The organism is Scandinavium sp., from assembly GCF_036271055.1.
Taxonomy (GTDB): domain Bacteria; phylum Pseudomonadota; class Gammaproteobacteria; order Enterobacterales; family Enterobacteriaceae; genus Scandinavium.
In genome coordinates this window covers 173,015-230,685 of the sequence record NZ_DATBBJ010000059.1, presented here as the reverse complement: position 1 = coordinate 230,685, position 57,671 = coordinate 173,015, and the positions used below count along the sequence as shown (strand labels likewise).

Below are 57,671 nucleotides of genomic sequence, written 5' to 3'. Positions count from 1 at the left end.
ATAAGGCGCTCCAGGAACAGATCCCTGATTTTATCCCCCGGGCACCGCAACGGCAGATGATTGCCGATGTGGCGAAAACCCTTACCGGTGAAGAGGGCAGGCACCTGGCTATCGAAGCGCCAACCGGCGTTGGTAAAACCCTTTCTTATCTGATCCCCGGCATTGCCATCGCCCGCGAGGAGCAGAAGACGCTGGTGGTCAGCACCGCTAACGTCGCCTTGCAGGATCAGATCTACAGCAAAGACCTGCCACTGCTGAAAAAAATCATCCCTGATTTGCGCTTCACCGCTGCGTTTGGTCGTGGGCGTTATGTCTGTCCGCGCAATCTCACTGCGCTGTCCAGCAGCGAAACCACGCAGCAGGATTTGTTGGCGTTCCTCGAAGATGAACTCACGCCCAACAGTAAAGAAGAGCAGAAGCGCTGTGCGAAGCTGAAAGCCGATCTGGACAGCTACAAATGGGATGGACTGCGCGATCATACCGATCAGAATATTGAAGACGATCTCTGGCGTCGCCTGAGCACCGATAAAGCGAGTTGCCTCAACCGCAACTGTCACTATTACCGTGAATGTCCATTTTTCGTGGCGCGCCGTGAAATTCAGGAAGCGGAAGTAGTGGTCGCCAACCACGCGCTGGTGATGGCGGCAATGGAAAGTGAAGCGGTGCTCCCAGAAGCAAAAAATTTACTGCTTGTGCTGGATGAAGGCCATCATCTGCCGGATGTTGCGCGTGATGCGCTGGAGATGAGCGCGGAAATCACCGCGCCCTGGTATCGGCTACAGCTCGATTTATTCAGCAAACTGGTGGCGACCTGCATGGAGCAGTTCCGCCCGAAAACTTTCCCGCCGCTGGCGGCCCCGGAACGCCTGAAAGAACATTGCGACGAGTTGTACGAACATATCGTTTCGCTGAATAACATTCTTAATCTTTATATGCCCGCAGCACCCGAAGCAGAGCACCGTTTTGCGATGGGTGAGTTGCCGGAAGAAGTGATGGTTATCTGCCAGCGGCTGGCTAAACTGACCGAAATGCTGCGCGGACTGTCGGAGTTGTTCCTCAACGATCTCAGTGAAAAAACAGGCACACACGACATTGTGCGACTGCATCGGGCACTTTTGCAGATGAACCGCGCATTGGGGATGTTCGAGGCGCAGAGCAAACTGTGGCGGCTGTCAGCGATGGTTCAGGCCTCCGGCGCGCCGGTCACCAAATGGGCGACCCGCGATCAGCGCGACGGTCAGCCGCACGTCTGGTTCCATTGCGTCGGGATCCGCGTCAGCGATCAGCTGGAAAAACTGCTGTGGCGACGCGTGCCACACATCGTGGTGACGTCCGCGACGCTGCGCTCGTTAAACAGCTTTTCCCGTTTGCAGGAGATGAGCGGCCTGAAGGAAAAAGCGGGGGACCGTTTTGTCTCCCTCGATTCGCCGTTCAATCACGTCGAGCAGGGCAAAATTATCATTCCCAAGATGAGCGTTGAGCCATCGATGGACAATGAAGAGCAGCATCTTTCTGAAATGGCTGCGTATTTTCGTGAACAAGTGGAAGCCAAAAAGCATCTCGGCATGCTGGTATTGTTCGCCAGCGGCCGCGCGATGCAGCGTTTTCTGGAATACGTGCCGGATTTACGCCTGATGCTGTTAGTGCAGGGCGATCAGCCACGTTATCGGTTGGTGGAACTGCACCGCAAAAAAGTGGAAAGCGGCGAGCGTAGCGTGCTGGTTGGGCTACAGTCGTTTGCAGAAGGGTTAGATTTGAAAGGCGAACTGCTAAGCCAGGTGCATATCCACAAAATTGCGTTTCCGCCGATTGATAGCCCGGTAGTGATCACCGAAGGCGAATGGCTGAAAAGTCTCAATCGTTATCCGTTCGAAGTGCAGAGCCTGCCAAGTGCCTCGTTTAACCTGATTCAGCAGGTCGGGCGTTTGATTCGTAGCCACAGTTGCTGGGGCGAAGTGGTGATATACGACAAGCGTTTGCTGACCAAAAATTATGGTGCACGCTTACTGAATGCATTACCGGTGTTTCCCATTGAGCAACCCGACGCGCCAGAAGGTATAGTAAAAAGTAAAAGTAAACCGGCTCGGCGTAAGCGACGCTGAGATTGTCGGCCTGCCGTCAGGAGTTATGCATGGATTATCGTAAAATCATTAAAGAAGTCGGGCGTGGAAAAAATCATGCCCGGGACCTGGATACCGATACTGCGCGCGGGCTGTACGCGCAGATGCTGAAAGGCGAAGTGCCGGAGCTGGAGCTGGGCGGCATTCTTATCGCCCTGCGTATTAAGGGCGAGGGTGAAGCTGAGATGCGGGGCTTTTATGAAGCGATGCAACAGCACACCGTCCGTCTGACACCGCCTGTGGCAAAGCCGATGCCGATTGTTATCCCGAGCTATAACGGCGCACGTAAGCAGGCGAATCTCACGCCGCTGTTGGCGATGTTGCTGCATAAACTGGGCTTTCCGGTGCTGGTTCACGGTGTCAGCCACGATCCGACGCGCGTGTTGACCGAAACCATCTTTACGCTGCTGGGCATTGAGCCGACACTGCACGCCGGGCAGGCACAGGCGAAACTGGATGGTCATCAACCGGTATACATGCCGATTGGTGCTTTTTGTGCGCCGCTGGAAAATCAGCTGGGCATGCGCTGGCGCATGGGGGTGCGTAACAGCGCGCATACGCTGGCGAAGCTCGCCACGCCGTTCGGTGAAAGCGAAGCGTTGCGCCTGTCGAGCGTTTCGCATCCGGAATATGTGCCGCGCGTCGGTCAGTTCTTTGAAAGCATCGGCGGGCGGGCGCTGTTAATGCACGGCACCGAAGGGGAAGTGTATGCCAACCCGCAACGCTGCCCGCAAATCAGCCTGATTGATAGCCATGGGACGCGCATGCTTGTTGAGCGTGAAGATGAATTGCGTGACGTGATATTGCCTGAATCGAAAGATCCCGAAGTGACGGCACGGTGGATTGAGCGCTGCGTGGCGGGTGTGGAGCCGCTGCCGGAGTCGCTGAAAATTCAACTGGCTTGCTGCCTGGTGGCAACGGGGGAAGTCACGGATATTGACGCTGGCCTGCAACGGGTCAACGGTTGCTGGTAAACAGCAAGCAAAAAAAGCCCGTCCAGTGGCCGGACGGGCTGTACAAAGGGTTAAACAGGTACAATAGGGCAATGGTCAATGAGGGGTAAATCTCTTCGGGCAATTACTTGTAAATGACCGCAGTACCGCTGATTTTGTTATTGGTGTTAGCAGAAGTAATGCTGTAACCGGTAGCGCCTGCAGCAGCGGCTTTCTCAGCCAGTTTCGCTTCCAGACCATCCAGAGTCGTTGCACCTTCAGCAGACACAGTACCGATTTTGTTCAGGCTCTGCGCTTCAGTAGTGGAGATCGGCTGAGCGGCAAACACACCGAAAGACAGAGCAGAAAGGGCGATAGCAACAGCAGCAGTTTTAATGGTTTTCATGGTTAATCTCTCGCAGGTTATTCTGTAAATGTGACGTTGTTCCGTCGATGTGATGAGTATCACGTTTTTCAGCGACAGATAAAATCGAATAGACTTGAAGGACTTAATCGAAAAAATTGAACAATTAATAAATTACTGTTTATTAATAAATTATTTTGGCAAGAGAGAGGGAAAACGTACGTGATGCCCTTGAGAGAAATTTAAGTGCACAAATTGCGACTTTTCTTGGTGAAAACTGTGCGCGTATAGACAAGCGATTACGCTGTATTGGATGCTATAGTTTTGTCAGTAAATCTACGATGAGCTGAATGGTCTGGAACTATACACTTAATAAATCATATTTGTAGTGTTTTTGTTCTGCTGGTTTGTATGGGGTTTTGGGGCGGGCGAAATAAAAATGCGCCTGCATAATGAGGCGCATTTTGTGGCGGGATTACTTCAACAGATTATTTGTAGATGGTCGCCGTGCCGAACATTTTGTTCTCACCGCTGGCGGAATTCACAACGAACCCTTTCGCACCTTGTTCATGGGCTTTTTCAGCCAGTTTACTTTGCAGGTCTTCAAAATCATTGGCGCCAGAAACCGATACGGTGCCAGATGGGCGAAGTTGCCCGGTATCACCTTGCATCAGTTGTTGAGGTTCGGCGGAAGCCGAAAAAGAGAGCATCGACAACGCACCAGCAGTAACCAGAATCAACAGTCTTTTCATGTGCACATCCTCTCTGTATCCATGGGACACTCTAAGTGTAGGTGGTGGAGAAGTGTGACATACCGCAAAAAATTGATGATGATCTGCTTATTTTTTGAACGACATTAACTGACAAAAAACTGACAAATCAGCCACATACAAGTGGCTGATAAGCGGAAAGATTATCGAGCGTCGGGGCGAATCAAATCGAACCGTTGGCTTTCGTCGATGCTGTAATAAGCGCTCGGGCCACCGGCACGCAGCACGGGGCGAGCTTTCGCGGTTTGGTAAATCCCGTTTTCCAGCAGCGATTCATCAATGTGTACCGCCACCACTTCACCCAGCACTAGCCAGGTATCGACCGCCGTACCGTCGGCGCCCGTTAGCTGAATGCACTGAGATAAACGACATTCGAAGTTAACCGGGCTTTCCGCGACGCGTGGCGCGCGCACCAGGCGGCTCTCAATGGGCGTTAGCCCAGCACGCGCAAACTCATCTTCGCCGTGCGCAAGGCTTGCAGAGGTTTCATTCATCGCGCTGGCAAGATCAAACGTGGTGAGGTTCCAGACGAATTCCTTGGTTTCGACAATATTACGCACGCTGTCTTTCCAGCCGCTGCTGGCGAAACCGATGATCGGTGGGCGATAGTTAAAGCAGTTAAAGAAGCTGTAGGGCGCAAGATTGCGATTACCCTTAGCATCAACCGAGGCAATCCAGCCAATCGGGCGTGGGCCAATAATGGCATTAAGCGGGTCGTGGGGCAGTCCGTGGCCGTCTGAAGGTTGATAAAAATACATAGCGCACCTGTCAGTTTAAAGGATTATGCAGACTCACTTATTTACGCCACCCGCGTCAACGGGTATCTTACGCTGCCGTCCACAGGAGGAAGCCATGAAAGCCCAAAAGCCGGGATTACACCCGCGCAACCGTCACCACGACCGATACGATTTACCTGTACTGTGCAAGGAAACCCCTGCGCTGTCAGCGTTTATCGTCACCAGCCCTGCCGGGGAACAGACCATTAATTTTGCCGATCCCGAGGCGGTGAAAACCCTGAATGAGGCGCTGTTGGCGCATTTCTATCAGGTTAAAGGGTGGAACATTCCACAAGGCTTCCTCTGCCCTCCAGTACCAGGACGTGCGGATTATATGCACTATCTTGCGGATTTACTGGCAGAAACCACTGGCAGCATACCGCAGAATGCCAGCGTGCTGGATATTGGCACCGGGGCGAACCTGATTTATCCGTTGATTGGCAGTCATGAATACGGCTGGCGCTTCACCGGAACGGAGATCAATGCCGAAGCCATTGCTGGCGCACAGGCAATTATTGATGCCAACCCAGGCATGACCCGCCAGATCCGTCTGCGTCGTCAGAAGGATGCTCAGGCAATTCTGACCGGCATGATCCATAAGAATGAATTCTTCGATGCGATGGTCTGTAATCCGCCATTCCATGACTCTGCCGCCACCGCGCGCGAAGGCAATGAGCGCAAGCGTCGTAATCTCGGCCAGCAGAAGAATGACCCGCTGAACTTCGGTGGTCAGGAACAGGAATTGTGGTGCGAAGGCGGTGAAGTGGCCTTTATCCGCAAGATGATCGACGAAAGCCGTCAGTATGGTCGCCAGGTGATGTGGTTCACGTCGCTGGTATCACGCGGCGATAATTTGCCGATGCTCTATTCCGCATTGACGGAAGCCGGTGCGGTGAAAGTGGTGAAAAAAGAGATGGCCCAGGGGCAAAAGCAGAGCCGCTTCATTGCCTGGACCTTCCTTGATGACGACAAACGTCGTCGTTTTGCTGCGCGCGCACGCTAAGAAACAAGATGCCGCCGGCCTACAGTTTCTGTGGGTCGGCGGGCGGTAACGCTGCTGGCAGTGCTTCTGGCGCCGGGAGTACCTGGTACGTCTGGACCGGGGCACGAATGCCTGCTTGATCGAAATGTTTCTTCACCTGCGTGTCTAACGCAAAGCGCACTGTCCACTGTTTCAGCGGCAGGGTTGTAAACGACACTCGCAATGTAAACGATGTATTGGTCAGCCCGACCAGACCGGCAAAGGATGGTTCGCCAATCACCAGCCCACGGATCCCTTCCTGTTCCATCAATTCCGCCACCGCCGCTTTCAACGCATCATTGGCTTTATCGACATCTTCTCCTCGATCCACATCGTAGTTCGCCACCACGGAACCGATGCCGCGCACAAAGTTGGCGAAGGTGGTAATCGATGACCACGGAATGATGTGATACGCGCCGGTATCCTGACGCACGCCGACTGAGCGGATCGTCATCCTTTCCACCGTACCGGTAAGCGGCCCGATAGTCACCAAATCCCCCGTGTTCATACCGTTTTCGAACTGAATGAAAATCCCGGTGATAATGTCTTTCACCAACGTTTGTGAACCAAACGAAATCGCCAGGCCGAGTGCCCCGGCGCCTGCCAGCAGTGGCGCGATGTTCACCCCAATTTCCGAGAGTAAAATCATCACCGTGATGGTGCTGATCACCACCGCCAGTGCGTTACGGAAAAGTGTCAGCAGCGTGCGGGCGCGAGCACTTGGCAGTGGACGGCCGTGAATATCGGACGCCAGACGGTTTTCAATCAGGCTTGCCAGTAGCGTCCAGCCAATCGCCGAGAAGAACAAAATCAGCGCTATGCGAATCAACACATCTACCGTTTTTTCGCCCGCGCCGTAGTGCAGCCAGTTCCAGAAATCGAATAATCCCCAGGCGCTTAACAGCATCATCACCGCCACGCAGACTGTCAGGATCCTCGCGACTTTTAATGACGCCGATAGCCAACCGTTGAGTCGCTTTTGCAACTCTGGATAGTTGCGCTGTGTTTCCGGCGACAGGGTGATGGTTTTGGCAATCCAGCGTGACAACATACCGGAAATAAATGCCGCCCCCCCAACGATGGCGAGACTTCTGACCGACGCGCCCATCATAAATTTCAGGCTGTTGCCGGGGTCGAAAAGCGAGAAGAAAAACAGCACGATAAAATATGCGCTGGCAAGCCAGTGCCAGACCAGCGCAAAGGCGCGAATAAACAAGCTGAAAAAGGCCAGTGAGCGGTTTGCGAGTTCAATCAGACTTTCGGTAATGGCTTTTTTGTTGTGGAAAATCAGCCACAGCGCCCAGGCGGTGATGCACAGCATAATGGCGACATTCGCCAGCGCGCCGGTTTGCACGTTGACCTGATTAGAGATGATTGGCACGGCGACGATAAGCCCGTAGCCAATCAAACCACTCAGCAGGCTCAGGCGCAGGCTCCAGTAGCGCGCGGGTTCGTCCTGAATATTAAACGGGCGCAGATCCGGAACGCGCGGGCAGAAAATCAGTCGCAGGATGGCTTTAAAGAATTCAATTAAAGCGAAGGCATTCAGGAACAGGCTTTGCTGAAAGGCCACGGTGCGACTGCCTGCGTTGAGCCTGTCGCTGAGCATTTGCCCGACAAACAGGGTTAATCCCAGTAGCAGCAGATCGATAACCAGCGCCCCGGTGATCATCGCCGGAAGATGCAGCCAGTTGCTGCGGTCGCGGTTCTTCTTGCGTCCCCATTGCCCCATTTTGCGGTACAGCGGCAGCGCACAAAGGCGAAGCAATCCGTAAAAGGCAAAGATCAGCACAGCCAACAGTAAAAAGTGCGTCACGGCGTTGCTAAAGGTTTGGGGATTAAAAGCCTTATGCGGTGCGGTGGAGATATTGCGCCACAGCTGCGCAAAGCGGATCGAAAACGCTTCGCTGTAATGACGGCTGACATCAGTGACGCTTTCCAGCACTGTTTTCTCTTCGCTGACAGGTGGCGGTGTGAGCTGCGGAACCTTTTCCTGTGGCGGCGTGGCGGCGGCGCTGCGCAGCTGTTTAATCAGCTCCTGGCGCGACGCGTCATTTTCCAGCACATCAGCCAGTGCAGCATAGGCCGCTTTCTTCTGCGTCGCGTCGGGTTCTGCGGGGGCGCTTTGGGTGGTCGCACCAACGGCGGGCGTTGTCACACCGGGAATAGTCACCGCCTGAAGCGGAGCACAAAACAGCGTTGCGATAAGCAACAGGATCCACGGCAAAGGCGCCTCCCTTTCAAATCATTAGCAAAATGATAAGTATAGTGGCTTGGGAAGGGCGGTTATATTTTCGGATGTATCCGTGGAGTAGGGGCGCAGATAAATCATCCAGATCCAGAGTATTTATTACGCATTTTTTGATCCAACCGGTGGGGCTAAGAGTGACAAGATGGCATGCCAGAGGAGTCAATCAGGGATATTTAAAGTCGACTCGGAATAGGTTTTTTCTACAGTGATGGATAACTTATGAAAACAAAATATCATGCCCCACGTGTTTTACATTGGCCCGGAAATCGCCAGTCAGGGGTAACTTTAGGGCGTGGTTATGATATGGGGCGTCGTCATTCTGGAGACATCGTGTCGACGCTGAAACAGGCTGGGATTGAGGAATATAAAGCGATAATCTGCTCGAAAGCGGCGTTTCTGAAAGGGAATGACGCAGAGCAATTTGTCAAGGTGTACGGCCCTTTAGTGGGGGAAATTACACACCAACAGCAAAAACGTTTATTCGAAATTTCCTATCGCGAAAAATCACAATACGCGCAACGCCTTTATGCCACAAACCAATTATCTCCCCCATGGATGATCTTAGACCGAAAAGTCCAGGATGTTGTGGTCGATATCATTTATCAGGGCTTCCATCATATTGATGCTCTTTTCCGTGCAGCAGCAGGTGGAAAAAGAGAACTAGCGGCTTTTATTATGAGTGATAGTGGACTGATGAGCTTTGAAGCCAATCGGAAAAGAATTAGGTATTTACGATGAAAAAAATAGTGAAGGCGATCATTATCGGTACAACGCTATTCATTCCTTTTTTAGGGGCGGCAGGGTTGTACGAAGGTGAAGAGTCAGAGGCGTGTTTTGGATCTTCACCCGATATTATTCTGCAGGATAACTGTATTACCGCGGCCGTAGAGAAGAGCAATAAAAAAGTGGATGCACTTATTCGCGAGACCAGTAAACAGATTAAAGCCTATATGCCCGGTCCATTTGACTATAAGGATCCCGATAATCCCGATTCTCCAACCATTGGTGAAGTCTATAACCAGCGTTTTTTGAAGGCACAAGTCAGCTGGAAACGTTACAAGGCAGAGCTCTGTCTTGCCGTCGCCGGGCAGATACCTGAGGAGAGTTTGACTTACCAGCGTTCACTCGACCAATGCGAAATGAACCTCAACAAACGGCACATGGCTGAAATTAGAGCGATGCACATTGAAGAGTTAAAATGACATTCAGGCATTAAAAAAAGCCCAACATCTCCTGGCGAGAGGTTGGGCCATTTACCATTAAGACACGTGCTGCAAAAACTCCTGCAAGCGCGGGTTGGGTGGATTCTCGATCAGGGTTTGCGGATTACCGTCTTCGGCAATACGGCCTTTATCGATGAAGATCAGACGGGAGGCCACTTTCTCAGCGAAGCTGATTTCGTGGGTCACGATGACCATCGTCATCCCTTCTTCTGCCAGATCCTGCATAACCTTAAGCACTTCGTGGCGCAGTTCCGGGTCAAGCGCTGATGTTGGCTCATCGAACAGCATCATTTTCGGTTTCACTGCCAGCGCGCGGGCAATCGCCACACGTTGCTGCTGGCCGCCGGAGAGTTCTGACGGATAGTGATGACCCCGATCGGCGAGGCCGACTTTTTCCAACAGCTCTTTCGCCAGCTTCTCTGCTGCTGCTTTGGATGCACCGCGCACGCGCTGTGGACCAAACATCACGTTTTCCAGTGCCGTCAGGTGCGGGAACAGATAAAACTGCTGAAACACCATGCCAGCTTCCTGGCGAATCAGGCGTTCGTCGACTTTCGGATCGTTCACTTTCAGCCCATCGACAATCAAATCCCCGCTGGTTATCTCTTCCAGCTTGTTGATGCAGCGCAGTAGGGTGGATTTACCGGAGCCAGACGGCCCGATAATCACCACCACTTCACCTTTGGTAATGTTTAAATCGATGTTGTGCAGCACCTTGGTCTGACCAAAATGCTTGGAGACATTTTTAAATTCAATCACAGGATTTTCATCCTTCTTTCAAGGCGACGCAGAACGAAGCTGAGCACAAGGGTGATGAGCAGATAAATGACCGCGACGGCGCTCCAGATTTCCAGCGCACGGAAGTTGCCCGCGATAATTTCCTGACCAGTGCGTGTCAGTTCGGCAACGCCGATAACGATAAACAGCGAGGTGTCTTTAATGCTGATGATCCACTGGTTACCCAGCGGCGGCAGCATACGACGCAATGCCAACGGCAGGATCACGTGGCGAATGGTTTCGCGACGAGATAACCCGAGAGCAAGACCCGCTTCACTGAACCCTTTATGAATCGACAGCACCGCACCACGAGTGATTTCCGCGATATAGGCGCCGGAGTTGATCATGATGGTGACAACCGCCGCCGAGAACGGATCGATACGCAGATCGTTAAAGGCTAACGGCAGGGCGAAGTAGATAAACATGACCTGCACGACGATAGGCGTGCCGCGGATGACTTCGATAAACACGAGGGCGATGTGGTTCGCTATCCAGCCACCATAGGTGCGGGCAAAACCGGCCACCAGACCGATGAATAACCCACCCACTAACCCGAGGACCGAAATCCATAGGGTCATTTTGGCGCCTTCAAGCAAGATAGGAATGGCAGGCCAGATGGCGCTCCAGTCAAACTGCATGATGATTTCCTGTTACCGTGGTTCAAAAATAACAGGGGCGAAAGGTCGCCCCTGAAAACAGTGACTCTTATTAAGAGTAATTATTTTGGTTCAGTACCGAACCATTTTTTGTAAATTTCGTTGTACTGACCGTTTTCGTGCAGTTTTTTCAGCGCGCCGTTCACTTTCTCACGCAACTCGTCGCTGCCTTTCGGGAACGCGATACCGTACTGCTGCGCTTCCAGAGACTCGCCAACTGCTTTGAACTGGCCGTGGCCTGCGGTTTTGATGAAGTACAGAATGTTTGGCGTATCGTGCAGAACGGCATCCGCGCGGTTAGTGCCGAGTTCCATATAAGCGTTATCGATGTTCGGGAACTGACGCAGGTCTTTGGTTTTGATGTTGGCTTTCGCGTAATCAACAGAACCCGTACCGCCTTTCACCGCAACGATTTTACCGTCCAGGTCTTTCACGCTCTTCACGTCGTTGTTGTTGGCTTTCACCATCACCAGCAGACCACTTTTGTAATAGCCATCGGAGAAGTCGATAGCCTTTTTACGTTCGTCAGTAATGGTAATCCCCGCCAGCGCCAGGTCGATGTTTTTCGTTTGCAGCGCAGGAATGATGCCGCTGAAATCCATCGGCTTCAGGGTGTAATTGAGCTTAAGCTCTTTGGCGATAGCGGCCCACAAATCCACATCGAAACCAACGTACTTGTCACCTTGTTTGAATTCGAAGGGAACGAAGGCGGTGTCAGTCGCAACAACCAGTTGTTTTTCCGCAGCCTGAGAAGAAACGGCAAAGGCCAGGGTCAGTGCAGCCAGTGAAACTTTGAAAACAGACTTCATAGCATTTCCTTTTATAACCACGGGGCAATCCCCTGCGAGAATAGTTTGCCTATGAAAAAATCGTGCCAATTTTACAACTTATTGTTTTGCAACGAGGCGAGAGCCTTCTGTTGCACAAAATGCGATGCAAGGCACAGGATGTGCACCACAATGAAGCACCAAAATGGTGCGAGTCAGCAGGCACGTCAGGCGTATGGGTATTAAGCGCAAATTACGCTGATAAAACAATCTTTCATTAACGATTGTGTGAAGTGATAATTACAATTGGTTTACTTTTACAGGCGGGAACGCGAAGTTTATGCACTATAAAAGTGCAAAACCCCTCAAGTGAGGGGTTTGGAAGATAAGAAAATCGTCTGGATTATTCGAGGTTAGATTCAATGAACCACAGGAATTTATCAAGATCGCGCGAGGCGGCGGTGAAGATATCTGCAGTGTCTTCATCTTTGGCTTCACCAATCGCTTTGCGCACATCGTTGGCAACAATCGCATAACGATCAGCCAGCTCTTTCAGGTGATCCTGAACGGTGTGAATGTCCAGCGGATAGCTTTTCAGTGGCGTTTTGTTGTTAATAACCTGAGTGGTCCCCAAAGCAACACCACCCAACTGTACGGCGCGCTCTGCCATGGTATCCAGATGATCGGTCAGCGCAGTACGGAAGCCATCGAGCATCTCGTGGACGGCAATAAAGTTAGCGCCGCGCATATTCCAGTGGGCCTGTTTGGTGATAAGTGACAGGTCAATGAACTGAATCACCTGACGATTCAACAGCTCGATAGTCGCTTTTTTCTCACTGTCCGACACGTCGTTGCGGGTATAGAGCAGATTAGATGTTTTGGTTTTTACCAGTTTAGCGGTAGTCATAATCGCATATCTCCCTAGTGAATTAACGCAAACAAGTATAGCACCGCTGCGTCATTCTGCCGGGATGATAATACCTATCGGTTTAATAGCGAGTGTGAAGTTAAATGCCGTTATCTCTTTTATAAACAGTGAGATAGGATGTTTGCTTGTGAGTGGTTATCAATTAACTAAGAAAGGTCTGTTTATTGCGGAAATATTTCCGTAGAAAAATGGTTTTGCGATGAAATAAATTTTAGCCACCGCAGGATGATATAACCCTGCGGCGTAAGGCTATACATTAATATCGACTTTCTCTATTTTGCTTTCCCGGCGAATCGTGAGCGTGGACCCCATTGATGCAGCCATGATCGCGAGCAGAGCAAGGGACTGTGTGCCCGTCAGCGTTTCACCCAGGAAGATCATGCCTGAGACAGCCGCCAGGGCTGGTTCCATGCTCATTAACGTGCCAAACGTACGTGTCGGCAGTCGGGTGAGGGCGATCATTTCCAGCGAATAGGGCAGCGCCGTGGACAAAATAGCGATGCCTAACCCTAAAGGCAGAATCGACCACTGCCAAAGCACTTCCCCGGCCTGAAAGGCGCCAATCGGCACAAACACCAGGGCCGCAATCAATGACCCCATCGCAACGGTGGCGGGACCATGCTCTTCACCCGCGCGCTGCCCGGTAATAATGTACACCGCCCAACAGGCACCTGCGCCGAGAGCCAGGGCAGCGCCAGTTAAATCGACGTGGGCGATGTTCTGTCCGAGCGGCAGCAGGAACCACAGACCTAAAACGGCCAACGCCACCCACACAAAATCGATGGGACGGCGAGAACCAAACAGCGCCACTGCCAGCGGGCCGGTAAATTCCAGCGCAACCGCGACGCCAAGCGGAATACGTTGAATAGACAGATAGAACAAATAGTTCATCGCCCCAAGCGACAGACCATAAAACAGGAGCGGCAGCCGTTGCTCGCGTGTGAATCGTAGACGCCACGGTTTAAAGACGCACACCAGAATCAGCGTCCCGAGCGTAAGACGCAGCGCGGTGACACCGGGCGCACCGACGACGGGAAAGAGTGATTTAGCAAGTGCTGCGCCGCTTTGAATCGAACACATGGCAATCAATATTACGAGGATCGGTAGCCACACCGGCACCTTACGCGACAACCCTGGCATCCTTTCTCCTGTCAATTTTTGTCAAAGGAAGTAAAAGAGGCAGTGTAAATGAATTACCCCTTTCTGGTTTAGAGATTGTTGAAAAAAAGCTTCGTGAGGCGTCGTACAATAAAGTTCAGTCAACAGAGAAAAATCTTATCTTTTTAGGACTAATCTGGATGAAGGTGCCATTTGATTAGCGCAATAATGGCAGAATCTGCGAGGAACTCGCTGATTTTCAAGAGGGATTGTCAACGATGGAAACGTTTAGTTACACGATAGACGCCCTTAGATAACGCGATTCGTAAAAAGTTTCCGGAAAATTTTGATATATTTAAAACTTACGGATTTACTTGAAGCACATTTGAGGTGGTTATGAATAAAATTGCACGTCTTTCAGCACTGGCTATCGTCCTGGCCGCAACCGCAGGTACTGCTGTAGCTGCTACTTCTACCGTTACCGGTGGCTACGCTCAGAGCGATATGCAGGGCGAAGCGAACAAAGCAGGTGGTTTCAACCTGAAATACCGTTACGAGCAGGACAACAACCCACTCGGCGTGATCGGTTCTTTCACTTACACCGAGAAAAACGGTAACGACAGCGGTACCTACAACAAATCTCAGTACTACGGTATCACTGCTGGTCCTGCTTACCGCATCAACGACTGGGCAAGCATCTACGGTGTTGTCGGTGTCGGCTACGGTAAATTCCAGGCTAACGACTTCCCAGCTAGCAAATCTGACATGAGCGACTACGGTTTCTCCTACGGCGCAGGTATGCAGTTCAACCCAATCGAAAACGTTGCTCTGGACTTCTCTTACGAGCAGTCTCGCATCCGTAACGTTGACGTTGGCACCTGGATCGCAGGCGTTGGTTACCGTTTCTAATCACTTCGGTGATAATAAAAAATCCGCCTGATGGCGGATTTTTTTTGTCTGTTATTCGGGGAAGAACATCAATGGGCGGCGGTATCAAACACGTCTGTGCCGAGATGGGTGTAATCCACTTTCTGTAGCTGGAAGTTGGTGATGTAAACCGGTCCTGCCTTTTTGTTCGACACAAAGTGATACGGCGTCGCAATCTCCTGCGCCTGAATGCCGGTCCACTGAGAGAAGAAACTCAGGAAATCATTCGCCGAACGACGTGCTTTGATCACGCGATGGGTTTTGTCATCGCTGGAAAGCACCATAAACGGCACCTGGAAGTTCTGCTGGAACTTGTCATCATGCGCCAGATACTGCACCGATTTGCCCCGTTCCTTAAACGCTAAACCGTGGTCGGAGAAATAGACCAGCGAGAAGCTGTCGCCGGAATTGCGCAGTTGATCGTACAGTTTGCTCAGCAGTTGGTCGGTTTGCGTCATGCTATAGAGATAACAGGAGGTCTCTTTTGACGTCACGAAATCCGTGTATTTGCCCTGCGTTCTGTCACAGGCCTGTGGGTGAGAACCCATCAGATGCAACACGATAAGCTGCGGCTGCGTGCGCTCGGTAGAGAGCACCTGGGCAGTCATTTTCAGCAGATCGTCATCTTTGGTATTTTTATCCGCTTCAAAATCCCCGCTCTTCAGGAAATGCACTTCATCGGCGCGCTTGGCGATACTGGCGATGGCGGTGTCATATTCGCCGATTTGCCCCTGATTTGAGAACCACCACGTCTGGAAACCGGCACGGTTCGCCAGCGTCACGAAATTGTCCTGATACAGCGGCTTGCCGTCGACCACGCGGTTGAGCGTCAGGCCCAGGGATTTCTGCGTGGAGCCACTGGCGGCAATATAATCGGTAAAGAGCGCACCGTTCACCGAGCTTTCAAACGGGGTGTTATCCCAATGACCACCAAACGCCCCCATGGCATCGCGCCGGGCGCTTTCGCCAATCACCACCACATAAGTGTGATATTTCGGCTTCACCGCGACCACGTTCCAGGTATCTTTCAGATTGGAAAACTGCGCCAGACGCGCCTGCTCATCTAAAACTTGCTGGTTACTGATAGCGACATCATGTACGAAGCGCACGGCGGGATAACCGATTTTGCTGATGCGGAACACGCCATCCCACGCAATTTCCTGCACCGGGCGCACGAACGCGACGCCGACACAAAACAGCAGACACAGCAGGTCAATTTTGCTCCATGCGCGTTTGGCTTCCGGTTTGCGGCGAATAGCGATAACGCCAAGTGCGAAAATAAACAGTGCAATAAAATAGCTGTACCACGGGAAGATAGTGAGAATTTCCGTGGACTCTTCTGCGTTAGTCGAATGCAGTGCCAGCAGAGTATTAAAGTTCGGTGCGCCATAGGCCTGACCAAACGGATAATAAAAAGCCGCAACCAGAGAATAAATCCCCAGTAATACTTTTTGCGTACGTGGCACGGCACGCCACAGCAGATGTAGCAGACAGGTAAAGGCGACGGTATAAAGCAGGCTGAAAGGATATCCCAGCGCCAGATTCATCAGTAATGATTGTAAAAAGTAAAATCCGGTCCATGGATTGAGCGCCAGACCACGGGCAGCCAGCGTTTCTTTCAGTGTTACATTCATAGGTCACAATCAAAAAGCCGCCATGCGCATCCCTTGGCGTCAAAGGGTAAAACCTGCCTGGCAGTGCGGGAAGCAGGGGCTTCATCGAGGCGCAAAAGCTGCAGGGATGCGAGAAGATAAATTTGATGAATGACTGCGTCAACTACTCATCACAAATTGTTTTGCGAGGGCGATAGCAATTCCGGAAGAAAGAAGGGGTTTTACAGGGCAAACGACCAGTCTGGCAGGGAGAGATGACAGAAAAATGAAGCGGCGTACCGCGACGCCGCATTTAGTGAGAAGGCTTATCCTGCTGCGGTTTGCTGCTGAAAATATCGCACAGCATGTTGATGAGCATCAGGCGCACTTTAAAAGGAGAATGAGTAAACACGTTTAAGCACCTCTTGAGTTCGTTCATAGAAACCTCCTGAACTTTCCGCACCTTCATTCCGTGAAGGATGTTCGTATTACATACAGATATAGCACAGGCTATATTACTTAGCTATGGCTAAAACGTTAATTTTTTGTGCTCAGGTCACTATCCTATACAATAGAGCTCAACGAACTGATGCATTGACGCGTCACCGAGAAGAGGAAGCACAATGAGCCGTCGCCCGGGTATCCCAGGACTAAAAAAAGTGACGCAATTGGTGAATGTCGAAGAACACGTTGAAGGCTTTCGTCAGGTGCGTGAAGCGCATCGCCGCGAGCTGATTGATGATTACGTTGAGCTGATTTCTGATCTCATCCGTGAAGTGGGTGAAGCACGCCAGGTAGACATGGCGGCACGGCTCGGTGTTTCCCAACCAACAGTTGCCAAAATGTTAAAGCGTTTAGTTGGTGTCGGGCTGATTGAACAGATTCCGTGGCGCGGCGTGTTCCTGACGCCTGAAGGCGAAAAGCTGGCGCAGGAAGCCCGCGAGCGCCATCAAATTGTGGAAACCTTTTTGTTGGCGATTGGCGTCAGTGAAGATACCGCTCGTCGTGATGCCGAAGGGATGGAGCACCACGTCAGCGAAGAAACGCTGGAGCGTTTTCGCCAGTTTAACCTGCAGGCAGGGCTACACGCTGAATGAACCTCCCTTTTCTGCGGTCGCTCTTGCGTGACCGCTTTTTACATCTTCTGATCCTCACCGGTATTCTGCTTTCTCTGTTTGTTCCTTTTCATCCTGCTACCTGGCCCGCCGCGATTGACTGGCACACCATTGTCACGCTGAGTGGCTTAATGCTGCTGACCAAAGGCGTTGAGCTGAGCGGTTATTTTGACGTGCTGGGTCGTAAAATGGCGCGCCGTTTTGCCACAGAGCGTCAGTTAGCGATATTTATGGTGTTAGCCGCCGCGCTGCTGTCGACATTCCTTACTAACGATGTGGCGCTATTTATTGTGGTGCCGCTGACGATTACGCTTAAAAAATGGAGCGCGATCCCGGTTAATCGGCTCATTATTTTTGAAGCGCTGGCGGTGAATGCCGGTTCATTGCTCACACCCATTGGTAACCCACAAAACATCTTGTTGTGGGGGCGTTCCGGGCTTTCTTTCCTGTCATTCAGCTGGCAAATGGCTCCGCTGGCGTTGGCGATGATGCTCACCTTGCTGCTGTTATGCTGGCTCTGCTTCCCCGCTAAGGCGTTGCATTTCCAGAGCGGTGATCGCACGCCCGCCTGGAAACCCAAACTGGTTGGGTGTTGCCTGGCGTTTTACCTGATTTTCCTGCTGAGTCTTGAACTGCGTCAGGAGTTATGGGGCCTGGCTGTTCTGGCCGTCGGTTTCCTGCTGCTGGAACGCCGGGTGGTGTTCAGCGTCGACTGGACGCTGTTGCTGGTGTTCATGGCGATGTTCATTGATGTCCATTTGATGACGCAATTGCCTGCATTGCATCACGCCCTATCGGGTGTCGGTAGCTTGTCTGACGGTGGTCTGTGGCTGACCGCGATCGGTTTGTCACAGGTTATCAGTAACGTGCCCTCGACGATTTTGCTCATTAACTACGTGCCGCCATCGATGCTTCTTGCGTGGGCGGTCAACGTGGGAGGCTTCGGTCTGTTGCCCGGATCGCTTGCGAATTTGATTGCGCTGCGAATGGCTAACGATCGCCGCATCTGGTGGCGCTTCCACCTCTATTCTGTGCCGATGCTGCTGTGGGCGGCGCTGGTCGGCTACGGCCTGCTGAGACTTTGCAGATAATGCGAATTTGTCAGTTTTTCCTGGCAAATGTAGAGCAACCTCCTAAGTTTAGTTAACGGCGAAATTGTCACGCCGTTAACTCACAGGACCGTTGTGACGCTATGGCTGAGACCAATACCCCTTCCGAAAACGAACAAGAAAACGACGCGCCAGCGCGCAAAAAGCCCGGAAAAAAACCACTTATTATCCTTGGGATCGTGGTCGTGGTGATGCTGGTTATCGCCCTCATATGGTGGTTTATGACTCGCAATGAGGAAACCACCGACGATGCTTTCACCGATGGCAATGCCGTCACCATCGCGCCAAAAGCGGCCGGTTACGTGACAGAACTGAAAGTGGCGGATAACCAGCGGGTGAAAAAGGGCGATCTGCTGGTGGTTATTGATCCACGTGATAACAGCGCCCAACGCGATCAAGCCAACGCCCAGCTTGGGCTGGCGACGGCACAGCTTCATCAGGCACAGGCGCAGCTCGCGCTTTCCAAAGTGCAATATCCTGCACAGCGCGATGAGGCGCGTGCGCAGGTGCTAAAAGCGCAGGCTGATTTAGCCAATGCCGAAGCGGCGTATCGTCGCCAGCGGGGCGTCGATCCTCGGGCGACCACTCAACAGAATATTGATTCTGCCAATGCGCAATTGCGCAGCGCACAGGCGGGGTTAGCCAGCGCCAAAGCGCAGCTGGAAGTCGCCGATCAGGTGCAACTGCAAATCCGTCAGCAGGAAACCAACGTTGAAGCGCGTGAGCGCCAGGTCGATCAGGCCAAAGCGCAACTGGAAACCGCCGAGCTGAATCTTTCTTATACCGAAGTGCGTGCGCCGTTTGACGGCTTCGTCACCAAGCGTAACGTCCAGACTGGCACGCTGGTGCAGGCGGGTACGGCGCTGTTCTCGCTGGTGTCTGCGGATGTGTGGGTGACTGCCAACTTCAAAGAGTCGCAGCTTGAGCGCATGAAGCCGGGGAACAAAGTCACGCTTTCCGTCGACGCATGGCCGGACATGGAACTGGAAGGGCATGTCGACAGCATTCAGCAGGGCAGCGGCGCGAAGTTCTCAGCTTTCCCGGCAGAAAACGCTACCGGCAACTTCGTGAAGATCGTGCAGCGCGTGCCGGTGAAAATCGTAATTGATAAAGGGCTGAATGCCGATCATCCGCTGCCGCTTGGGCTATCGGTTGAACCGAAGGTCACCGTGGAATGACCGACAGCAGCCATGAAAACTGGCGACCCGCCAGCAATCCGTGGGCGGTGGCGATTGTCGTCACCCTCGCGGTATTTATGGAAATTCTCGACACCACCATCGTCAACGTGGCGCTGCCGCACGTGGCGGGTTCGCTCTCTGCCAGTTACGATGAATCCACGTGGGTGCTAACCAGTTACCTGGTGGCGAACGGGATTGTGCTGCCGATCTCCGCGTTTCTCAGCCGCCTGCTCGGGCGCAAACAGTTCTTCATCATCTGCATCGTGATGTTCACCATCTGCTCGTTTCTCTGCGGTATCGCCACTGAACTGTGGCAAATCATTCTGTTTCGTGTGATGCAGGGCTTTTTCGGTGGTGGGTTGCAGCCGACGCAGCAGTCCGTTTTGCTCGATTATTTCAAACCGGAAGATCGCGGCAAGGCGTTTGGCCTGTCGTCGATAGCGATTATTGTCGCACCCGTGATGGGGCCGACGCTCGGTGGCTGGATAACCGACAGCTACTCCTGGCGCTGGGTCTTTTTCATCAATATTCCGGTCGGTATTTTGACGGTATTAGCGGTATATCAGCTGCTGGAAGATCCGCCGTGGGAGAAAAAAGCCGAAGGGAAAGCCAGTATCGACTGGACCGGCATTGGTCTGATTGCCCTCGGCCTTGGCTGTTTGCAGGTGATGCTGGACCGTGGCGAAGACGACGACTGGTTCCATTCCAACTTTATTATCACTTTCGCGGTGCTGACGCTGATTGGCATCGTCGGTGCGATTTACTGGCTGCTTTATGCGCGCAAACCGGTGGTAGATTTGCGCTGCATGGCAGACCGAAATTTCGCCGTTTCATGCCTGCTGATGGCGGGAATGTCGATGATCCTGTACGGCAGTTCGGTGGTCATTCCGCAACTTGCGCAGCAAGATTTGGGCTACACCGCCACCTGGTCGGGGCTGGTGATGTCGCCGGGGGCGGTGTTGATTGTGCTCACCATTCCGCTGGTGCTGAAACTGATGCCGATTGTGCAAACGCGCTGGATCATCGCCTTCGGGTTTACCTGCCTGGCCGTGTCCTTTTTCTGGTCGCGAAACTTGTCTCCCGCCATCGATTTTGAAACGTTGGTGCTATTCCGTTGTGCGCAATCGATCGGGCTGGGCTTCTTATTCGTGCCGTTAACCACCATCGCGTTTATTTCGATTCCCCGCCGTCTGAATGCCGATGCTGCCGCGCTGTTTACCATGTTCCGCAACGTCGCCGGGTCGGTGGGGATTTCGCTTTCGACGGCGGCGATCACCGAACGGTCGCAGACTCACAGCGCGTATCTGGCCTATAACGCCACGCCATTTGACGAATCTTTCCAGTTGACGCTTAAACAGGTGGCGCAGGCGATCCGCAATTTCACGACGCAAGTGGGCGATCCATTGAGCCTTGCCGGTGGGCAGATGTACAAACAGCTGATCGCACAGTCGCGGTTCCTGGCCTATGTCGATGTCTTTACTATTTTGAGCGTGGTCGCACTCTGCCTGATCCCGTTCTGTTTACTGCTTTCGCCCGTCAGGAGCGAAGGCAGCGCAGGAGCACACTGATGACGCACAGACGCTTACTCTTAACCCTGGCCTTTTCATTGCTGGCGGGCTGTTCGGTCGGGCCGGACTACCAGTCGCCACAGCCGAAAACACCGTCAAACTGGAACGATCCGGGTGATAAAACCGCGCAGTCGCACACCGCGACCCAGGCGGTGAACACACGCTGGTGGACGACGTTTAATTCCTCAGAGCTGAACAGCCTGATTGAGCGGGCGATTATTGGCAATTTGTCGCTACAACAGACTGCATTACGCATCGCCGGGGCGCGTGAACAACTGAATCAGGCTAATGGCGCATTCTTCCCGTCGGTAAACGGAAATTTGCAGGCAACCCGCCAGCAGCTTGGCATTGAAGGCGAACTGAAATCGCAGGGCGTTTATGATCAAATAGACAATGTGGATCCGGATTTGAAAGGCGCATTGCAGCCGTTGACCGAACCTATCCATCTCTATCAGGGGAGCTTTGACGCACAGTGGGAATTGGATCTGTGGGGCAAAGTACGCCGACAGACCGAGGCCGCGCAGGCGCAGCAACAGGCGGCTATCGAACAGCGCAACGATGCGCTGGTGTCACTGGAAGCGGAAGTGGCGCGCGCATGGCTACAGCTTCGCGGGACGCAAAGCATCATGGCAACCATGAACACGCAGATTGCCAGCGCGCAGGAAACGCTTGAACTCACCAATAGCCGTCAGAAAGGCGGGCTCTCGCCGCAAATGGATGTGGAGAATGCGCGCGCTCAGTTGGGTAATCTTGAGGCGCAACTCCCGCAGTATGAAGCCCAGGAACGGCAGGCGATGAATGCGCTGGCGATATTACTTGGCAAACCGCCGGGCGCGCTGGATACCGAACTCAGTTCACCGCAGCCGCTACCGAAACTCCCCGATGTGGTGCAAACCGGCATTCCATCGACGCTTGCTCGCCGTCGCCCGGATGTACGAGAAGCCGAAGCCAATCTCCATGCCGCAACGGCGCAAATAGGTGTGTCGGTCGCGGAGCTGTTCCCTGGTCTGACGTTGAACGGACAGTTTGGTTTGCGCAATTCCGAGGCCAACTGGCTCACCGACTGGAGCAGCCATTTCTACAGCGTCGGCCCACAAATTTCGATCCCGATTTTCCAGGGCGGGCGGCTGGTGTCGAGTGTCAAACTGGCACGTGCGCAGCAGGGCGCACAGGTGCTGCAATATCGGCAAACCGTCCTGACGGCGCTCAGTGATGTGGAGAATTCGCTGGTCAGTTATCGCAGCGATCAAAAACAGGAACAGGCATTACAACGCACCATTGATGCGCTGCAAAGCGCCTTTGATCTCGCCAGCTCGAGTTACAAACAAGGTCTTGCGACGTTTATTGATGTGCTGGATGCGCAGCGGCAATTGGCGCAGGCCGAGCAACAACACGCACAGGCGCAGGTCCAAAGCCGCATAGACCTGGTGGCGCTGTACAAGGCGCTGGGCGGCGGTTGGGAAACTTATCAGAACGTACAACTGCCGGACTACTCTGTTTTTGGCGATACGCCGCGCGGATAAAGTTCAGAGAATTGGGCAAGAAACGGGCAGGAACGCCCCATTCGCATGACGGTCTGGCGAGCTATAACTAATCAACACTCACCACGACATCTCCTGAGGAGAACGTTATGCGTTATCAGAAATTAGGCAATACCGGGTTGTTTGTCTCTGAACTCTGCCTTGGCACCATGACATTTGGCGGCGAAGGCGGCATGTGGGGCAAGATTGGTCAACTGCAGCAGGCCGACGCCGAGCGTCTGGTGGGCAGCGCGCTGGATGCCGGCATTAACTTTATCGACACCGCCAACGTCTATTCGGAAGGGCGTTCAGAAGAGATAACCGGCCAGGCGCTGAAAAATCTCAAAATACCGCGTGAAAATGTGGTGGTGGCGACCAAAGTATTTGGCGAAACCGGCACCGCAGGCGTGAACTCGCGCGGCAGTTCGCGCTATCACATCATCAACAGTGTGAAAGACAGCCTGCGCCGGATGCAGCTTGATCATATCGATCTCTTCCAACTGCATGGTTTTGACCCGGCAACACCGATTGAAGAAACGCTCTACGCGCTGGATAACCTCGTGCAGCACGGTCACGTGCGCTATATCGGCGTGTCGAACTGGTCGGCGTGGCAAATCATGAAAGCGCTGGGCATCTCCGACAAACTCGGCCTGTCGCGTTTTGCATCGTTGCAGGCTTATTACACCATTGCCGGCCGCGATCTAGAGCGTGAACTGGTGCCGATGATGCAAAGCGAAGGCGTAGGACTGATGGTCTGGAGTCCGCTGGCAGGCGGTTTCCTCAGCGGTAAATATGGTCGTGACGGGCAGAACGAAGCGGGCGGTCGTCGCCTGGAATTCGATTTCCCGCCAGTGGATAAAGAACGTGGCTTCGACTGCATTGACGTGATGCGCAACATTGCCGCAAGCAAAGGCGTGTCGGTGGCCCAGATTGCGCTGGCGTGGCTATTGCATCAGCCAGTGGTCAGCAGCGTGATTATTGGGGCTAAACGCCCGGACCAACTGGCAGATAACATCGCCGCCACTGAAATCCGTCTGTCAGAAGAAGAACTGAAACAGCTCAATGCCGTCAGTGAACTGCCACGAGAATACCCTGGCTGGATGCTGGAGCGTCAGGGCGAATACCGTCGTAATCAGCTGAAAGGCTAAGTTTCCTTCCTTTTGTAAATCCCCGGCGGCGCTTCGCTTGCCGGGGCTTCGTTTGATCTATCCCTCCCTCATTTTCTCTGCCTTGCTCACAAAAACAACATAACTCTTTTGCCTGATTTGTCATTTCGTTCTATATGACTAGTCATGAAACTTAAATGACTAGTCATATAGACGGAGAGCAACGATGAAGAAACTGCCGAAGGATTTTTTATGGGGTAACTCGGTGTCCAGCATGCAGACCGAAGGTGCATGGAACGAAGGCGGGAAGGGCAAATCAGTGTATGACATTCGCGAGCCGAGCGAGTTTGCGTCCGACTGGAAAGTGGCCACCGATTCGTACCACCGTTTCGAGGAAGATTTTGATTTAATGCAGGATTTGGGCATGAACTGCTACCGTTTCCAGATTGCCTGGAGCCGCGTTTGCCCGACCGGTGATGGTGCGTTCAATGAAGAAGGCATCGCGTTTTACCACCGTTTTATCGACGGACTGATTTCGCGCGGCATCGAGCCGATGATCTGTCTCTATCACTTCGACATGCCGTTGGCGCTGGCCGAAGAGTACAACGGTTTCAACGATCGCCGGGTGATGGACGCATTCGTACGTTACGGCGAGAAGATGATCGATTGCTACGGTGACAAGGTGAAATACTGGCTGACCTTCAACGAACAGAACATTTTCCACATGCCGATAGCGTTCCGCATTTCGGGCTATATGCGCGGCGACGAAACCCTACGCGAGCTGTATGAAATCCAGCACCACACGATGGTGGCGCACGTTAAGCTGACCAAATACCTGCAGCAGACCCATCCGGGCAAACTGATGGGCGGCATGTTAGCGCATCAGTTGATTTACCCGGCGACCTGCAAACCGCGCGATATCTTCTGTGCGCAGCAGTACGACGAATTCCTCAACCAGAACCTGCTGCGTGTATACGCAGGCGAAGGCTACAGCCCGGAAGTGATGGCGGTGGTGAAGCGCGAAGGCTTCGAAGATATCTATCGTGAAGAAGATTTGGCGCTGATTAACAGCAACAAAAACGACTACATGGCGTTCAGTTATTACGCCAGTCGTACGCTCGATACAGACCCAATCCCGGAAGGCACTGAGGTGAACTATTACCTGAAATACGGTGATAAAAATAACCCGTTCCTGAAAGCCACCGAATGGAACTGGCAGATCGATCCGCTTGGTTTCCGCAGCATCATCACCCGCTACTACAACGACTGGCGCATGCCGGTATTCCCGATTGAAAACGGTATCGGCGTCATTGAGCAATGGGACGGCGTGAATCAGATTGCCGATGACTATCGCATCGCTTATCACCGCGATCACATCAACGCCATGAAAGACGCGATTCTTGAAGACGGCGCGGACGTGATCGGCTATCTCGGCTGGGGGCTTATCGACATTCTGAGTTCGCAGGGCGACATGCGTAAACGCTACGGCGTGGTGTACGTCAACCGCGAAAACCACGATCTGAAAGACTTGAAGCGCGTGCCGAAGAAAAGCTACGCGTGGTTAAAACAGGCGATCCGCAGCAACGGCGAAGAGATGTAAGGCAAAGCCGAGCCGGGTTATTTCTGTCAACCTTTGAGCCGCACCCGCTGGCTCGAAGGTTGACGGGAAATGGGAGTGAGTGAAGAAAAGGTCTCTGCAAATGTCTGATAACGTTACATCCAATATGCAGTCTTTTACCGATCGCTTCGTCGAGTTTTCGGCGCGCATTGCAAACCAGGTTCACCTGCGTTCTTTGCGCGACGCGTTTGCCGGTGTCATGCCGATTTTTATTCTGGCAGGTCTTGCTGTCCTGGTGAACAACGTGGTGTTCCCCAGGGTTTTTGAAGGCGACACGCTGGTGCGCTTCAAGGTCTGGGGGGAGGCGATCATCAACGGCACGCTGAACATTGCCGCACTTTTGATAGCGCCAATGATAGCGTGGTCGCTGGCGCGGAACAAAAACTTCGGCAACCCGGTTTCGGCCGTCGTCATTGCGTTGTGTAGCTTCATTATTATGATGCCAATGCAGGTGGATATGGTGCCCGTTGGCGGGAAAGTGGCGGTCAGTCTGACCTCTATTCTGACCTTCGCCAATATCGGTTCTACCGGCATTTTCGCTGGGGTGATTATTGGCTTATTAGCGACGGAAATATTTATCCGCATCGCGCAGTTTAAGCGCCTCGAAATCAATCTCGGTGAAAACGTGCCGCCTGCGGTGAGTCAGTCTTTCTCCTCGCTGTTGCCGACAATCATTACGCTGTCACTGTTTGCGGTCTTTGCGGCGTTGTTGAATAACCTGCTGCACACGGATTTGATTCATCTGATCACGACGCTTATCCAGCAGCCGTTGCGGTTGATCAACACCAGTTTGCCAGGCACGATTTTTATCTACAGTTTTGGTAACTTTCTGTTCACGCTAGGTATCCACCAGTCGGTGGTCAACAGCGTGGTGCTCGAGCCGTTCCTGCTGATTAACACCAATGAGAACATGCTGGCGTACGCCGCCGGGCAACCTATTCCGCACATCATCAATAATATCTTCGTACCGACGTTCGGTATGGTCGGCGGCACGGGTAGCACGATTTCTCTGCTGATTGCTATCTTCTTGTTCTCGCGTCAGAAAGCATCGAAACAGGTCGCTCGGCTGGCCATTACGCCGGGGCTGTTCAACATCAACGAACCGGTGATTTTCGGTCTGCCGATTGTGTTTAACGTGCCGCTGATGATCCCGTTTGTGTTGCTGCCCGCTATCGGCATTTTCTTCGCGTGGGTTTGTACCACGCTCGGGTTAATGTCGCGTTGCGTGGTGATGATCCCCTGGACCACGCCGCCAGTTCTGAGTGCCTGGCTGGCGACGGCAGGAGACTGGCGAGCGGTGGTGGTTCAGTTGATAATCATCGTCTTTGGTGTATTCTTCTACCTGCCTTTCCTCAAGATTTCTGAGCGAGTGGCCTTAAGAAACAACGGGATAACAGATTAAATAAGGAAAGGGCAATGGCGGCGAAGTACCTTGCTATCGCGCGAGAAATCAAGAAGCGGATCATCAGCCAGCGGTATCCCGCCAGCTCGCCGTTGCCCGATCAATTTGCGCTTGCGGCGGAGTTTGAAACCAGCCGCATGACCATTCAGCAGGCGATCCGTCAGCTGATAGTTGAAGGGCTTATCTACACGCGTCAGGGGCAGGGCACGTTTGTGCGTAAAAACTTCCTCCAGCTTTCGCAGTGGGATTTGCCCGGTAGCGACTACTTTGGTGCGACCAAAACCTGGGAGCATCTGGGCACGGTCAGCAGTCAGGTGGTGCGCTTTGAATTACGCTTTCCCACTGAAAAAGAACAGTCTTCACTGCTGATTAACGCTGATGCGCCGGTCTATGATTTTGTGCGCCTGCGTTTGCTCAATGGTGAACCGATGTCGTTGGACTCAACCGTGATGCCGGTGAATCTGGTGCCCGGCCTTAACAAGGGCCATCTTGAAAGCTCGGTGTTTCAGTATGTCGAAACGCTGGGGCTCAAGATTATGGGATCATACCGTGTGGTACGGGCGATTAAACCGGGCGAACTTGAACAGCAGCATTTGGTTTGCGAGGCGAGCGATCCGGTGCTGGAAGTGGAGCAGGTGATTTATCTGGAAGACGGCACGCCGCTGGAATATGCCCACTGTCATTACCGCTATGATCACGGCGGGATTGTTATCGTGAACAACGGCTGATGAATTTTCGGCAATAAAAAAGGCGAGTCGTGAAACTCGCCTTTTTTGTACTTCGCGTTCAGCTATTAGTTCAAACGAACCGGCATACCTGAGCGATCTTGTACGGCCTGGTCAACCACGGTGCTGTCGACATCAGCCTGACCGGTGATGGCCTGGACTGATTTGTTCAGCGTGATTGGCACGATTTCGCCGCCGTTGAACTGCGCGTCAGTCGTGGACAGCGGGTTGTGAACCTCGATGTAACGGCTGCCGTCTGGCTCAGTGGTTGCTTTAACAGGCTCATCAATGAACTGCACGCGTGTACCTACTGGCACATTCTGGAACAGGAACTTGATGTCGTCGTTACGCAGACGCACACAGCCGTGGCTTACACGCAGACCAATACCAAAGTTGGCGTTAGTGCCGTGGATAGCGTACAGGCGACCAATGTACAGCGCGTACAGACCCATAGGGTTGTCCGGGCCAGCAGGAACTACGGCTGGCAGCGGGTTGCCTGCAGCAATATATTCCGCGTGCATTTTGGCGGTTGGCGTCCAGGTTGGGCCGGCTTTCTTACGTTCAACTTTGGTGGTCCAGTTGATCGGCGTATCTTTACCCAACTGGCCGATACCGATTGGCAGCACGATAACCGTGTTAGTGCCTGCCGGGTAGTAGTACAGACGCATTTCAGCGCTGTTGATGACAATGCCTTCGTGCGGAGTGTCCGGCAGGATCAGCTGCTGCGGAACGTTGAGCACGGTGCCGCCTTTCGGCAGATACACGTCAATTCCCGGGTTAGCTTCGGTCATGTTGGACAGACCCATCTGATACTGCGCCGCGAAATACTCGAGTGGCTGCTTGTTGTCATCAGGGATAGTGATCACCTGATTCTGACCCACCAGACGGCTACCGTCAGTTGGCAGAGGATAGGTCACAGCTGATGCAGTGTTGCAAAAGCCCATAACGGCAAAAGCTGCCGCGAAAAGCGTAGATATTTTCATTTTCATCTTATGCGAAGTATCGGTGCCACGAGGCTGTTGTGAGAGAAATAGAACCCTTAATGGGAGCGCATTATATGTGCATTCCGTGCCGCAGGGAAATCAGATGTGGACGAAATCACATTTTTTTCACCGTATCGCTTCATGCTGACAGCATTCAGAGTGCACGTGCAAGGCGATTTTTATTCCCAATTGTGGCAAAATAGGCCGTTTGTCACATCTTTTAGGATACTCCCGTGTTAGTTACCAGTAACGTCACCATGCAGTTCGGCAGTAAGCCGCTGTTCGAAAACATCTCCGTGAAATTTGGCGGCGGCAACCGTTACGGCCTGATTGGCGCCAACGGAAGCGGTAAATCCACCTTCATGAAAATTTTGGGAGGCGACTTAGAGCCGTCTCTCGGTAACGTCTCGCTCGATCCGAACGAACGCATCGGTAAGCTGCGTCAGGATCAATTCGCCTTCGAAGAATTCTCCGTGCTCGACACCGTTATCATGGGTCACGCTGAGCTGTGGGAAGTGAAGCAAGAACGCGATCGCATTTACAGCCTCGCTGAAATGAGTGAAGAGGACGGTTACAAAGTTGCTGACCTCGAAGTCACCTACGGCGAAATGGACGGCTACTCTGCGGAATCACGTGCGGGCGAACTGCTGCTCGGTGTAGGCATTCCTGTAGAACAGCATTACGGCCCGATGAGCGAAGTCGCACCAGGCTGGAAACTGCGTGTGCTGTTGGCGCAGGCACTGTTCTCCAACCCGGACATTCTGCTGCTCGATGAACCGACGAACAACCTGGACATCGACACCATTCGCTGGCTGGAAAGCGTGCTCAACGAGCGTAACAGCACCATGGTTATCATCTCGCATGACCGTCACTTCCTTAACATGGTCTGTACTCACATGGCCGATCTCGATTACGGTGAGCTGCGCGTTTACTCCGGTAACTACGACGAATACATGACTGCGGCTACCCAGGCGCGTGAACGTCTGCTGTCCGATAACGCCAAGAAAAAAGCGCAAATTGCTGACCTGCAATCCTTCGTCAGCCGCTTTAGCGCCAACGCTTCTAAATCTCGTCAGGCAACGTCTCGCGCCCGTCAGATTGACAAAATTAAACTGGATGAAGTGAAAGCCTCCAGCCGTCAGAACCCGTTCATCCGTTTCGAACAGGACAAGAAATTGTTCCGTAACGCGCTGGAAGTGGAAAAACTCACCAAAGGCTTTGATAACGGTCCGCTGTTTAAAGACATCAATCTGCTGCTGGAAGTGGGCGAGAAACTGGCAATCCTCGGTACTAACGGCATCGGTAAAACTACGCTTCTGAAAACGCTGGTGGGTGATTTAACCCCAGAGAGCGGCACCGTGAAGTGGTCCGAAAACGTGAAAATTGGCTACTACGCTCAGGATCACGAGTATGAGTTCGAAAACGATCTCACCGTGTTCGACTGGATGAGCCAGTGGAAACAAGAAGGCGATGACGAGCAGGTGGTGCGCAGCTTCCTCGGTCGTCTGCTGTTCAGCCAGGACGACATCAAGAAGCCTGCGAAAGTGCTTTCCGGTGGTGAGAAAGGTCGTATGTTGTTCGGCAAGCTGATGATGCAAAAACCGAACATTCTGGTGATGGACGAACCGACCAACCACCTGGATATGGAATCGATCGAATCGTTGAACATGGCGCTGGAAATGTATCCGGGCACCCTGATTTTCGTTTCCCATGACCGTGAATTCGTTTCTTCTCTGGCAACCCGCGTGATTGAGATTACGCCAGAACGCGTCATCGACTTCAGCGGCAATTACGAAGATTACCTGCGCAGCAAAGGTATCGACGGCTAAATGCCAATACCCCGGCGCGCGCCTGCGTGACCGGGGTCTTTTCCCTCAGCGCTCTCCTTTCTAAACATCCCTTAACGCCTCAAAATCCCCTGGTCGGATAATCTACGTTTCTCTATCACTGTCTTTGATGGCGAGGAGCGGGCACAGGATAACCATTCTCAGTGGTCTGTGTGCTGGTAAAAGTACCTGGACCGTAAGCCTGCACAATCGCACCGTCATTTTCATCCCCTGAGAAACGGCTAATAGCAGTAGATTTCGTCGAGCCAGACGACTGAACGGCGATTTCTGGGGACGGTTTTTCCTGGAACGCTAACGCGCTGGTGGAGCAAAGGGCCAGAGCAACAACAACAGCGGTAGAAATTTTCATGATGAGAGGTCCGCAAAGTAGGGGGCTCTCTTACGTTATATCCGCCGCATGAAAAACGCCACGCTGGATTACAGTCGTGGCGTATTTTGTTACAGCTGGACATCAATCTGTGAAGCCAGTCTCAAACGGGAAGGGCTACAGACTCCACTCGCTGGCGGCTTTGCCGTTTATCAGCAATTGGCGTTTCTCGCCTGCCGGTAACGTCACTTTCAGGGATTTCCACGCCGGACGGAAATCGCCGCGCGGGTTGAACGTCAGGTTGATGGCGCTGCCCGAGCATTCCATTTCCCATTCCAGCCACAGCGCTTTGCCGTCTTTATACCCCCAGGTTTCGCCGTCATCTTCAAACAGCAGTCCAGCGTCTTTGCCCACACCTTTCAGCGGGAACAGTTTCAGTTCACGGTTATCGTCGGCGGCAGCATTGACGTGTTTAATGCGATCGCTCATCGGCAGACCAGCCCCGGCGCGCACGAGCAGCGGCAGTTTTTCCAGTGGCGCATCGACGGTAATGTGTTGACCGCCGGAGAACCATTCGCCGGTATAGAAATCGTACCAGCCGGTTTCGTTGGCTGGCAGCCAAACGTGGCGTTTACGCTGACCCTGTTCAACGACGCTGGCGACCAGCAGGTCACGGCCCAGCAGGAAGTCATCACACTCTTCGAACGTCTGCGCATCGTGTTCGTGATCGAGGAACGTTGGGCGCAACATCGGTTCGTCGTCGGCATGCGCTTGCCACAGCAAGGTATACAGATAAGGCAGCAGACGGTAACGCAGCTCAATGGCCCCACGGATGGCCGGAGTGATTGCCGGATACATCCACGGTTCGTTAACGGTCTGGTCGTCATTCCACGAGTGAATGGTAAAACGTGGATGCATCACGCCATTTTGTACCCAGCGCACGAACAGTTCGGCGTCTGGTTTATCACCAGAGAAACCGCCGACGTCGTGACCGACGTTGAACAAGCCAGATAAACTCATGCCGACGCCCATGCGGGTGTTGTAGCGCAGAGTGTCCCAGTTGGTGCGGTTATCGCCGCTCCAGGTCTGGACATAACGCTGCATTCCGGCACAGCCGGAGCGGGAAATCAGATATGGGCGCTTTTCCGGAGCGAAACGTTGCTGTGCTTCCATCGAGGCGCGCATCATCAACAGCGGCATCACCGGACGCACGTGCTTAATCGCGATTTCCTGACCAAAACCGTGGCAGCGCGCTTCGCCATCCCACACTTCGTATTCGTTATTATCGTTCCAGGTGGAGTCGATCCCCATTTCCAGCAATTGTGTGGTGACGCCTTCCTGCCACCAGGCGACGGTCGCCGGGTTGGTGAAATCGAGGTGCGAGCCTTCGTCATCCCAGAAAACGGAGCGCTCTGGTGCGTCAGCTTCTGAATCGCGCACAAACAAGCCTTTCTCCGCCACTTCGTTATAGCGCGGGTGATCCTGCAACAGGCACGGCTTAATGTTCGCCGCCAGTTTCAGCCCCGCGTCATGGAACGCTTTACTCATCACTTTCGGCTGCGGCACTTTGTCGTAGTTCCAGTTGAACACGTAGCGCTTGCCGTTAATTGAGGTGTAACCGGACGAAAGCTGGAATGAATCGCACGGAATAGCGTGTTCGTCGGTCAGGCGAATAAAGTTCATCAGCTGGTTTTGCGCGTCCGGCGCATCGGTGTAATGCATGGTCGAGCCGCTGTAACCGAGGCTCCATTTCGGGCCAAACAGCGTTTTTCCGGTCAGCCGCACGAAGGATTTGGTGATATCCAGCACTCGTTTCCCAGTGAACAGGTAGTAGTCGATATCGCCCGATTCTGCCTGCCAGCGGCGATAGGCGGTGTGATAGTTGTCGAGTTCGTTACCCAGATCCAACCAGCTACTGCTCAGGTTGTCATAGAACAGGCCAACGCTGACGTCATCGCGGCGGGTAATGGTGAACGGAATATGTTTGTACAGCGGGTCAGTGCTGGCGGCGTTATAGCCCATCGCATCGAGGTTGCGCATTTCAAATCGCTTACCGGTACGCTGCAAATCACCCGCTTTTTCACCGAGGCCATAGAAGCGTTCATCTTTCTGACGTTTCAGATAATGTGCCACGCCATCGCCGTGGGCATTCACCAGGTAGGCACTGGTTGGGCGGTCTCCGGTCAGGTACTGCCATTCGCCCGCTTCATTACGGTAATGCCACTCCAGCCACAGCGGCTGATGTACCGTCACGCGCAGTTGCGAAGTGCTGATGGTCAACTGATTGTCATCTTTTTCCAGCGTCCATGACGGCAGGCTGAAGCCCGACAGATCGTCACGCGAACGGCCTTCCCACGGTACGTCCTGCTCTGGTGCAATGCTCCAGGTTTTGTCGAGTGCCAGTTTGCCCTGGCGTTTGAGCAACACGCGGAACAGATTTTCTTCCAGCATGTACAGGCACAGAGTGTGCTGCCCGTCGACGATCAGTTCCACGTGATGGGCGGATTGTTTATCGAAAGTCCAGTGTTTAAGCGTCTTCATAATTAAACCTACACTCAGGCGCGCTTGGCGCGACGTTCAGCAATAAATGCAACCAGGAAAATAGCGCCAATCAGGTCAAAGAAGCCCATGGCGATGAACAGCGGGTTAAAGCCAATTTTGTCGGCGGTCACCCCAATAATCAGTGAGAAGGCAAAGCTTGCGATCCACGCGGCGGAGCCACGCATCCCGTTGACCGTCGCCATCTGGCCTTTGTCGAAGGATTCAACGACCAGGGCGCTCAACATGCAGGAGATGATCTGGTGACCGAAACCGCCGACGGAGATCAGCGCAATCGCTACATACGGATTGGTGGTGAAGGCCATCATCGCCAGCGACAGCATCAGGAACGCGCCGGAAACGGAGGAGGCGACCACGGAGTTCACTCGGGTGCAGCCGAACAGGCGGGTATACAGTTTGGTCAGATAGCCGCTGGCGACGCTGCCGAGATCGGCGGCGAGGAACGGCAGCCACGCAAAGAGGGCAATCTGTTTCAGCTCCATGCCGTAAGTTTTGGCGAGATACAGCGGCACCCAGAAGCTCATCACCGCCCAGGCCGGTTCTGCCATAAAGGCCGGAATGGCGATGCCGTAGAAGCGTTTGTTTTTGCTGATGTTGCTCAGGGCTGTCAGGAACGGCAGTTTAACTGCTGGCGGCTCGTTATCTTGCTGAATGTACGCCAGTTCTTCTTTGCTCAGGTTCGGGTGCTGTTCCGGATTGTGATAGAACGCCCACCACAATGCGACCCACACCAGCGCGAGGAAACCGGTAAACATAAACGCACCCTGCCAGCCGAAAGAGGCGTGGGCAAAGTAGATAATTGGCGGTGCTAACATCGCCCCAATCGAAAAACCGACGCCTGCCCAACCGGCAGCGACAGGGCGTTCCGATTTCGGGAACCACTCGCCAATGGTTTTGGCGTTAGCAGGCGTGGCTGCCGCTTCTGATGCGCCCATGCCGAAGCGCAGCAGCGCCATATGTAGCCAGCTTCCGGCTCCGGCGTGCGCGATACAGGCAATCGCCCACAGTGTGGCGCACACCATAAAGCCGAGCTTGAGGCCAATTACGTCAATCAGCCAGCCGCAGATGGGCTGGAAAATCGTATAGGCGAGCTGGAACGCGCCGACAATCCACGAATATTGTTCGGTAGTAATGCCGAGTTCGGTTTTGAGTTCAGGGGCCAGAATGCCCAGCGAGTTGCGTGTAATGTAGTTAACGGTCACGCCCAGAAGAAAAAGCACCAGCACCCACCAACGCAGATTTTTCACCACGCGGCGCGATTTGCTGACCGTAACATCGTTGTTAATACCTTGGCTCATAGAATTCTCCATAAGACGGTTTGTAGGGGGGAAGAGAACCCACTCATTCCGTGAGTTGTCACACCAGTTTTTCTATTTTCTTGAAACCTAATGGTTTTCTTTTGGTAAGCTACCGGATAACTAGTATGGAAGTTGTCAGGCCAATTCAGAGTAGGGCAGAAAAATCGGGCGCAATAGTGCAATTTATGCAAGTTTTTTCATGAGGTGGCGATATACTCCCTTTTAATTAACCTTTCCCCCTTAAATAAAGGGAAATTATCTCGTGAAAATTCTTTCATTTGCGAAATGGAGGTAGATCACAAAATGGACAAAAAGCTCAAAATCGCTGAAATATCGGCGCGTACCGGGCTCTCGGCGAGCACCGTTTCAAGGGTGTTAGCGGGCAAAGCCAATACCAGTGAAAAGGCGCGTGATCGCGTGCTGAGTTGCGCCCGAGAGTTGGGCGTAATGGACGGCATGGCGGCCGGAAGAATGCTGCTCAACAGCCTGATTGTCTTTGCGCCACAGCGCGCGTTCGACGAGCGGTCCGACATCTTTTATTACCGCGTGATCCAGAGCATCAACAAAGCGCTTTCTCCTCACGAAGTGCGCCTGCGTTACTGCGCGCTGGAAGAAAACGACAGCGATGCCAACCTGTTTCTGGCGCGCATGAACGAAGGGGAAACGCAGGCGGCGATCCTGCTTGGCATCGACGACCCGCACATTCATGACCTGGCCGCTGATTTTGCCAAACCCTGTGTGCTGATTAACTGTCGCGATGAAAAAATGCGGTTGCCGTCGATAGCGCCTGATCACCGGTTGATCGGTCAGTTTGCCGCGCGTTACCTGTTCGACATGGGCCATCGGGCGGTGATGAACGTTATGTGTCTGCGGCGCTACACCATGGAGCTGCGGCTGGTGGGTATTCGCGAGGCGTGGAAGAACGGTAATCTGCGTTTTCAGGACGCGAGCGATTTGATTGCGGTCCCGAGCTTTAGCGCTAAAGAGACAGAAGAGAAAGTCGGTGCATGGCTGGATGCGCAAGGTGAAAAGCCGTTGCCGACAGCGTTTCTGGTCGGTGGAGATTTTATGGCGGCGGGGACCATTAACGCGCTACAGCAGCGGGGTTTGCGAGTACCACAAGATGTCTCGGTGATGAGCATTGATGGTTTTAACCTTGCGGCGATACAGGACGTACCGCTCACCGCCATTCATGTGCCGCGCGACGAACTCGGCACAGAGGCGGTGCAGATGCTGCAACAGCGACTCATTCGCCCGGAAGCCCCCTGCGGTTCACTGTTGTTGCATGGTACGTTGTCGGTGCGCGAATCGGTACGGCGGATACGTCCCGGAAAGCGACGTACCGCCGTGGTGCGCGAAGGGCTATATGATGATTAATCGACCATGCCCAACGCGCGCTTGCCGTGGATGTTCAGGTCATTCAGCGTGAAACGATCTTCCCAGTTGGCTTCGTAATCTTCGCGCGGGAAATCGCCTGGCGATGCCCCGTTTTCCAGCGCTACTTTCACTTTCTGCGCGTAGGCGAGATTTTTTTCGCACATCGGGGCCGCCGGAATATACATCACGTTGCCCCAGCCTTGCTGCTCGTTAACCGGCGCGACAGAGTGGATCACATCACAGTGCCACCACACTGAATCACCCGGTTCCAGTGCTGGAATAGAGGTCAACGCTTTGGTAAGCAGCGGGTGCCACTGCTCGGAAATCGGCAGGACTCGCCCCGGCGCCACGCCGCACAACTCATCTTCCGGTACATCATCCAGCAACGGACGCAGTAATATGTACGCCATCGCTTCCGGGATCGGCACGACGTGCAGCAACCCTTGATTCGGGATCATCTCCGACAGCGCGGTCCAGCCCTGGAAAGTACGGAACACCGAACATTTGGTAGTGTTCTCCACCGTATACTCTTCCACATCGGTGCGGTGCGCCGCGTCCCACGGATCGAAATGGGTAAAATCACCATTGAATACGTTGGCGAATACTTGCTGATACGCGGGCAACAGCCAGCGTTCCAGCGCCCCGGAATCGGTATGCGCGCCAAGGCCTTTTGAAGTGGTGCCCGGTGGGCGGCGGCGAATGCGATCCGGGTAAATCACGCTCACGTCCGGGTTAAACCACTGCTTGCCTTCGCTTTCAAAGCGCCATAAGCGGTTGAGGAATGACTGCACTGCTGCCATTTCATTGCTTTGCCGCGCCTGCATTTGCGCCTGTGACCAGTAGATCGGGTAGATCTCCGGGCGCGAAGCGGTCAGTGTGCCGAAGAAGTTATCCCCCGGTCCTTTGTAGATTTCATCAAACTGATTGCGGTCGAGATAATCCAGCATCGAGCGATCCCAGCCGAGCGCCTGTTCACGCGGGAAATGTCCTTTGATCACCGCACAACCACGACGCTTGATTTCCTCACGCTGAGCGTCCGTCACTTTGCCGTCAGCCAAATCGCTATAAGTCACAACTGGCCACACGGTTTTTCCGGCCGCTTTCAGCGCATCAATTTCTGCCACGCGCGTTTCGATGTGGGCGGTGAGTTGGTCGAAGACGGCCTGCACATCGCCGATCTGCGCGCGCAGTGCTTTTTTCAGTTCACGGATTGCCGCTTTGTGGTCGGCAGGGAGGGTTTCACTACTAAAGGAAAGCGCCATGGTGGACCTCTTAATCTTTCATTCGAAAGTAATTTAACTTACAAGTGATACTTTAAGTTAAAAAGAGGTTAATGCAAGTTAAAAAACTTGATGAGATCCACAATCCAGGAAAGAAGGCACAGAAAAGAGAGAGAAAGACCGGAGCAGGCCGCTCCGACTTCGGGTCAGACGTCGAACGGGGAAGCGTTATCCAGCACGGCCTGAATGACATTCAGCGCGCCTTCGTGATTATTGTCGTCGGTCTGATAGCGCGCAATCGCTTTGATACTGTCGGCGGCGTTGGTCATGGCAAACGAATATTTCACCAGCTTCAACATTTCAGCGTCGTTCCCGCTGTCGCCAATGCCGACACATTCCTGTGGCGAAAGCTGCCAGTTTTTCAGCAGACGACTGATGCCGTTGGCTTTATGCAGGCCCGGAATAATCAAATCGACAAAGCCGAAACCGCTGGTGACGGGCTTCATAATGCCATCGAGCGACAAGTGAAGAACATCAATCAGTTGGGGAATTTCGCTGTCCGGCAGATTAAGTGAGAACTTGAAAATCTTATCGTCGATCTGCTGGAAGTCAGAAATGGGTTTCAGACGATGGTAGTGTTTTGACATCAGCTTGACGAAGGCTTCCGGTGCTTTGTCGCTGACGTACGCGCTTTCCAGGCCACAGGCCACGAAATTCAGTTGCGGATCTTTCAGCAGTTCGCCAATCACGACCTGGGATTCGTGACGGGTCAACTCACCGTGGAACAACTCCTGGCCATGCTGATAGACCAGCGCGCCGTTTTCGGCAACGAAGGAAATCTGGTCGCGGATTTCCGGGAAGAAGGAAATGAGCTGATAGTACTGATTGCCGCTGGCAACGACGAACTCAATGCCGCGCTGCTTAAGCTGCTGGAACTGCGCCAAAAAGCGTTCACGATTGTACTGCTTGGCATCATTAAGAAAAGTTCCGTCCATATCGGTGACGATAACTTTAACGGTCATACGAAGGCTCCTGGCTGTGACTGCGACCAGCAACATTCTAATTACAATGTGACGAGAATCCCAAATTTATTTCATTCGAAAGTTTACCCGTCGTCTTTCGCGCTGTGGGGTTGTTGGCAGAGTTTGCGCGCCCCAGTCACTTATTTATATAAGCTCCTGGGGACTTACAAACTTGCCGCCTGGGCACAACACGAAATCCATAGGGCAAACAGGATGAGTACTTGCCCGACGGCGCGGTGCTTGCTGGGCCTACAGTATCAGGTGTTTTCAGTCTGGGCGTAGGCCCGGTAAGCGGAGCGCCACCGGGCAATCAGAACGTTAAAGTGTATGTTCCGTACGAGCAATAATATCGTCCTGCGCATCCGGCGACAGGGCGGTGAAGAACGCCGAATAACCCGCCACGCGCACCACCAAATCACGATACTGATCCGGATGTTTCTTCGCTTCCAGCAGCGTTTCGCGCGACACAATGTTGTACTGAATGTGCCAGCCCTTATGCACTTCGAAGAAGGTACGCAGCAGTACCATCAGCTTCTGGCGGTCGCTGTCGTTATCGAGCGTCGCCGGGTTGAGCTTCTGGTTCAGCAGCACGCCGCCGAGGATTGCCGCCGTCGGCAGTTTGCCGACTGAGCCAATCACCGCCGTTGGGCCGAGATGATCGGTGCCGGACGCCGGGCTTGCGCCTTCTGCCAGCGGAGTATGCGCTTTGCGTCCGTCAGGCGTTGCCATCGTCGCGGCACCGAACGGTACGTTGGCGGAAATAGATGACGTACCCGCGTAATAATCACCACCGATAGGACCACGTCCGTGACGCGGGTTGTGATACTGCTTCAATTCGTCGATATAGGTCTGATACGCGCGCACCAGCAGGGCATCAACGCTGTCATCATCGTTACCGTATTTCGGCGCGCCGTTAATCAGACGCTGGCGCAATTGTTCGTGCGTCAACCCGTCGAAGTCATCGGCAAGCGCGGCGGCGAGTTGTTGCTGTCCAATTGCGCCCTGTTCGAACACCAGTTTTTTGACTGCCGCCAGACTGTTGCCGAGGTTCGCAATTCCTACTTGTAAGCCAGACACCCAATCGTATTTCGCGCCACCTTCTTTGATGCTCTTCGCCCGTTCAATGCAGTCGTCGACCAGCGCCGAGCACAGAATATCCGGCACATTTTCTTCCAGCATGGTGTCGACCACGTATTCGATTTCAATCGATTTACGGGTGTAGTAGCGAATCTGCGTATCCCACGCCGCCATGATTTCATCGAAGCCGCCGAAGTTGCCTCGCGACAGCGCTTTTGCCTGTGGCAGGAACACTTCGCCGCTGGTGGCATCACGCCCACCTTCCATCGCGGCCAGCATCACGCGGGCGAAGTTGATGAAACTCATGCCGGTGCAGCGATAGCCCCACTTGCCGCCCACCGCCGTTTCGATACAGCCGATGGCGGCGTAATCGTAGGCGTCTTCTTTTTCGATGCCGAGTTTAATGAATTCAGGGATAACGATCTCATCGTTGTTGAACGCCGGCATGCCGAAACCGCAGCGAATAACCTGCACGCAGGCGTCGAGGAAATCGCTGCTCATCCCCGCGTGATAACGCACGCTGAGGTTGGGCTGAGTGGAACGTAGGCGACCGCAGGATTCCAGAATCGCGTAAGAGAGCGGATTCACCGCGTCCATCGCTTCGTCGTTCACCAGCCTTTGACCGCCGATGGTGACGTTCTGATACAACGGACTGCCGGCAGAGGCTTTTGAATGCGAGCCGGAGCGAATTTTGTTCACTTCCAGCAGCTTCAGCCAGCAACTGTGCAGCAGTTCAATCGCCTGTTCACGTTGCAGTGAATTATTCAGCTCAACGTCACGGCGGTAGAACGGATACAAATACTGGTCCATGCGACCGAACGACACCGAGTGACCGTTGGACTCAATTTGCAGGATCAACTGAATGAAGTAGCACAACTGCAGCGCCTGCCAGAAGGTTTTCGGCGGTTCATGCGCAATAACGTCACAGTTTTCTGCCATCGCCAGCAGTTCGTCACGACGTGTTTCACGGTTCTCTTCTGACGCCATTTTACGTGCCAGTTCCGCAAAGCGTTTAATGTGCAGGCTCACCGCTTCCAGAACGATATCAATACCTTTTAGGAACTGTTCGCCGTGCAAATCTTCCAGAACGGTCAAGTTAATGCGCGTGCGACGCTCGGCCACTTTCTCACGCAGGCCGTCGAGGCCTTTTTCCAGCAGCAGCGGGAAGTTCACTGCCAGATGGGCATCACCGGATGTCATATTGCCTTCGGCTTTAATGATCCCGGTCGCCAGCAGCGCTTTTTGTTCGTCGGTAAACATGCCGTAGCAGCGGTCCTGCACGGTCTGACCGTTCCACCACGGGCAAATTTCATGCAGCACGCGCTTGTTCTCTTCGCTCACCGCAAAGCCCGCGCCCGGACGATCGGCAAGGTCATCAATCTCTTTCTCAATCCAGCTGACGGTGTATTCCGGGAAAATCGGCGCGGCGCGGACTTCGCTTGCCTGGTTGCCGATAATCAGCTCGTCGTGTTTGATCCAGATGGTGCGTTCTGCCAGATGATGGGCCAACGCCAGTGCGCGGCGAACCGGGATCGGTTTATCCAGGTGGCGCTGATAAATCGTGGTGTAATGCTGAGCGCGCTCGGTGCAGACCGGCGGCTTCACTATGTGGACCAGTGCGTTTTTGTGCGCCTGAATGCGGGCGGTCAGTTTGTCGAGAGTCAAAGTCGTCATCGTATTATCCTCGTAGGGTCGCAGTCAGCCCTTTTGACCTGGCAATCTGTTGGGCAAAATCCAGCAGTTCCGGAGCGTCGAGCGGCTTGTCAGGGGCAGAATAGGGCACGCCGAGCAAGCTATATTTGTTCATGCCGAGCGTGTGGTAAGGTAAAAAGTGAATGTCGTTTACGTGTAATTCGTTAGCCGCAAAGTCGGTAATGGCTTCAATAGACGCTTCATCGGCGTTGAATCCCTGGATCAACGGCACGCGAATGGTCATCTTTTTGCCCGCCGCCGCCAGCCGTTTTAAGTTATCCAACACGCGTTTTGCCGAGCCGTCAGTCCACTGTAAAAATTTATCCGGGTCGACGTGTTTTAAATCGGCAAGGAACAGGTCGATGTATGGCAGGGCGGGTTCCAGATAGCGCCACGGTACGTGCAAACACGTTTCCACAGCGGTATGAATGCCTTGCTCGTGGGTGGTTTTTAACAGTTCAAGTGCCAGTTCAGGGTTCATAAACGGTTCGCCGCCGGAAAGCGTCAGGCCGCCGCCGCTGCGTTCGTAGAACGGTTTATCGCGTAGTACCGTTGCCATAATCTCATCGACACTTTTCACTTCGCCGCAGATGGTGAGTGCCTGAGTTGGGCAGCAGTCGTTGAGCGCATCCAGATGCGGTTGTTCGAGTTTTTCGCGGTGGATCACCAGACCATTCAGCGTGCGTTCAATCACCCCTGGCGCTGCCTTTTGGCAAAGGTCACAGCCCACGAGACACAAACGGGCGTCAAAAAGCAGGTCCTGTGAACGCGCGCGGCTCTCCGGATTCTGGCACCAGCGGCAACCGAGTGAGCAGCCTTTCATAAAGACAACGGTGCGGATGCCGGGGCCATCGTGGGTGGAATAGCGCTGAATGTTGAAAATCATAATTCGCCTCTTTGCTTTCGTATAAAGATTAAATAACTTTCGAATGAAAGTGATTTTGATGTGCGTCAACAAAGCGAGCGGTTGCGGCGTGTTAGTCTTAAAGCATGCAGAATCTCACCATTTAAGGAACCGTTATGGAACTCTATCTCGACACTTCTGATGTTGCGGCGGTCAAGAAACTGGCCCGCATTTTCCCGCTGGCGGGTGTCACGACTAACCCAAGTATTGTCGCCGCAGGAAAGAAACCGCTGGAAAAGCTGTTGCCAGAACTGCAGGACGCACTCGGCGGGCAGGGACGTCTGTTTGCTCAGGTGATGGCTAACACCGCAGAAGGGATGGTGAATGACGCCCGCAAACTGCGCGACATTATTGCTGATATCGTGGTGAAAGTGCCGGTGACGGCAGAGGGGCTGGCGGCCATTAAAATGCTGAAAGCGGAAGGCATCCCAACACTCGGTACGGCAGTGTACGGCGCGGCGCAGGGCATGTTGGCGGCGCTGGCAGGGGCGGAATATGTTGCGCCATATGTGAACCGTATCGACGCACAAGGCGGCAGCGGGATCCGCAGCGTGGAAGAGTTGCAGCAATTACTGGAACTGCATGCACCGGAGTCTAAAGTGCTGGCGGCGAGCTTCAAAACCCCGCGTCAGGCGCTGGACTGCCTGTTGGTGGGCTGTCAGTCGATCACGCTGCCGCTGGATGTCGCGCAGCAGTTTATCGCCTCTCCGGCGGTCGATGCGGCGATTGATAAGTTTGAGCAGGACTGGTTGGGCGCGTTTGGTCGCACGACGCTGTAACGATTTAGTTTGTAGGCCCGGTCAGCGTTAGCGCCACCGGGCAACAGCATTACTTCGAACCACACACCTCACACCCCACATAGCGCATCAATTTCATCTCGCGAAACTGACAGGTCATGGCGTCGTACATGACAATTTTCCCGGCAGCAGGCGTGCCGTAGGCGGTTAATAATTTAATCGCTTCCATCGCCTGCAACGAACCGATCACCCCAACCAAAGGTGCCATCACACCCGCTTCCACGCAGGTGAGGGCGTTCTCGCCGAACAGGCGGCTGAGGCAGCGATAGCACGGCTCGCCGTCCTGATACGTAAACACGCTGATTTGCCCTTCCATGCGGATTGCCGCCCCGGACACCAGCGGCGTCTTGTGCTGAAAACAGCCGGCGTTGAGCTGATTACGGATCGCCACGTTGTCGGTACAGTCGAGCACCACATCGTGCGCGGCTATCTGTTCAGCCAGTGCGTTTTCATCCAACTGAGCGTTGATGCAGGTGAACTGCACGTTCGGGTTGATACGCGCCAGCGCATCACGGGCAGAATCCACTTTCGGCACATCGATTGTCGCATCGCTGTGCAGCGTCTGGCGCTGTAAATTCGACAGCGACACGGTATCGAAATCGAGCAGTGTCATCTGCCCGACGCCTGCCGCCGCCAGATATTGCGCTGCCGCGCAGCCGAGGCCGCCGAGGCCCACGACCAGTAAACGCGAATCTTTTAGCCGCTCCTGACCGTCAAAATCGAAACCGCGCAACACGATTTGCCGGTTGTAGCGCAGCATCTCCGCATCGCTCAGTTCCACGCTCATTACAGGCCTCCAAACAGCGCGTTAAACGGCTCGACTTCCACCCATTCGCCAGCTTCCACGTGACCGCGATCGCGTTCCAGCACGATAAAACAGTTACCCTGGCTGAAAGAGCTGAACACGTGCGAACCCTGATGTCCGGTTGTCGCGACGGTTAAATCACCTTCCGCGTTACGGGTCAGTACGCCGCGCTGGAAATCGAGACGGCCCGGCGATTTTTTCAGGCGAGAGGAGGTTTGCACGCGCAGACGCGGTGGCAAACCAGAAGCCGGGTTACCGCTCAGTTTCGCCAGCAGCGGTTGAACTAGCTGATAGAACGTTAGTGCGGCAGAAACCGGATTGCCTGGCAGGCCGCAGAACCAGCTATGGCTCAGCTTGCCGAAGGCAAAAGGTTTTCCTGGTTTGATAGCCAGCTTCCAGAACGCGATCTCGCCGAGTTCATCAAGAATGGTTTTGGTGTAATCCGCTTCGCCAACCGACACGCCGCCGGAACTGATAACCACATCAGCCTGACGATCGGCTTCGATAAAGGCCGCGCGCAGCTGGTCCTGATCGTCAGGAATAATGCCGAGATTAATCACGTCGCAGCCGAGCTGTTCCAGCATCAGATGTACTGCCAGGCGATTGGTGTCGTAAATCTGTCCTGCAGCCAACGGCTCGCCGGGTAATTTCAGCTCGTCTCCGGTAGAGAACACCGCCACACGCACTTTGCGCACCACTTCCACGTCAGCGATGCCGAGCGACGCCAGCACTGGCAATTCGGAAACGGTCAGGCGCGTGCCGCGTGGGAAAACGGCGTGACCTGCGGTGATATCTTCACCACGCAGGCGAATGTTTTGACCTGCTTTGACGTTAGCGGTAAAACGCACGCCGTCGTCGGTTTGTTCCGTTTCTTCCTGCATCACGACCGCGTCACAGCCTTGCGGCACGGGTGCACCGGTCATAATGCGCACGCAGGTTCCTGCTGGCCATTCGCCATCAAAGGGTTGACCGGCAAAGGCTTTACCCGCCAGCGGCAGCGCTTTCCCGTCAGCAAGATCCGCCAGGCGAACCGCATACCCGTCCATAGCCGAATTATCAAAACCCGGCACGTCGAGCGGGGAGACCACGTCTTTGGCGGTAATGCGACCAAAAGCCCGCACCAGCGGCAGCATTTCGGTGTCATTCAGCGGGGAAAGGCGGTCAAGCATCTGCGTCAGCGCCACATCAAGCGGCATCAGTCCGGCGTTAAAATCCATTATTTACTCCTGCGACAATTCGTCTGTTGCGCCCATTATGGCAGAAAAGCGCCCCGGACTGTATGTCATGGCGTGTTGGGCTTTACAGTACCGATGGCACTTTCTATATTCAAAAAACATATAAGTTAATCGGCACAATAATGATATTTATAGAAAAAGCCTGTCGACAGCCGAAGGAAGGGCGCAATGAGTAAAGCAGTGATCGCCATTCATGGCGGGGCCGGGGCGATCTCCCGCGCCAGTTTGTCGCCGGAACGTGAACAAGAATATGTAACGGCGCTCTCTTCTGTCGTCGAAGCGGGTCAGAAGCTGCTGGAGCAAGGGGCCAGCGCGCTTGATGTCGTGACGGAGGCCGTGCGTTTGCTGGAAGAGTGCCCGTTATTCAACGCCGGGATCGGCGCTGTTTTCACCGCCGACGAAACCCACGAACTCGATGCCTGTGTGATGGATGGCTACTCGTTACACGCAGGTGCAGTGGCGGGGGTTAAGCATCTGCGTAACCCTATTCTGGCGGCCCGAACGGTGCTGGAACAAAGCCCGCATGTGTTGTTGATTGGCGAGGGAGCAGAAAATTTTGCTTTTCGTCACGGCATGGAAAAAGTCAGTAACGATCTGTTTTCAACCCCGGAACGGCTTTATCAACTCCGTCAGGCGCAGGAAGCAGGTGAAACACGCCTCGATCACGGCGGCGCTCCGCTTGATGAACGCAGCAAAATGGGCACGGTGGGCGCTGTAGCACTTGATCTGGCGGGCAATCTCGCGGCCGCCACATCGACAGGCGGAATGACCAATAAATTACCGGGACGCGTGGGCGATTCACCGCTTCCTGGCGCAGGCTGCTACGCCAATAACGCCAGCGTGGCGGTTTCTTGCACCGGCACGGGCGAAGTTTTTATGCGCACGCTCGCGGCCTACGATATTTCGGCGTTGATGGAGTACAGCAACGTGAGTTTGCAGGATGCCTGCGAGCGCGTGGTGATGGAAAAACTCCCGGCGCTCGGCGGCAGCGGTGGCTTGATTGCTATCGATCGTGAAGGCAACGTGGCATTACCTTTCAACAGCGAAGGTATGTACCGCGCGTATGCCTATGCGGGCGACACCTCTACGGTGGGCATTTACCGGTGACAGGAGGAAACGTGCCGCATCACCCTGAAATCGACACCAACGACGTGCTGGTGGTGCGTGATCTCAACATCGCTTTCCCGCAGGAAAATCAAACCGTTTCAGCGGTGAATCATCTCTCATTCAGCCTGAAACGCGGCGAAACGCTGGCGATTGTCGGCGAATCTGGCTCCGGAAAATCAGTGACCGCACTGGCGTTGATGCGTTTGCTGGAACAGTCCGGCGGCGTGGTGAGCAGCGAATCCCTTCTGTTGCGGCGACGTAATCGTGAAGTCATCGACGTGAACGCGCAGAGTGCTTCGCAAATGCGTCACGTGCGCGGCGCAGACATCGCGATGGTGTTCCAGGAGCCGATGACCTCCCTCAACCCGGTGTATACCGTGGGTGAGCAAATTGCCGAATCGATCCGTTTACATCAAGGCCTAGGACGCGACGACGCGCTGAAAGCCGCGAAAAAGATGCTCGATCAGGTGCGCATTCCTGAATCGGAAACCGTACTGAAACGTTACCCGCATCAGCTTTCCGGCGGCATGCGTCAGCGCGTGATGATTGCGATGGCGTTGTCTTGTCGTCCGGCGGTGTTGATTGCCGACGAACCGACGACGGCGCTTGACGTCACTATTCAGGCGCAAATTTTGCAGCTTATCGACGTGCTGCAAAAAGAGATGGAAATGGGAGTGATTTTTATCACTCACGACATGGGCGTGGTGGCTGATATCGCCGATCGCGTGCTGGTGATGTATCAGGGCGAAGCGGTGGAAACGGGCAGCGTAGAGCAAATATTCAATGCGCCGAAACACCCGTACACCCAGGCGCTGCTGGCGGCGGTGCCGACGTTGGGATCCATGCGTGGCACGTCGCTCCCACGCAGTTTCCCGTTGTTGAATTCCGACGCGCAGACTGAAGAGCAAGATACCGTCGTTCCCGGCGAGCCGATTTTAAAGGTGCGTGATTTGGTCACCCGTTTTCCACTACGCAGCGGAATTTTCAATCGCGTGACCCGTGAAGTTCACGCCGTTGAAAAGGTGAGTTTTGATTTATGGCCGGGGGAAACGCTGGCGCTGGTCGGCGAATCGGGCTCCGGCAAATCCACCACCGGGCGTGCGTTGTTGCGCTTAGTCGAATCGCAAAGCGGCAGCATTACGTTCAACGGCGCGCGAATTGATACGCTGGCTGACAGCCAACTCCAGCCGCTGCGTCGTGATATTCAATTTATCTTTCAGGATCCGTGGGCCTCGCTCGATCCGCGTCAGACCGTGGGGTATTCGATTCTTGAACCGTTGCGCGTGCATAACATTATGTCGGAAGCCGACGCCCAGCGCCGTCTGGCGTGGTTGCTGCAGCGTGTTGGACTTCAACCGGAACACGCCTGGCGTTATCCGCATGAATTTTCTGGTGGCCAGCGTCAGCGTATTTGCATTGCGCGTGCGCTGGCGCTGAACCCTAAAGTGGTGATTGCCGACGAAGCGGTTTCGGCGCTTGATGTCTCGATTCGCGCGCAAATCATCAATTTGTTGCTCGATTTGCAGCGGGAAATGGGCATGGCGTATTTGTTCATTTCTCATGATATGGCGGTGGTGGAACGCATCAGCCACCGCGTCGCGGTGATGTACCGTGGAAGGATTGTCGAAATGGGGCCACGCAGCGCCGTATTCGAAAATCCGCAGCACCCTTACACGCGCAAACTCATGGCCGCGGTGCCGGTCGCCGACCCAACGCATCGTCGGCCACAGCGGGTGCTGCTGTCCGATGAGTTGCCCGGCAATATTTATCCGCAGGGTGAAGAGATTGCCAGCGTGCGGTTGGTTCAGGTCAGTCCGGGGCATTTCGTCGCCCGGGAAGAGACCCCCAGCGCGCTGTCTCGCCAATAATAATCAGGAGAACAACAACATGACACAACAGATTTCAGGTAAATGGCTGCTGGCATTGGGTGTTGTTTCCGCCCTGGCTACAGCGCCTGCTTTTGCGGCAAAAGATGTGGTGGTGGCGGTAGGGTCGAATTTCACCACGCTGGATCCGTATGACGCGAACGACACGCTCTCGCAGGCGGTGGCGAAATCGTTCTATCAGGGGCTGTTTGGCCTCGATAAAGACATGAAAATGCACAACGTGCTGGCAGAAAGCTACACGGTCTCTGACGATGGGCTGGTGTATACCCTCAAACTGCGTTCCGGCGTGAAGTTCCAGGACGGAACCGATTTCAATGCCGAAGCCGTGAAGGTCAACCTCGACCGCGCCAGCAATCCGGATAATCATCTCAAGCGCTACAACCTGTACAAAAACATCGCCAGTACCGAAGCGGTTGACCCGCAGACGGTGAAAATTACCCTCAAACAACCGTTCTCGGCGTTCATCAATATTCTGGCCCATCCGGCGACGGCGATGATTTCCCCGACGGCGTTGAAAAAATACGGCAAAGAGATTGGGTTCCACCCGGTCGGCACCGGGCCGTATCAACTGGACACCTGGAACCAGACCGATTTTGTGAAGGTGAAGAAATTCGCGGGTTACTGGCAGCAAGGGCTGCCGAAACTCGATACCATCACCTGGCGTCCGGTGGTCGATAACAACACTCGCGCGGCGATGCTGCAAACCGGCGAAGCGCAGTTTGCGTTCCCGATCCCTTACGAGCAAGCGCCTCTGCTTGAGAAAAACAGCAAGCTGGAACTGGTGGCGAGCCCGTCCATCATGCAGCGCTACATCAGCATGAACGTCACCCAAAAGCCGTTTGATAACCCAAAAGTGCGCGAGGCGATCAACTACGCCATTAACCGTCAGGCGCTGGTGAAAGTCGCTTTTGCCGGTTATGCGACGCCTGCAACCGGCGTGTTGCCGCCATCCATTGCCTATTCACAAAGCTACAAACCGTGGCCGTACGATCCTGCTAAAGCGCGCGCATTGCTGAAAGAGGCCGGATTCCCGAACGGTTTCAGCACCACGCTTTGGTCGTCGCATAACCACAGCACCGCGCAGAAAGTCTTGCAGTTCACTCAACAGCAACTGGCGCAGGTCGGTATTAAAGCGCAGGTGACGGCGATGGACGCGGGTCAGCGTGCGTCCGAAGTGGAAGCCAAAGGGCAGAAAGAGAGCGGGGTGAGAATGTTCTACACCGGCTGGACCGCCTCGACGGGTGAGGCCGACTGGGCGCTGTCGCCGCTGTTTGCTTCGCAGAACTGGCCGCCAACGCTGTTCAACACCGCGTTTTACAGTAATCCTCAGGTCGATAAAGATCTCACCGGAGCACTGAAAACCAACGATCCGAAAGAGAAAGAGCGCCTGTACAAAGAGGCGCAGGACACTATCTGGAAAGAGTCACCGTGGGTGCCGTTGGTGGTCGAGAAACTGGTTTCCGCACACAGCAAAAACCTGACCGGGTTCTACATCATGCCAGATACCGGATTCAGTTTTGACGAAGCTGACCTGAAGTAATGTTTAACTATGTCATTAAAAGACTACTCGGCCTGATCCCAACACTGCTTATTGTGGCAGTGTTGGTGTTTCTGTTTGTGCATCTGCTGCCAGGTGACCCGGCGCGTTTGATTGCCGGGCCGGAAGCGGATGCGCAGGTGGTCGGCATGGTGCGCCAGCAGTTAGGGCTGGACCAGCCGCTGTACATGCAGTTCGGGCACTACATCGCCAATGTGGTACAGGGCGATTTTGGCATGTCGATGGTGTCGCGCAGGCCGGTGTCGGAAGAGATTGCCAGCCGCTTTATGCCGACGCTGTGGCTGACGCTCAGCAGCATGATTTGGGCGGTGGTTTTCGGAATGGCAATGGGCATAGCGGCCGCCGTCTGGCGTAATCGCTGGCCGGACAGGCTCGGCATGGCGATTGCGGTGACTGGCATTTCTTTCCCTGCGTTCGCGCTGGGAATGTTGCTGATGCAGGTATTTTCCGTCCAGCTTGGTTGGCTGCCGACAGTCGGAGCCGACAGTTGGCAGCACTACATTCTGCCGTCAATTACCCTCGGTGCTGCGGTGGCAGCGGTGATGGCCCGCTTCGCCCGCGCCTCGTTTGTGGATGTGCTCAACGAAGACTACATGCGCACCGCGCGCGCCAAAGGCGTGAGCGAAACCTGGGTGGTGCTCAAACACGGTCTGCGCAACGCGATGATCCCGGTCGTCACCATGATGGGCCTGCAATTTGGTTTTCTGCTCGGTGGATCGATTGTGGTCGAAAAAGTGTTTAACTGGCCGGGGCTGGGGCGCTTGCTGGTCGATTCGGTGGAAATGCGCGATTATCCGGTGATTCAGGCGGAAGTTCTGCTCTTTTCGCTGGAGTTTATTCTTATTAATCTGGTGGTGGACGTGCTGTATGCCGCCATCAACCCGGCAATCAGGTACAAGTAAGTGCGACTTTTAAACTGGCGACGTCAGGTTGTCATCAACGCGCTGCCCGGCGTGGTTCCCGGGCAAGTGCGCACGCCGTGGCATGAATTCTGGCGTAAATTCTGCAAGCAACCGGTGGCCATGGCGGCAGCTATTTTTGTGCTATTGCTGATTGTTGTCGCGATAGTCGCTCCGTGGATAGCGCCGTTCGATGCGGAAAACTACTTCGATTATGACCGGCTGAACGACGGCCCGTCGATGATGCATTGGTTTGGCGTCGATTCGCTCGGGCGTGACATTTTTAGTCGTGTGTTAGTTGGCGCGCAGATTTCTCTTGCCGCAGGTGTCTTCGCCGTTTTGATTGGCGCAGTTGTCGGCACGGTAATGGGGCTACTCGCAGGCTATTACGAAGGCTGGTGGGATCGCATCATCATGCGTATTTGCGACGTGCTGTTCGCTTTCCCGGGCATACTGCTGGCAATTGCGGTGGTGGCGGTGATGGGCAGCGGCATGTCGAACGTGATCATTGCCGTGGCGATATTCTCTGTTCCGGCGTTTGCGCGTCTGGTGCGGGGTAATACGCTGGTGTTGAAACAGCAAACGTTTATCGAATCGTCACGCAGTATTGGCGCAAGCGACAGCACCATTATCTTTCGTCATATTCTGCCCGGCACGGTGTCGTCGATTGTGGTCTATTTCACGATGCGTATTGGCGTGTCGATAATCTCAGCCGCGAGCCTCTCATTTCTCGGGCTTGGCGCGCAGCCGCCGACGCCGGAATGGGGCGCGATGCTCAACGAAGCGCGTGCGGATATGGTGATGTCTCCGCATGTGGCGCTGTTCCCGGCGTTGGCGATATTTCTGACGGTGCTGGCGTTTAATCTGTTGGGCGATGGCCTGCGCGATGCGCTGGATCCGAAGATAAAGGGGTAGGGAGAATACAAAGCCTGATAAGCATCGCGCCATCAGGCAAAATAACCCGGCGAGAGGATCGCCGGGTGAATGCGATTAAACTCGTGAACCCCACAGATCGTACTCGTCGGCGTGTTCGACTTTCACACGCAGCACGTCGCCTGGCTTCGCGCGCGTTTCGCCGTTCAGGTACACCGCGCCGTCGATTTCAGGGGCATCAGCCATACTGCGGCCAATCGCACCTTCTTCGTCGACTTCGTCGATAATAACCATAATTTCGCGGCCCACTTTCTCTTGCAGGCGCTCGGCAGAAATCTGCTGTTGCAGCTGCATAAAGCGGTTCCAGCGCTCTTCTTTCACTTCTTCCGGAACCTGACCTTCCAGTTCATTCGCGGTAGCGCCTTCGACCGGGCTGTATTTGAAGCAGCCAACGCGATCCAGACGCGCTTCTTTCAGGAAATCGAGCAGCATCTGGAAATCTTCCTCGGTTTCACCAGGGAAGCCAACGATAAAGGTCGAGCGCAGAGTCAGGTCCGGGCAGATTTCACGCCACTGTTTGATGCGCGCCAGTTGGCGATCGACAGAGCCAGGACGCTTCATCAGCTTGAGAATACGCGGGCTGGCGTGTTGCAGTGGGATATCGAGGTACGGCAGGATTTTGCCTTCTGCCATCAACGGGATCACATCGTCCACGTGCGGATATGGATAAACGTAGTGCAGACGTACCCACACGCCGAGCTTCGCTAACTGCTCGCACAGGCCGACCATGCTGGTTTTTACCGGCTCGCCGTCGTGGAAACCGGTGCGGTGTTTCACGTCAACGCCATAGGCGGAGGTGTCCTGGGAAATCACCAGCAGCTCTTTCACGCCGGCATCAACCAGACGCTTGGCTTCAGACAGCACATCGCCAATCGGGCGGCTGTCGAGATCGCCACGCATCGACGGGATAATGCAGAAGGTGCAGCGATGGTTGCAGCCTTCGGAAATTTTTAAGTACGCATAATGACGCGGCGTCAGCTTCACACCCTGCTCCGGCACCAGGCTCAGGAACGGGTTGTGCTGTGGTTTTGGCACATAATGGTGCACATGTTCCAGCACCTGCTCATAGCTGTGCGGTCCGGTGATTTCCAGCACTTTTGGGTGCACTTCGCGAATCTGATCGACCTTCGCACCGAGACAACCGGTAACAATCACCTTGCCGTTCTCTTTCAGCGCTTCGCCGATGGCTTCCAGGGATTCCTGCACCGCGCTATCGATAAAGCCGCAGGTGTTGACGATAACCATATCGGCGTTGTCGTAGCTTGGCACCACGTCATAGCCTTCGGTGCGCAGTTCGGTCAGGATGCGTTCAGAGTCCACCAGGTTTTTAGGACAGCCCAGAGAGACGAAGCCGATTTTCGGCTGCTGTGTGACATTGCTCATAGCTTAAAAAGTATTCAATTTAGGGAAGGGATAGGGCAGGGATTCTACAGAGGTCGACGACAAATTTGTACTGGATAATTGCAGCCCGGGCCGGTTTTCGGCTTAATGACGCGGGATGACCATTCAGTTTCGTTTATCAGGAGGGAAAATGACGACGAACAAACCCATTTCTGTCTCGACACGCCCGCGCATGAGCGCACTTTGCTTTGCAGCGGCATTGCTTGCTACGCCATTGGCGGTGAATGCGTCAGAGCCGGTTTCCGCGCAAAAATTGCAGCAGATTGTCGACGGCACAATTAAGCCGCTTCTGGAAAAACAGCAGATCCCGGGCATGGCGGTGGCAGTAATTTATCAGGGCAAACCGTATTTTTTCCAGTACGGACTGGCAGATGTGAAAGCAAACCTTCCTGTTACGGATCAGACTTTATTTGAACTGGGATCGGTCAGTAAAACCTTTACTGGCACGGCGGGCGGTTACGCGGTGCAAAGTGGGATAATGAAGCTGAGTGACCCGGCAGCCGAGCACAACAAAGCGCTGACAGCGCCACTTTGGCAGAAAATCACGATGCTGGAGTTGGCGACCTACACTGCGGGTGGTTTGCCGTTGCAGGTGCCGGACGAAGTGACGGATGAAAACGCGCTGTGGCGTTACTACAACACCTGGCAGCCTGAGTACAAGCCGGGAACGATGCGCAATTACTCTAACGCCAGTATTGGCCTGTTTGGGGCATTAGCGGTGAGTAAGAGCGGGCTGAGCTTCGAACAGTTCATGCAAAAGAATGTTTTCCAACCGCTGAAATTAGACCACACCTTTATCACCGTACCGGAAGTCGAAAAAACGAATTACGCGTGGGGTTATAGCAAGGATAAACCGGTACACGTAACGCCGGGTATGCTTGATGCCGAGGCGTATGGCGTGAAAACCAGCATCCGCGATATGGCGACGTTTATGCAGGCGAACATCGCGCCGGAAAAACTACCTGCGGGTGATGCCACGCTGAAAAAAGCCATCGGTACGGCGCAAAGCGGTTATTACAAAATCGGTGATATGTATCAGGGGCTGGGCTGGGAAATGTATCCGTGGCCAATTAATGCACAGCAGGTGATTGAAGCCAGCAGTAACGGTATCGCTTTGAAAGCAAACCCTGCGAAATTGCAAACCTCACCACGTCCGATGACGCCAGCAACCTGGTTGCATAAAACCGGCAGCACCGGAGGTTTTGGCTCCTATATCGCGTTTGTGCCAGAGAAACAGCTCGGCATTGTGATGCTGGCGAATAAGAACTACCCGAACCCGGTACGCATTACTGCGGCCTGGCAAATTCTCAACGCATTGCAGTAAGTTTCTTTTCCTCCCCGTAGTGGGGAGGAACTTTCAAAAATGAATCACCTCAGGTTTGCGGTCTTTCACGCTATGACTACCTTCACGTAGCTCATCGGCCGCTTCTCTCGATCTGGCCCGAATATCATCGCTGTCCGCAACGTGACGCAGCAAATGATCGGCATTTTGGATCTGATAAAACTCATGCCCGTGGCCGATCGCCATCAGTTGCCCGGAAAAAAGCGCACACACCAGCAAAACCACAGATAACCCTTTTTTGAACATTTTTGCACCGTTTTGTTGTGACGACCGGCGCACTATATCAATCGTTGCGGTGCGTGACTATTCAGTTTTCCAAACAAAGCTTCAACAACTGTTGATTTTTTGTGCCGCCAGGTTAAAGCGATTGCCGTCAATCAATGCAGTTTAAATGAGTGTAAATTCGCGATGAATTTTTGATCTGATGCATCACTATGCACAAAAAATGACCATACTATAATTGTGACATTGGACGACACAGGAGGAAAGGTATGAACGTTGACAGACTATTCCACAACCTGTTGAATAAATTGGTTAATGTGCAAATTGATCTCGCCACCTATCTGCAACTCAGGCGGGCAAAAGGGTATATGTCAGTCAGCGATAATGACCATCTGCGGGAAAACTTGTTTGAACTCTGCGGCGAGCTGCGTCATAACGCGGCGGCGCTTTCATCATCGTTAACGTCTGCTCAAAATGAGGCGTTACACACTGCCGGAGAAGCTCTGGCTTCCGCTGCGGTGTGTCTGCTGACCGGGCACCACGACTGCCCTTCGTTCATTGCGGTTAACCCCGATGCGCTACAACGCTGTCTCGATATCCTATCGACCAATATTCAGGTGATGAATAAATCTGCGCCGCTGGCGCACGCCTGACATCTCCGGGGGAGGCGACTCCCCCTCATGGTTAAGTTTTTGTAAAAATCTCAACTTCGTCCGATACGCTGGCTACCCTTAACGCATTCGCCGTGAAAGGAGCTTTCTATGCCCCGTTTTGCTCTGAGTTTACTTCTGGGAACTTTGCTGGTGTCACCCGCATTGTTTGCTGCCGATGTTCGGGTGAATGTGTTGCAACGCAAACTGGATCATCCGTGGTCGATGGCGTTTCTGCCTGACAACAAAGGGCTGCTGATTACCCTACGTGGCGGGCAGTTACGCTTATGGCAGGAAGGAAAAGGGCTGTCGGATCCCCTTGTTGGTATTCCGCGTGTATGGGCCAACGGGCAGGGCGGGCTGCTGGATGTGGTGTTAGCACCAGATTTTGCCCAATCACGGCGCGTGTGGCTGAGTTACGCGGAAGTGGGTGATGATGGCAAAGCGGGTACGGCGGTGGGTTATGGACGGCTGAGCGATGATTTATCGCGTATCGAGGCGTTCCAGGTGGTGTTCCGGCAAATGCCGAAACTGTCTACCGGCAATCATTTTGGCGGAAGGCTGGTGTTCGATGGCAAAGGTTACCTCTATATCGGCCTCGGCGAGAATAATCAGCGCGCCACCGCGCAAGATCTCGATAAATTGCAGGGCAATGTGGTGCGCCTGACAGAGAACGGCAAAGTACCGACAGACAATCCTTTTGTGAAACAGCCGGGCGCGCGGCCTGAGATCTGGTCATACGGTATTCGCAATCCGCAGGGTATGGCGATGAACCCATGGAGTCATGCCCTGTGGCTGAATGAGCACGGCCCGCGCGGCGGCGATGAAATCAACATTCCTGAGCGTGGGGAAAATTACGGCTGGCCGCTGGCAACGCACGGCATCAACTACAGCGGTCTACCGATCCCTGAAGCAAAGGGTGAGAAAGTGGCGGGCACCGAAGCGCCGATTTTTTACTGGAAGCAATCACCTGCGGTGAGCGGGATGGCGTTCTATAGCGCCAGCAAGTTCCCGCAGTGGCAACACAAACTGTTTATTGGCGCTTTGAAGGATGAGTCGGTGATCGTGCTTAATGTCGACGGTAATAAAGTGACAGAAGAGGAGCGTATATTGGCAGACAGAAAACAACGCATTCGTGATGTTCGTGTCGGACCCGACGGCTATTTATACGTGTTAACCGACGAGTCCGATGGCGAGCTGTTAAGGGTTAGCCCAACACCCTGAGCATCAGGTGACCGGGATCATCACCACATTTTGATAAGCCGGGCGACGTGACAGTTGCTGATACCAGCGCTGTAAGTTCGGGTGCGGCTGCCAGGTTTTCACCGTTTCCATCAGGTTATAGATGAACGGGGCAACGGCGATATCGCCCGTGCCAAACTCGTCGCCGGAAAGCCATGTGGATTCGGCAAGGGCTGCATCCAGAATGACGAACAGCTTTTCACACTGCGCGATGCCCGCGTCAATAGCGGCGTGGTCGCGTTGTTCCGGTGGCGTTCTGACCAGACCCATCAGGATAACCCTGTGCATCGGGGAGAGCGTGCCATTGGCCCAGTCCATCCACTTTTCCCCCTGTGCGCGTTTGGCCGGATGTTCCTGCCAGAGGCTATTTTGTCCGTACTGTGCAGCCAGATAACGCACGATGGTGTTCGATTCCCACAACGTGATATTTTCGGCATCATCATGCAGCAGCGGTACCAGTCCGTTTGGATTTTTGGCGAGATAGTCTGCGTCATGATTTAAGCCGAATTCCAGCCCGGCGAGGATTTGATCGTAAGAAAGCCCAAGCTCTTCCAGCGTCCAGCGGACCTTTTTGACATTTGTTGAGTTGTTTCTGCCCCACAGCGTAATCATTGTCACTCCGTAATAAGCACATTTTCGAATCTTCATGGTGGGTTAAATTCAACGTTCACACAACCGCGATCAAAAAAATCGCCCCGTTTTCAACATAAAGCGTCGTTCTTGCGTAAACTTTAAAAACTTTACCAACGCATTGTTTCTTTAAGGTCATTTCTACGTTATTACTCACCGCCTGTTGTTGCACGGCGTCGGTGACGTAGCGTGTTTTTTGGAATGGATACTTGGGTGGCTCTTATGACGCGAACTGTTGTTTTTCCCCGCGGCCTGGCGGCAGGCTCCTTGCTTTTACTTCTCGTGGCTCCTGCTTTGCAGGCGGCTGATGCTGTTCAACAACCGGAAGCCCCGCCGGTAGATGCCAAAGCCTGGATCCTGATGGATTACGCCAGCGGCAAAGTGCTGAGCGAAGGCAATGCTGATGACAAGCTCGACCCGGCCAGTCTGACCAAAATTATGACCAGTTACGTGGTCGGTCAGGCGATTAAAGCCAATAAAATCAAAATGACCGATATGGTCACTATTGGCAAAGACGCCTGGGCGACGGGTAATCCGGCGCTGCGCGGTTCGTCGGTGATGTTCCTGAAACCGGGCGACCAGGTGTCGGTTGAAAACCTCAATAAAGGGGTCATTATTCAGTCCGGTAACGATGCCTGTATCGCGTTGGCCGATTATGTCGCCGGGAGTCAGGATTCGTTCATCAGCCTGATGAATAGCTATTCACAGAAGCTCGGCCTGACCAATACCACCTTCAAAACCGTTCACGGTCTGGATGCGCCAGGGCAGTTCAGCACCGCGCGCGACATGGCTTTGCTGACCAAAGCGATGATCCACGACGTGCCGGATGAGTACGCTATCCACAAAGAGAAAGAGTTCACGTTCAACAACATTAAGCAGCCGAACCGCAACCGTCTGCTATGGAACAACAGCCTGGGCGCGGACGGTGTAAAAACCGGAACGACGGCGGGAGCGGGCTACAACCTGGTGTCTTCAGCGAAACAGGGCGATATGCGCCTGATTGCGGTGGTACTCGGCACCAAAACGGACCGAATCCGTTTTAATGAATCCGAAAAACTGCTGACCTGGGGTTTCCGTTTCTATGAAACCGTCACGCCTATCAAACCGGACGCAACGTTTATCGAACAGCGAGTAT

Annotated in this window: 51 protein-coding genes (2 of these 51 running past the window's edge); 27 read left to right on the top strand and 24 right to left on the bottom strand. The window is 53.9% G+C overall.

Translation table 11 applies throughout. The annotated features are described in order from the left end of the window. On the top strand, positions 1–2,102 hold the 3' portion of the coding sequence (dinG, locus tag VH187_RS09085) for an ATP-dependent DNA helicase DinG (protein WP_329701136.1). The gene continues 43 nt to the left of window position 1, outside the view; 2,102 of the gene's 2,145 nt are visible here — the last part of the coding sequence; its start codon lies beyond the left edge, outside the window; its stop codon occupies positions 2,100–2,102. A 29-nt stretch (positions 2,103–2,131) separates the two neighbouring features. Then, positions 2,132–3,094, top strand: a complete 963-nt coding sequence (ybiB, locus tag VH187_RS09080) for a DNA-binding protein YbiB (RefSeq protein ID WP_329701135.1) — start codon at positions 2,132–2,134, stop codon at positions 3,092–3,094. A 103-nt stretch (positions 3,095–3,197) separates the two neighbouring features. Here ybiB and ybiJ read toward each other — a convergent pair whose 3' ends face one another. The 3 genes from ybiJ to VH187_RS09065 form a co-directional block, all read right to left on the bottom strand. Beyond that, complete coding sequence (ybiJ, locus tag VH187_RS09075) at positions 3,198–3,458, bottom strand: DUF1471 family protein YbiJ (protein WP_329701134.1); 261 nt, start codon at positions 3,456–3,458, stop codon at positions 3,198–3,200. A gap of 446 nt (positions 3,459–3,904) precedes the next feature. After that, entirely contained in the window at positions 3,905–4,168 is a 264-nt protein-coding gene (gene mcbA, locus VH187_RS09070) for a DUF1471 family periplasmic protein McbA (RefSeq protein WP_329701133.1), read from the bottom strand. A 161-nt stretch (positions 4,169–4,329) separates the two neighbouring features. Next, positions 4,330–4,944, bottom strand: coding sequence for a flavin reductase family protein (locus VH187_RS09065; RefSeq protein WP_329701132.1), 615 nt, complete (start codon positions 4,942–4,944; stop codon positions 4,330–4,332). Positions 4,945–5,038: 94 nt separating this feature from the next. Between VH187_RS09065 and rlmF the strand changes: the two genes are divergently transcribed. Then, a complete protein-coding gene (rlmF, locus tag VH187_RS09060; RefSeq protein WP_329701131.1) occupies positions 5,039–5,965 on the top strand; it encodes a 23S rRNA (adenine(1618)-N(6))-methyltransferase RlmF in 927 nt (308 codons plus the stop codon). Positions 5,966–5,984: 19 nt separating this feature from the next. Here rlmF and ybiO read toward each other — a convergent pair whose 3' ends face one another. Continuing rightward, positions 5,985–8,210 (bottom strand): mechanosensitive channel protein, encoded by a 2,226-nt coding sequence (ybiO, locus tag VH187_RS09055; RefSeq protein ID WP_329701130.1) that lies wholly within the window; start codon positions 8,208–8,210, stop codon positions 5,985–5,987. A gap of 243 nt (positions 8,211–8,453) precedes the next feature. Between ybiO and VH187_RS09050 the strand changes: the two genes are divergently transcribed. Then, positions 8,454–8,972: a lysozyme family protein gene (locus VH187_RS09050; protein ID WP_414713917.1), complete on the top strand. Its 519-nt coding sequence runs from the start codon at positions 8,454–8,456 to the stop codon at positions 8,970–8,972. Continuing rightward, positions 8,969–9,436, top strand: a complete 468-nt coding sequence (locus tag VH187_RS09045; RefSeq protein ID WP_329701129.1) for a DUF1311 domain-containing protein — start codon at positions 8,969–8,971, stop codon at positions 9,434–9,436. Before VH187_RS09050 ends, VH187_RS09045 begins: the two co-directional genes overlap by 4 nt. Positions 9,437–9,493: 57 nt before the next feature. Here VH187_RS09045 and glnQ read toward each other — a convergent pair whose 3' ends face one another. The 5 genes from glnQ to rhtA all read right to left on the bottom strand — a co-directional run bounded on the left by glnQ (position 9,494) and on the right by rhtA (position 13,725). After that, positions 9,494–10,216, bottom strand: coding sequence for a glutamine ABC transporter ATP-binding protein GlnQ (glnQ, locus tag VH187_RS09040; protein WP_329701128.1), 723 nt, complete (start codon positions 10,214–10,216; stop codon positions 9,494–9,496). Continuing rightward, entirely contained in the window at positions 10,213–10,872 is a 660-nt protein-coding gene (gene glnP / locus VH187_RS09035) for a glutamine ABC transporter permease GlnP (RefSeq protein ID WP_329701127.1), read from the bottom strand. The genes glnQ and glnP overlap by 4 nt, the downstream gene beginning before the upstream one ends. Positions 10,873–10,952: 80 nt before the next feature. Continuing rightward, entirely contained in the window at positions 10,953–11,699 is a 747-nt protein-coding gene (gene glnH, locus VH187_RS09030) for a glutamine ABC transporter substrate-binding protein GlnH (RefSeq protein WP_329701126.1), read from the bottom strand. Between the two features lie 361 nt (positions 11,700–12,060). Then, positions 12,061–12,564, bottom strand: a complete 504-nt coding sequence (dps, locus tag VH187_RS09025) for a DNA starvation/stationary phase protection protein Dps (RefSeq protein ID WP_329701125.1) — start codon at positions 12,562–12,564, stop codon at positions 12,061–12,063. A gap of 270 nt (positions 12,565–12,834) precedes the next feature. Further along, positions 12,835–13,725 (bottom strand): threonine/homoserine exporter RhtA, encoded by an 891-nt coding sequence (rhtA, locus tag VH187_RS09020; RefSeq protein WP_329701124.1) that lies wholly within the window; start codon positions 13,723–13,725, stop codon positions 12,835–12,837. Between the two features lie 354 nt (positions 13,726–14,079). Here rhtA and ompX point away from each other — a divergent pair, with 354 nt between their 5' ends. Continuing rightward, on the top strand, positions 14,080–14,592 hold the full coding sequence (gene ompX, locus VH187_RS09015) for an outer membrane protein OmpX (protein WP_329701123.1): 513 nt from the start codon (positions 14,080–14,082) through the stop codon (positions 14,590–14,592). A gap of 68 nt (positions 14,593–14,660) precedes the next feature. Here ompX and VH187_RS09010 read toward each other — a convergent pair whose 3' ends face one another. Both VH187_RS09010 and mntS read right to left on the bottom strand, forming a co-directional pair. Beyond that, on the bottom strand, positions 14,661–16,244 hold the full coding sequence (locus VH187_RS09010) for a phosphoethanolamine transferase (protein WP_329701122.1): 1,584 nt from the start codon (positions 16,242–16,244) through the stop codon (positions 14,661–14,663). A 271-nt stretch (positions 16,245–16,515) separates the two neighbouring features. Beyond that, positions 16,516–16,641 carry a manganase accumulation protein MntS gene (gene mntS, locus VH187_RS09005; RefSeq protein ID WP_329701121.1) on the bottom strand — a complete coding sequence of 42 codons (126 nt, stop codon included), beginning with the start codon at positions 16,639–16,641 and terminating at the stop codon, positions 16,516–16,518. A 184-nt stretch (positions 16,642–16,825) separates the two neighbouring features. Between mntS and mntR the strand changes: the two genes are divergently transcribed. From mntR to VH187_RS08960, 9 genes are all read left to right on the top strand, one after another. Beyond that, positions 16,826–17,299 carry a manganese-binding transcriptional regulator MntR gene (mntR, locus tag VH187_RS09000; protein ID WP_329701120.1) on the top strand — a complete coding sequence of 158 codons (474 nt, stop codon included), beginning with the start codon at positions 16,826–16,828 and terminating at the stop codon, positions 17,297–17,299. Further along, positions 17,296–18,408 (top strand): anion transporter, encoded by a 1,113-nt coding sequence (locus VH187_RS08995; protein WP_329701119.1) that lies wholly within the window; start codon positions 17,296–17,298, stop codon positions 18,406–18,408. Before mntR ends, VH187_RS08995 begins: the two co-directional genes overlap by 4 nt. Positions 18,409–18,509: 101 nt before the next feature. After that, positions 18,510–19,604 carry an HlyD family secretion protein gene (locus VH187_RS08990; protein ID WP_329701118.1) on the top strand — a complete coding sequence of 365 codons (1,095 nt, stop codon included), beginning with the start codon at positions 18,510–18,512 and terminating at the stop codon, positions 19,602–19,604. Continuing rightward, on the top strand, positions 19,601–21,172 hold the full coding sequence (locus tag VH187_RS08985) for a DHA2 family efflux MFS transporter permease subunit (protein WP_329701117.1): 1,572 nt from the start codon (positions 19,601–19,603) through the stop codon (positions 21,170–21,172). The genes VH187_RS08990 and VH187_RS08985 overlap by 4 nt, the downstream gene beginning before the upstream one ends. After that, on the top strand, positions 21,172–22,695 hold the full coding sequence (locus VH187_RS08980) for an efflux transporter outer membrane subunit (protein ID WP_329701116.1): 1,524 nt from the start codon (positions 21,172–21,174) through the stop codon (positions 22,693–22,695). The genes VH187_RS08985 and VH187_RS08980 overlap by 1 nt, the downstream gene beginning before the upstream one ends. A 107-nt stretch (positions 22,696–22,802) precedes the next feature. Next, positions 22,803–23,840 (top strand): aldo/keto reductase, encoded by a 1,038-nt coding sequence (locus VH187_RS08975; protein ID WP_329701115.1) that lies wholly within the window; start codon positions 22,803–22,805, stop codon positions 23,838–23,840. Between the two features lie 184 nt (positions 23,841–24,024). Beyond that, the gene (locus VH187_RS08970) at positions 24,025–25,398 is read left to right on the top strand and encodes a glycoside hydrolase family 1 protein (RefSeq protein WP_329701114.1); all 1,374 of its coding nucleotides are present in this window, start codon (positions 24,025–24,027) and stop codon (positions 25,396–25,398) included. Between the two features lie 100 nt (positions 25,399–25,498). Continuing rightward, a complete protein-coding gene (locus tag VH187_RS08965; RefSeq protein WP_329701113.1) occupies positions 25,499–26,818 on the top strand; it encodes a PTS sugar transporter subunit IIC in 1,320 nt (439 codons plus the stop codon). Between the two features lie 14 nt (positions 26,819–26,832). Continuing rightward, positions 26,833–27,546, top strand: coding sequence for a GntR family transcriptional regulator (locus VH187_RS08960; protein ID WP_329701112.1), 714 nt, complete (start codon positions 26,833–26,835; stop codon positions 27,544–27,546). 65 nt (positions 27,547–27,611) lie between these two features. Here VH187_RS08960 and ldtB read toward each other — a convergent pair whose 3' ends face one another. Next, positions 27,612–28,532: a L,D-transpeptidase gene (ldtB, locus tag VH187_RS08955; RefSeq protein ID WP_329701111.1), complete on the bottom strand. Its 921-nt coding sequence runs from the start codon at positions 28,530–28,532 to the stop codon at positions 27,612–27,614. A 227-nt stretch (positions 28,533–28,759) separates the two neighbouring features. Between ldtB and VH187_RS08950 the strand changes: the two genes are divergently transcribed. Then, the gene (locus VH187_RS08950; RefSeq protein WP_329701110.1) at positions 28,760–30,355 is read left to right on the top strand and encodes an ABC-F family ATPase; all 1,596 of its coding nucleotides are present in this window, start codon (positions 28,760–28,762) and stop codon (positions 30,353–30,355) included. A gap of 115 nt (positions 30,356–30,470) precedes the next feature. Here the strand turns inward: VH187_RS08950 and VH187_RS08945 are convergent, their stop codons facing one another. The 3 genes from VH187_RS08945 to VH187_RS08935 form a co-directional block, all read right to left on the bottom strand. Beyond that, complete coding sequence (locus VH187_RS08945) at positions 30,471–30,722, bottom strand: hypothetical protein (RefSeq protein ID WP_329701109.1); 252 nt, start codon at positions 30,720–30,722, stop codon at positions 30,471–30,473. Positions 30,723–30,857: 135 nt separating this feature from the next. Then, positions 30,858–33,221: a glycoside hydrolase family 31 protein gene (locus tag VH187_RS08940; RefSeq protein WP_329701108.1), complete on the bottom strand. Its 2,364-nt coding sequence runs from the start codon at positions 33,219–33,221 to the stop codon at positions 30,858–30,860. A gap of 14 nt (positions 33,222–33,235) precedes the next feature. Further along, on the bottom strand, positions 33,236–34,537 hold the full coding sequence (locus VH187_RS08935) for an MFS transporter (protein ID WP_329701107.1): 1,302 nt from the start codon (positions 34,535–34,537) through the stop codon (positions 33,236–33,238). 285 nt (positions 34,538–34,822) lie between these two features. Between VH187_RS08935 and VH187_RS08930 the strand changes: the two genes are divergently transcribed. Further along, positions 34,823–35,914, top strand: coding sequence for a LacI family DNA-binding transcriptional regulator (locus tag VH187_RS08930; RefSeq protein WP_329701106.1), 1,092 nt, complete (start codon positions 34,823–34,825; stop codon positions 35,912–35,914). Here the strand turns inward: VH187_RS08930 and VH187_RS08925 are convergent. From VH187_RS08925 to VH187_RS08910, 4 genes are all read right to left on the bottom strand, one after another. Continuing rightward, positions 35,911–37,176, bottom strand: coding sequence for a DUF1479 domain-containing protein (locus tag VH187_RS08925; RefSeq protein WP_329701105.1), 1,266 nt, complete (start codon positions 37,174–37,176; stop codon positions 35,911–35,913). The two genes, VH187_RS08930 and VH187_RS08925, sit on opposite strands and share 4 nt — an antisense overlap. Positions 37,177–37,340: 164 nt before the next feature. Further along, complete coding sequence (locus tag VH187_RS08920; RefSeq protein WP_329701104.1) at positions 37,341–38,156, bottom strand: Cof-type HAD-IIB family hydrolase; 816 nt, start codon at positions 38,154–38,156, stop codon at positions 37,341–37,343. A gap of 318 nt (positions 38,157–38,474) precedes the next feature. After that, positions 38,475–40,907, bottom strand: a complete 2,433-nt coding sequence (locus VH187_RS08915; RefSeq protein ID WP_329701103.1) for a formate C-acetyltransferase/glycerol dehydratase family glycyl radical enzyme — start codon at positions 40,905–40,907, stop codon at positions 38,475–38,477. Between the two features lie 4 nt (positions 40,908–40,911). Further along, positions 40,912–41,811 (bottom strand): glycyl-radical enzyme activating protein, encoded by a 900-nt coding sequence (locus VH187_RS08910; protein ID WP_329701102.1) that lies wholly within the window; start codon positions 41,809–41,811, stop codon positions 40,912–40,914. Between the two features lie 134 nt (positions 41,812–41,945). On the opposite strand from VH187_RS08910, the gene fsa reads away from it, so the two are divergent. Then, on the top strand, positions 41,946–42,608 hold the full coding sequence (gene fsa, locus VH187_RS08905) for a fructose-6-phosphate aldolase (RefSeq protein WP_329701101.1): 663 nt from the start codon (positions 41,946–41,948) through the stop codon (positions 42,606–42,608). A 49-nt stretch (positions 42,609–42,657) separates the two neighbouring features. Here the strand turns inward: fsa and moeB are convergent, their stop codons facing one another. Continuing rightward, positions 42,658–43,413, bottom strand: coding sequence for a molybdopterin-synthase adenylyltransferase MoeB (gene moeB / locus VH187_RS08900; protein ID WP_329701100.1), 756 nt, complete (start codon positions 43,411–43,413; stop codon positions 42,658–42,660). Then, the gene (moeA, locus tag VH187_RS08895; RefSeq protein ID WP_329701099.1) at positions 43,413–44,648 is read right to left on the bottom strand and encodes a molybdopterin molybdotransferase MoeA; all 1,236 of its coding nucleotides are present in this window, start codon (positions 44,646–44,648) and stop codon (positions 43,413–43,415) included. The genes moeB and moeA overlap by 1 nt, the downstream gene beginning before the upstream one ends. Positions 44,649–44,834: 186 nt before the next feature. On the opposite strand from moeA, the gene iaaA reads away from it, so the two are divergent. From iaaA to gsiD, 5 genes are read left to right on the top strand one after another with little or no spacing between them, the layout of a single operon-like run. Beyond that, positions 44,835–45,773 carry a beta-aspartyl-peptidase gene (gene iaaA, locus VH187_RS08890; RefSeq protein WP_329701098.1) on the top strand — a complete coding sequence of 313 codons (939 nt, stop codon included), beginning with the start codon at positions 44,835–44,837 and terminating at the stop codon, positions 45,771–45,773. 11 nt (positions 45,774–45,784) lie between these two features. Next, a complete protein-coding gene (gene gsiA / locus VH187_RS08885; RefSeq protein ID WP_329701097.1) occupies positions 45,785–47,641 on the top strand; it encodes a glutathione ABC transporter ATP-binding protein GsiA in 1,857 nt (618 codons plus the stop codon). Positions 47,642–47,660: 19 nt separating this feature from the next. Next, positions 47,661–49,199: a glutathione ABC transporter substrate-binding protein GsiB gene (gsiB, locus tag VH187_RS08880; protein ID WP_329701096.1), complete on the top strand. Its 1,539-nt coding sequence runs from the start codon at positions 47,661–47,663 to the stop codon at positions 49,197–49,199. After that, complete coding sequence (gene gsiC, locus VH187_RS08875; RefSeq protein ID WP_329701095.1) at positions 49,199–50,119, top strand: glutathione ABC transporter permease GsiC; 921 nt, start codon at positions 49,199–49,201, stop codon at positions 50,117–50,119. The genes gsiB and gsiC overlap by 1 nt, the downstream gene beginning before the upstream one ends. Continuing rightward, the gene (gsiD, locus tag VH187_RS08870) at positions 50,120–51,031 is read left to right on the top strand and encodes a glutathione ABC transporter permease GsiD (RefSeq protein WP_329701094.1); all 912 of its coding nucleotides are present in this window, start codon (positions 50,120–50,122) and stop codon (positions 51,029–51,031) included. It abuts the gene before it with no gap. A gap of 75 nt (positions 51,032–51,106) precedes the next feature. On the opposite strand, the gene rimO is transcribed toward gsiD, so the two are convergent. Beyond that, positions 51,107–52,432 (bottom strand): 30S ribosomal protein S12 methylthiotransferase RimO, encoded by a 1,326-nt coding sequence (gene rimO / locus VH187_RS08865; protein WP_329701093.1) that lies wholly within the window; start codon positions 52,430–52,432, stop codon positions 51,107–51,109. Positions 52,433–52,622: 190 nt separating this feature from the next. Between rimO and ampC the strand changes: the two genes are divergently transcribed. Continuing rightward, a complete protein-coding gene (ampC, locus tag VH187_RS08860) occupies positions 52,623–53,774 on the top strand; it encodes a class C beta-lactamase (protein WP_329701338.1) in 1,152 nt (383 codons plus the stop codon). A 33-nt stretch (positions 53,775–53,807) separates the two neighbouring features. Here ampC and VH187_RS08855 read toward each other — a convergent pair whose 3' ends face one another. After that, positions 53,808–54,038: a DUF2554 family protein gene (locus VH187_RS08855; protein WP_329701092.1), complete on the bottom strand. Its 231-nt coding sequence runs from the start codon at positions 54,036–54,038 to the stop codon at positions 53,808–53,810. Positions 54,039–54,283: 245 nt separating this feature from the next. Between VH187_RS08855 and VH187_RS08850 the strand changes: the two genes are divergently transcribed. Then, positions 54,284–54,667, top strand: a complete 384-nt coding sequence (locus tag VH187_RS08850; RefSeq protein WP_329701091.1) for a biofilm formation regulator BssR — start codon at positions 54,284–54,286, stop codon at positions 54,665–54,667. Between the two features lie 108 nt (positions 54,668–54,775). Further along, positions 54,776–55,888 carry a PQQ-dependent sugar dehydrogenase gene (locus VH187_RS08845; RefSeq protein ID WP_329701090.1) on the top strand — a complete coding sequence of 371 codons (1,113 nt, stop codon included), beginning with the start codon at positions 54,776–54,778 and terminating at the stop codon, positions 55,886–55,888. Between the two features lie 3 nt (positions 55,889–55,891). On the opposite strand, the gene VH187_RS08840 is transcribed toward VH187_RS08845, so the two are convergent. Further along, positions 55,892–56,518: a glutathione S-transferase family protein gene (locus tag VH187_RS08840; RefSeq protein ID WP_329701089.1), complete on the bottom strand. Its 627-nt coding sequence runs from the start codon at positions 56,516–56,518 to the stop codon at positions 55,892–55,894. Between the two features lie 240 nt (positions 56,519–56,758). Between VH187_RS08840 and dacC the strand changes: the two genes are divergently transcribed. Further along, on the top strand, positions 56,759–57,671 hold the 5' portion of the coding sequence (gene dacC / locus VH187_RS08835; RefSeq protein ID WP_329701088.1) for a serine-type D-Ala-D-Ala carboxypeptidase. The gene runs 296 nt beyond the window's last position; the window shows 913 of its 1,209 coding nt (coding positions 1–913); it begins with the start codon at positions 56,759–56,761; the stop codon falls past the right edge of the window.

Coding starts and splice junctions, on each gene's coding strand:
- ybiB (WP_329701135.1), top strand. CDS start 2,132: ATGGATTATCGTAAAATCATTAAAGAAGTCGGGCGTGGAAAAAATCAT.
- ybiJ (WP_329701134.1), bottom strand. CDS start 3,458: ATGAAAACCATTAAAACTGCTGCTGTTGCTATCGCCCTTTCTGCTCTG.
- mcbA (WP_329701133.1), bottom strand. CDS start 4,168: ATGAAAAGACTGTTGATTCTGGTTACTGCTGGTGCGTTGTCGATGCTC.
- VH187_RS09065 (WP_329701132.1), bottom strand. CDS start 4,944: ATGTATTTTTATCAACCTTCAGACGGCCACGGACTGCCCCACGACCCG.
- rlmF (WP_329701131.1), top strand. CDS start 5,039: ATGAAAGCCCAAAAGCCGGGATTACACCCGCGCAACCGTCACCACGAC.
- VH187_RS09050 (WP_414713917.1), top strand. CDS start 8,454: ATGAAAACAAAATATCATGCCCCACGTGTTTTACATTGGCCCGGAAAT.
- VH187_RS09045 (WP_329701129.1), top strand. CDS start 8,969: ATGAAAAAAATAGTGAAGGCGATCATTATCGGTACAACGCTATTCATT.
- glnP (WP_329701127.1), bottom strand. CDS start 10,872: ATGCAGTTTGACTGGAGCGCCATCTGGCCTGCCATTCCTATCTTGCTT.
- glnH (WP_329701126.1), bottom strand. CDS start 11,699: ATGAAGTCTGTTTTCAAAGTTTCACTGGCTGCACTGACCCTGGCCTTT.
- dps (WP_329701125.1), bottom strand. CDS start 12,564: ATGACTACCGCTAAACTGGTAAAAACCAAAACATCTAATCTGCTCTAT.
- rhtA (WP_329701124.1), bottom strand. CDS start 13,725: ATGCCAGGGTTGTCGCGTAAGGTGCCGGTGTGGCTACCGATCCTCGTA.
- ompX (WP_329701123.1), top strand. CDS start 14,080: ATGAATAAAATTGCACGTCTTTCAGCACTGGCTATCGTCCTGGCCGCA.
- VH187_RS09010 (WP_329701122.1), bottom strand. CDS start 16,244: ATGAATGTAACACTGAAAGAAACGCTGGCTGCCCGTGGTCTGGCGCTC.
- mntS (WP_329701121.1), bottom strand. CDS start 16,641: ATGAACGAACTCAAGAGGTGCTTAAACGTGTTTACTCATTCTCCTTTT.
- mntR (WP_329701120.1), top strand. CDS start 16,826: ATGAGCCGTCGCCCGGGTATCCCAGGACTAAAAAAAGTGACGCAATTG.
- VH187_RS08995 (WP_329701119.1), top strand. CDS start 17,296: ATGAACCTCCCTTTTCTGCGGTCGCTCTTGCGTGACCGCTTTTTACAT.
- VH187_RS08990 (WP_329701118.1), top strand. CDS start 18,510: ATGGCTGAGACCAATACCCCTTCCGAAAACGAACAAGAAAACGACGCG.
- VH187_RS08985 (WP_329701117.1), top strand. CDS start 19,601: ATGACCGACAGCAGCCATGAAAACTGGCGACCCGCCAGCAATCCGTGG.
- VH187_RS08980 (WP_329701116.1), top strand. CDS start 21,172: ATGACGCACAGACGCTTACTCTTAACCCTGGCCTTTTCATTGCTGGCG.
- VH187_RS08975 (WP_329701115.1), top strand. CDS start 22,803: ATGCGTTATCAGAAATTAGGCAATACCGGGTTGTTTGTCTCTGAACTC.
- VH187_RS08970 (WP_329701114.1), top strand. CDS start 24,025: ATGAAGAAACTGCCGAAGGATTTTTTATGGGGTAACTCGGTGTCCAGC.
- VH187_RS08965 (WP_329701113.1), top strand. CDS start 25,499: ATGTCTGATAACGTTACATCCAATATGCAGTCTTTTACCGATCGCTTC.
- VH187_RS08960 (WP_329701112.1), top strand. CDS start 26,833: ATGGCGGCGAAGTACCTTGCTATCGCGCGAGAAATCAAGAAGCGGATC.
- ldtB (WP_329701111.1), bottom strand. CDS start 28,532: ATGAAAATGAAAATATCTACGCTTTTCGCGGCAGCTTTTGCCGTTATG.
- VH187_RS08945 (WP_329701109.1), bottom strand. CDS start 30,722: ATGAAAATTTCTACCGCTGTTGTTGTTGCTCTGGCCCTTTGCTCCACC.
- VH187_RS08940 (WP_329701108.1), bottom strand. CDS start 33,221: ATGAAGACGCTTAAACACTGGACTTTCGATAAACAATCCGCCCATCAC.
- VH187_RS08935 (WP_329701107.1), bottom strand. CDS start 34,537: ATGAGCCAAGGTATTAACAACGATGTTACGGTCAGCAAATCGCGCCGC.
- VH187_RS08930 (WP_329701106.1), top strand. CDS start 34,823: ATGGAGGTAGATCACAAAATGGACAAAAAGCTCAAAATCGCTGAAATA.
- VH187_RS08925 (WP_329701105.1), bottom strand. CDS start 37,176: ATGGCGCTTTCCTTTAGTAGTGAAACCCTCCCTGCCGACCACAAAGCG.
- VH187_RS08920 (WP_329701104.1), bottom strand. CDS start 38,156: ATGACCGTTAAAGTTATCGTCACCGATATGGACGGAACTTTTCTTAAT.
- VH187_RS08915 (WP_329701103.1), bottom strand. CDS start 40,907: ATGACGACTTTGACTCTCGACAAACTGACCGCCCGCATTCAGGCGCAC.
- VH187_RS08910 (WP_329701102.1), bottom strand. CDS start 41,811: ATGATTTTCAACATTCAGCGCTATTCCACCCACGATGGCCCCGGCATC.
- fsa (WP_329701101.1), top strand. CDS start 41,946: ATGGAACTCTATCTCGACACTTCTGATGTTGCGGCGGTCAAGAAACTG.
- moeB (WP_329701100.1), bottom strand. CDS start 43,413: ATGAGCGTGGAACTGAGCGATGCGGAGATGCTGCGCTACAACCGGCAA.
- moeA (WP_329701099.1), bottom strand. CDS start 44,648: ATGGATTTTAACGCCGGACTGATGCCGCTTGATGTGGCGCTGACGCAG.
- iaaA (WP_329701098.1), top strand. CDS start 44,835: ATGAGTAAAGCAGTGATCGCCATTCATGGCGGGGCCGGGGCGATCTCC.
- gsiB (WP_329701096.1), top strand. CDS start 47,661: ATGACACAACAGATTTCAGGTAAATGGCTGCTGGCATTGGGTGTTGTT.
- gsiC (WP_329701095.1), top strand. CDS start 49,199: ATGTTTAACTATGTCATTAAAAGACTACTCGGCCTGATCCCAACACTG.
- rimO (WP_329701093.1), bottom strand. CDS start 52,432: ATGAGCAATGTCACACAGCAGCCGAAAATCGGCTTCGTCTCTCTGGGC.
- ampC (WP_329701338.1), top strand. CDS start 52,623: ATGAGCGCACTTTGCTTTGCAGCGGCATTGCTTGCTACGCCATTGGCG.
- VH187_RS08855 (WP_329701092.1), bottom strand. CDS start 54,038: ATGTTCAAAAAAGGGTTATCTGTGGTTTTGCTGGTGTGTGCGCTTTTT.
- VH187_RS08850 (WP_329701091.1), top strand. CDS start 54,284: ATGAACGTTGACAGACTATTCCACAACCTGTTGAATAAATTGGTTAAT.
- VH187_RS08845 (WP_329701090.1), top strand. CDS start 54,776: ATGCCCCGTTTTGCTCTGAGTTTACTTCTGGGAACTTTGCTGGTGTCA.
- VH187_RS08840 (WP_329701089.1), bottom strand. CDS start 56,518: ATGATTACGCTGTGGGGCAGAAACAACTCAACAAATGTCAAAAAGGTC.